56 protein-coding genes (2 of these 56 running past the window's edge) are annotated in these 54,876 nt (G+C 61.9%); 26 read left to right on the top strand and 30 right to left on the bottom strand.

Annotated elements, in window-relative coordinates; genetic code table 11:
• Window positions 1–1,458, bottom strand: partial view of a flavin monoamine oxidase family protein gene (locus AC0IXA_RS15535; RefSeq protein WP_207807506.1) — the 5' portion only. 312 nt of this gene lie to the left of the window's left edge; only the first 1,458 of its 1,770 coding nucleotides appear in the window; the start codon lies at window positions 1,456–1,458; the stop codon falls past the left edge of the window.
• 223 nt (window positions 1,459–1,681) lie between these two features.
• On the opposite strand from AC0IXA_RS15535, the gene AC0IXA_RS15530 reads away from it, so the two are divergent.
• A complete protein-coding gene (locus AC0IXA_RS15530) occupies window positions 1,682–3,088 on the top strand; it encodes an adenosylmethionine--8-amino-7-oxononanoate transaminase (RefSeq protein WP_341638097.1) in 1,407 nt (468 codons plus the stop codon).
• Window positions 3,089–3,240: 152 nt separating this feature from the next.
• On the top strand, window positions 3,241–3,960 hold the full coding sequence (locus AC0IXA_RS15525; protein ID WP_341638098.1) for a 16S rRNA (uracil(1498)-N(3))-methyltransferase: 720 nt from the start codon (window positions 3,241–3,243) through the stop codon (window positions 3,958–3,960).
• Window positions 3,961–4,052: 92 nt separating this feature from the next.
• Here the strand turns inward: AC0IXA_RS15525 and trhA are convergent, their stop codons facing one another.
• Window positions 4,053–4,670 (bottom strand): PAQR family membrane homeostasis protein TrhA, encoded by a 618-nt coding sequence (trhA, locus tag AC0IXA_RS15520; RefSeq protein ID WP_341638099.1) that lies wholly within the window; start codon window positions 4,668–4,670, stop codon window positions 4,053–4,055.
• Between the two features lie 140 nt (window positions 4,671–4,810).
• On the opposite strand from trhA, the gene AC0IXA_RS15515 reads away from it, so the two are divergent.
• Entirely contained in the window at window positions 4,811–5,725 is a 915-nt protein-coding gene (locus AC0IXA_RS15515; protein ID WP_122506124.1) for a LysR family transcriptional regulator, read from the top strand.
• 84 nt (window positions 5,726–5,809) lie between these two features.
• On the opposite strand, the gene madM is transcribed toward AC0IXA_RS15515, so the two are convergent.
• The 16 genes from madM to pilG all read right to left on the bottom strand — a co-directional run bounded on the left by madM (window position 5,810) and on the right by pilG (window position 24,255).
• Window positions 5,810–6,574: a malonate transporter subunit MadM gene (gene madM, locus AC0IXA_RS15510; protein WP_024014642.1), complete on the bottom strand. Its 765-nt coding sequence runs from the start codon at window positions 6,572–6,574 to the stop codon at window positions 5,810–5,812.
• 5 nt (window positions 6,575–6,579) lie between these two features.
• The gene (gene madL / locus AC0IXA_RS15505; RefSeq protein ID WP_016772756.1) at window positions 6,580–6,972 is read right to left on the bottom strand and encodes a malonate transporter subunit MadL; all 393 of its coding nucleotides are present in this window, start codon (window positions 6,970–6,972) and stop codon (window positions 6,580–6,582) included.
• A gap of 67 nt (window positions 6,973–7,039) precedes the next feature.
• Window positions 7,040–7,960 carry a malonate decarboxylase subunit epsilon gene (gene mdcH, locus AC0IXA_RS15500; RefSeq protein WP_471813784.1) on the bottom strand — a complete coding sequence of 307 codons (921 nt, stop codon included), beginning with the start codon at window positions 7,958–7,960 and terminating at the stop codon, window positions 7,040–7,042.
• The gene (locus tag AC0IXA_RS15495) at window positions 7,957–8,577 is read right to left on the bottom strand and encodes a malonate decarboxylase holo-ACP synthase (protein WP_471813782.1); all 621 of its coding nucleotides are present in this window, start codon (window positions 8,575–8,577) and stop codon (window positions 7,957–7,959) included. The genes mdcH and AC0IXA_RS15495 overlap by 4 nt, the downstream gene beginning before the upstream one ends.
• The gene (gene mdcE, locus AC0IXA_RS15490; protein WP_122603370.1) at window positions 8,571–9,356 is read right to left on the bottom strand and encodes a biotin-independent malonate decarboxylase subunit gamma; all 786 of its coding nucleotides are present in this window, start codon (window positions 9,354–9,356) and stop codon (window positions 8,571–8,573) included. The genes AC0IXA_RS15495 and mdcE overlap by 7 nt, the downstream gene beginning before the upstream one ends.
• On the bottom strand, window positions 9,353–10,204 hold the full coding sequence (locus AC0IXA_RS15485) for a biotin-independent malonate decarboxylase subunit beta (protein WP_471813780.1): 852 nt from the start codon (window positions 10,202–10,204) through the stop codon (window positions 9,353–9,355). Before AC0IXA_RS15485 ends, mdcE begins: the two co-directional genes overlap by 4 nt.
• A complete protein-coding gene (locus AC0IXA_RS15480; RefSeq protein ID WP_125925447.1) occupies window positions 10,197–10,496 on the bottom strand; it encodes a malonate decarboxylase subunit delta in 300 nt (99 codons plus the stop codon). The genes AC0IXA_RS15485 and AC0IXA_RS15480 overlap by 8 nt, the downstream gene beginning before the upstream one ends.
• Window positions 10,496–11,353: a triphosphoribosyl-dephospho-CoA synthase gene (locus AC0IXA_RS15475; protein ID WP_125925446.1), complete on the bottom strand. Its 858-nt coding sequence runs from the start codon at window positions 11,351–11,353 to the stop codon at window positions 10,496–10,498. The genes AC0IXA_RS15480 and AC0IXA_RS15475 overlap by 1 nt, the downstream gene beginning before the upstream one ends.
• On the bottom strand, window positions 11,353–13,023 hold the full coding sequence (mdcA, locus tag AC0IXA_RS15470; RefSeq protein ID WP_016772750.1) for a malonate decarboxylase subunit alpha: 1,671 nt from the start codon (window positions 13,021–13,023) through the stop codon (window positions 11,353–11,355). The genes AC0IXA_RS15475 and mdcA overlap by 1 nt, the downstream gene beginning before the upstream one ends.
• 268 nt (window positions 13,024–13,291) lie before the next feature.
• Window positions 13,292–13,657, bottom strand: coding sequence for a DUF6124 family protein (locus AC0IXA_RS15465; RefSeq protein WP_471813777.1), 366 nt, complete (start codon window positions 13,655–13,657; stop codon window positions 13,292–13,294).
• A gap of 512 nt (window positions 13,658–14,169) precedes the next feature.
• Complete coding sequence (locus AC0IXA_RS15460) at window positions 14,170–14,640, bottom strand: chemotaxis protein CheW (RefSeq protein ID WP_076564430.1); 471 nt, start codon at window positions 14,638–14,640, stop codon at window positions 14,170–14,172.
• Window positions 14,633–20,542 carry a hybrid sensor histidine kinase/response regulator gene (locus AC0IXA_RS15455; RefSeq protein WP_471813775.1) on the bottom strand — a complete coding sequence of 1,970 codons (5,910 nt, stop codon included), beginning with the start codon at window positions 20,540–20,542 and terminating at the stop codon, window positions 14,633–14,635. Before AC0IXA_RS15455 ends, AC0IXA_RS15460 begins: the two co-directional genes overlap by 8 nt.
• An 11-nt stretch (window positions 20,543–20,553) precedes the next feature.
• Window positions 20,554–22,602 (bottom strand): methyl-accepting chemotaxis protein, encoded by a 2,049-nt coding sequence (locus AC0IXA_RS15450; RefSeq protein WP_041476807.1) that lies wholly within the window; start codon window positions 22,600–22,602, stop codon window positions 20,554–20,556.
• A 272-nt stretch (window positions 22,603–22,874) separates the two neighbouring features.
• Window positions 22,875–23,414 (bottom strand): chemotaxis protein CheW, encoded by a 540-nt coding sequence (locus tag AC0IXA_RS15445; RefSeq protein WP_341638105.1) that lies wholly within the window; start codon window positions 23,412–23,414, stop codon window positions 22,875–22,877.
• 10 nt (window positions 23,415–23,424) lie between these two features.
• Window positions 23,425–23,790 (bottom strand): twitching motility response regulator PilH, encoded by a 366-nt coding sequence (gene pilH / locus AC0IXA_RS15440; RefSeq protein ID WP_016772744.1) that lies wholly within the window; start codon window positions 23,788–23,790, stop codon window positions 23,425–23,427.
• A 60-nt stretch (window positions 23,791–23,850) separates the two neighbouring features.
• Window positions 23,851–24,255, bottom strand: a complete 405-nt coding sequence (gene pilG / locus AC0IXA_RS15435; RefSeq protein WP_016772743.1) for a twitching motility response regulator PilG — start codon at window positions 24,253–24,255, stop codon at window positions 23,851–23,853.
• Window positions 24,256–24,480: 225 nt separating this feature from the next.
• Here pilG and gshB point away from each other — a divergent pair, with 225 nt between their 5' ends.
• The 7 genes from gshB to AC0IXA_RS15400 all read left to right on the top strand — a co-directional run bounded on the left by gshB (window position 24,481) and on the right by AC0IXA_RS15400 (window position 30,558).
• The gene (gshB, locus tag AC0IXA_RS15430) at window positions 24,481–25,452 is read left to right on the top strand and encodes a glutathione synthase (RefSeq protein WP_042606571.1); all 972 of its coding nucleotides are present in this window, start codon (window positions 24,481–24,483) and stop codon (window positions 25,450–25,452) included.
• A gap of 140 nt (window positions 25,453–25,592) precedes the next feature.
• Window positions 25,593–26,492 carry an energy transducer TonB gene (locus tag AC0IXA_RS15425; protein ID WP_039757551.1) on the top strand — a complete coding sequence of 300 codons (900 nt, stop codon included), beginning with the start codon at window positions 25,593–25,595 and terminating at the stop codon, window positions 26,490–26,492.
• Between the two features lie 168 nt (window positions 26,493–26,660).
• On the top strand, window positions 26,661–27,233 hold the full coding sequence (locus tag AC0IXA_RS15420; RefSeq protein ID WP_016772739.1) for a YqgE/AlgH family protein: 573 nt from the start codon (window positions 26,661–26,663) through the stop codon (window positions 27,231–27,233).
• Entirely contained in the window at window positions 27,233–27,670 is a 438-nt protein-coding gene (gene ruvX / locus AC0IXA_RS15415) for a Holliday junction resolvase RuvX (RefSeq protein ID WP_016772738.1), read from the top strand. Before AC0IXA_RS15420 ends, ruvX begins: the two co-directional genes overlap by 1 nt.
• 81 nt (window positions 27,671–27,751) lie before the next feature.
• A complete protein-coding gene (gene pyrR, locus AC0IXA_RS15410) occupies window positions 27,752–28,258 on the top strand; it encodes a bifunctional pyr operon transcriptional regulator/uracil phosphoribosyltransferase PyrR (protein WP_024014655.1) in 507 nt (168 codons plus the stop codon).
• 27 nt (window positions 28,259–28,285) lie between these two features.
• Window positions 28,286–29,290, top strand: coding sequence for an aspartate carbamoyltransferase catalytic subunit (locus AC0IXA_RS15405; protein ID WP_016772736.1), 1,005 nt, complete (start codon window positions 28,286–28,288; stop codon window positions 29,288–29,290).
• Window positions 29,287–30,558 carry a dihydroorotase gene (locus tag AC0IXA_RS15400; RefSeq protein WP_071172226.1) on the top strand — a complete coding sequence of 424 codons (1,272 nt, stop codon included), beginning with the start codon at window positions 29,287–29,289 and terminating at the stop codon, window positions 30,556–30,558. The genes AC0IXA_RS15405 and AC0IXA_RS15400 overlap by 4 nt, the downstream gene beginning before the upstream one ends.
• A 152-nt stretch (window positions 30,559–30,710) precedes the next feature.
• On the opposite strand, the gene AC0IXA_RS15395 is transcribed toward AC0IXA_RS15400, so the two are convergent.
• Window positions 30,711–31,145 carry an NINE protein gene (locus tag AC0IXA_RS15395; RefSeq protein WP_016772734.1) on the bottom strand — a complete coding sequence of 145 codons (435 nt, stop codon included), beginning with the start codon at window positions 31,143–31,145 and terminating at the stop codon, window positions 30,711–30,713.
• 248 nt (window positions 31,146–31,393) lie between these two features.
• Here AC0IXA_RS15395 and AC0IXA_RS15390 point away from each other — a divergent pair, with 248 nt between their 5' ends.
• On the top strand, window positions 31,394–32,011 hold the full coding sequence (locus AC0IXA_RS15390) for a C40 family peptidase (protein ID WP_341638106.1): 618 nt from the start codon (window positions 31,394–31,396) through the stop codon (window positions 32,009–32,011).
• 95 nt (window positions 32,012–32,106) lie between these two features.
• Here the strand turns inward: AC0IXA_RS15390 and AC0IXA_RS15385 are convergent, their stop codons facing one another.
• Window positions 32,107–33,141, bottom strand: coding sequence for a type IV pilus twitching motility protein PilT (locus AC0IXA_RS15385; protein ID WP_280038732.1), 1,035 nt, complete (start codon window positions 33,139–33,141; stop codon window positions 32,107–32,109).
• A gap of 56 nt (window positions 33,142–33,197) precedes the next feature.
• On the opposite strand from AC0IXA_RS15385, the gene AC0IXA_RS15380 reads away from it, so the two are divergent.
• The 9 genes from AC0IXA_RS15380 (at window position 33,198) to AC0IXA_RS15340 (ending at window position 39,903) form a co-directional block, all read left to right on the top strand.
• Window positions 33,198–33,884, top strand: coding sequence for a YggS family pyridoxal phosphate-dependent enzyme (locus AC0IXA_RS15380; RefSeq protein ID WP_471813771.1), 687 nt, complete (start codon window positions 33,198–33,200; stop codon window positions 33,882–33,884).
• A 23-nt stretch (window positions 33,885–33,907) separates the two neighbouring features.
• Entirely contained in the window at window positions 33,908–34,726 is an 819-nt protein-coding gene (gene proC, locus AC0IXA_RS15375; RefSeq protein ID WP_471813769.1) for a pyrroline-5-carboxylate reductase, read from the top strand.
• A gap of 11 nt (window positions 34,727–34,737) precedes the next feature.
• Entirely contained in the window at window positions 34,738–35,328 is a 591-nt protein-coding gene (locus AC0IXA_RS15370) for a YggT family protein (RefSeq protein WP_471813767.1), read from the top strand.
• A gap of 205 nt (window positions 35,329–35,533) precedes the next feature.
• Window positions 35,534–36,673 carry a homoserine O-succinyltransferase MetX gene (gene metX, locus AC0IXA_RS15365; RefSeq protein ID WP_471813765.1) on the top strand — a complete coding sequence of 380 codons (1,140 nt, stop codon included), beginning with the start codon at window positions 35,534–35,536 and terminating at the stop codon, window positions 36,671–36,673.
• 7 nt (window positions 36,674–36,680) lie between these two features.
• Window positions 36,681–37,301: a methionine biosynthesis protein MetW gene (gene metW, locus AC0IXA_RS15360; protein ID WP_024014659.1), complete on the top strand. Its 621-nt coding sequence runs from the start codon at window positions 36,681–36,683 to the stop codon at window positions 37,299–37,301.
• A 26-nt stretch (window positions 37,302–37,327) separates the two neighbouring features.
• Window positions 37,328–37,762: a DUF4426 domain-containing protein gene (locus AC0IXA_RS15355; RefSeq protein ID WP_016772726.1), complete on the top strand. Its 435-nt coding sequence runs from the start codon at window positions 37,328–37,330 to the stop codon at window positions 37,760–37,762.
• On the top strand, window positions 37,759–38,355 hold the full coding sequence (gene rdgB, locus AC0IXA_RS15350; protein WP_122506139.1) for an RdgB/HAM1 family non-canonical purine NTP pyrophosphatase: 597 nt from the start codon (window positions 37,759–37,761) through the stop codon (window positions 38,353–38,355). Before AC0IXA_RS15355 ends, rdgB begins: the two co-directional genes overlap by 4 nt.
• Window positions 38,352–39,557 (top strand): radical SAM family heme chaperone HemW, encoded by a 1,206-nt coding sequence (gene hemW, locus AC0IXA_RS15345; protein ID WP_016772724.1) that lies wholly within the window; start codon window positions 38,352–38,354, stop codon window positions 39,555–39,557. Before rdgB ends, hemW begins: the two co-directional genes overlap by 4 nt.
• Before the next feature lie 22 nt (window positions 39,558–39,579).
• Entirely contained in the window at window positions 39,580–39,903 is a 324-nt protein-coding gene (locus AC0IXA_RS15340; protein WP_471813763.1) for a DUF3392 domain-containing protein, read from the top strand.
• A 132-nt stretch (window positions 39,904–40,035) separates the two neighbouring features.
• On the opposite strand, the gene trmB is transcribed toward AC0IXA_RS15340, so the two are convergent.
• The 4 genes from trmB to AC0IXA_RS15320 all read right to left on the bottom strand — a co-directional run bounded on the left by trmB (window position 40,036) and on the right by AC0IXA_RS15320 (window position 42,279).
• The gene (gene trmB / locus AC0IXA_RS15335) at window positions 40,036–40,761 is read right to left on the bottom strand and encodes a tRNA (guanosine(46)-N7)-methyltransferase TrmB (RefSeq protein ID WP_093097446.1); all 726 of its coding nucleotides are present in this window, start codon (window positions 40,759–40,761) and stop codon (window positions 40,036–40,038) included.
• Window positions 40,762–40,770: 9 nt separating this feature from the next.
• Window positions 40,771–41,565: a thiazole synthase gene (locus tag AC0IXA_RS15330; protein WP_007964131.1), complete on the bottom strand. Its 795-nt coding sequence runs from the start codon at window positions 41,563–41,565 to the stop codon at window positions 40,771–40,773.
• 61 nt (window positions 41,566–41,626) lie between these two features.
• Window positions 41,627–41,827: a sulfur carrier protein ThiS gene (thiS, locus tag AC0IXA_RS15325; RefSeq protein ID WP_038861193.1), complete on the bottom strand. Its 201-nt coding sequence runs from the start codon at window positions 41,825–41,827 to the stop codon at window positions 41,627–41,629.
• Window positions 41,828–41,898: 71 nt separating this feature from the next.
• On the bottom strand, window positions 41,899–42,279 hold the full coding sequence (locus AC0IXA_RS15320) for a DUF423 domain-containing protein (protein ID WP_471813761.1): 381 nt from the start codon (window positions 42,277–42,279) through the stop codon (window positions 41,899–41,901).
• A 74-nt stretch (window positions 42,280–42,353) separates the two neighbouring features.
• Here AC0IXA_RS15320 and mtgA point away from each other — a divergent pair, with 74 nt between their 5' ends.
• On the top strand, window positions 42,354–43,076 hold the full coding sequence (mtgA, locus tag AC0IXA_RS15315; protein WP_095181330.1) for a monofunctional biosynthetic peptidoglycan transglycosylase: 723 nt from the start codon (window positions 42,354–42,356) through the stop codon (window positions 43,074–43,076).
• 173 nt (window positions 43,077–43,249) lie between these two features.
• On the opposite strand, the gene rpoH is transcribed toward mtgA, so the two are convergent.
• From rpoH to ftsY, 4 genes are all read right to left on the bottom strand, one after another.
• Window positions 43,250–44,104, bottom strand: coding sequence for an RNA polymerase sigma factor RpoH (gene rpoH, locus AC0IXA_RS15310; RefSeq protein ID WP_016772717.1), 855 nt, complete (start codon window positions 44,102–44,104; stop codon window positions 43,250–43,252).
• Between the two features lie 115 nt (window positions 44,105–44,219).
• Window positions 44,220–45,245, bottom strand: a complete 1,026-nt coding sequence (gene ftsX / locus AC0IXA_RS15305) for a permease-like cell division protein FtsX (RefSeq protein ID WP_341638108.1) — start codon at window positions 45,243–45,245, stop codon at window positions 44,220–44,222.
• Window positions 45,242–45,913 (bottom strand): cell division ATP-binding protein FtsE, encoded by a 672-nt coding sequence (gene ftsE, locus AC0IXA_RS15300; protein ID WP_016772715.1) that lies wholly within the window; start codon window positions 45,911–45,913, stop codon window positions 45,242–45,244. The genes ftsX and ftsE overlap by 4 nt, the downstream gene beginning before the upstream one ends.
• Window positions 45,910–47,397: a signal recognition particle-docking protein FtsY gene (ftsY, locus tag AC0IXA_RS15295; protein WP_341638109.1), complete on the bottom strand. Its 1,488-nt coding sequence runs from the start codon at window positions 47,395–47,397 to the stop codon at window positions 45,910–45,912. The genes ftsE and ftsY overlap by 4 nt, the downstream gene beginning before the upstream one ends.
• A 344-nt stretch (window positions 47,398–47,741) precedes the next feature.
• Here ftsY and AC0IXA_RS15290 point away from each other — a divergent pair, with 344 nt between their 5' ends.
• From AC0IXA_RS15290 to AC0IXA_RS15275, 4 genes are all read left to right on the top strand, one after another.
• Window positions 47,742–49,097 (top strand): M16 family metallopeptidase, encoded by a 1,356-nt coding sequence (locus AC0IXA_RS15290; RefSeq protein ID WP_207807521.1) that lies wholly within the window; start codon window positions 47,742–47,744, stop codon window positions 49,095–49,097.
• A complete protein-coding gene (locus AC0IXA_RS15285) occupies window positions 49,090–50,580 on the top strand; it encodes a M16 family metallopeptidase (protein WP_471813758.1) in 1,491 nt (496 codons plus the stop codon). The genes AC0IXA_RS15290 and AC0IXA_RS15285 overlap by 8 nt, the downstream gene beginning before the upstream one ends.
• Window positions 50,580–51,194: a 16S rRNA (guanine(966)-N(2))-methyltransferase RsmD gene (rsmD, locus tag AC0IXA_RS15280; RefSeq protein ID WP_016772711.1), complete on the top strand. Its 615-nt coding sequence runs from the start codon at window positions 50,580–50,582 to the stop codon at window positions 51,192–51,194. Before AC0IXA_RS15285 ends, rsmD begins: the two co-directional genes overlap by 1 nt.
• Before the next feature lie 65 nt (window positions 51,195–51,259).
• A complete protein-coding gene (locus tag AC0IXA_RS15275) occupies window positions 51,260–52,255 on the top strand; it encodes a hydrolase (protein ID WP_471813756.1) in 996 nt (331 codons plus the stop codon).
• Between the two features lie 252 nt (window positions 52,256–52,507).
• On the opposite strand, the gene AC0IXA_RS15270 is transcribed toward AC0IXA_RS15275, so the two are convergent.
• Window positions 52,508–53,362, bottom strand: a complete 855-nt coding sequence (locus tag AC0IXA_RS15270; RefSeq protein ID WP_471813754.1) for a sulfurtransferase — start codon at window positions 53,360–53,362, stop codon at window positions 52,508–52,510.
• A 31-nt stretch (window positions 53,363–53,393) separates the two neighbouring features.
• Window positions 53,394–54,065 carry a TetR/AcrR family transcriptional regulator gene (locus AC0IXA_RS15265; RefSeq protein WP_016772708.1) on the bottom strand — a complete coding sequence of 224 codons (672 nt, stop codon included), beginning with the start codon at window positions 54,063–54,065 and terminating at the stop codon, window positions 53,394–53,396.
• 147 nt (window positions 54,066–54,212) lie between these two features.
• Between AC0IXA_RS15265 and AC0IXA_RS15260 the strand changes: the two genes are divergently transcribed.
• A protein-coding gene (locus AC0IXA_RS15260) for a coniferyl aldehyde dehydrogenase (protein WP_471813752.1) crosses the window boundary here: on the top strand, window positions 54,213–54,876 show its 5' end (the start). It continues 767 nt past the right edge of the window; 664 of the gene's 1,431 nt are visible here — the first part of the coding sequence; it begins with the start codon at window positions 54,213–54,215; its stop codon lies off the right edge, out of view.

The raw sequence follows: 54,876 nt of genomic DNA, 5'->3' as shown, positions 1-54,876 counted from the left end.
GCTGAAGAAGTTGCCCTTCTTCGCCGCTACCGCACCCGCCGCGCCTGCCGCAGCTGCAGCCGGAACCACTTTGGCCGGTTCGAACGACTTGCCTGCCGCCAGATCTTCAACCTGGCTGGCTGCGCGCTGGCCGGTGCGCAATGCGCCTTCCAGGGTGCCCGGGTACAAGGTATCGGTGTGTTCGCCGGCGAACGCTACGCGTTGCAGCGGACGTTCCCACAGGCGCCAGAACTTGCTGATCTGCCCCGGGCCGTAAGCCAGATAGGCGCCGCCCATCGACGGGTCGGTGCTGTAGCGACGGATTTCATAACCGGTGAACGAGCCACGGGCCTGTGGATAAAAGGCGTGCAGGCGGATCAACACCTGATCGACCATCTGTTTGTCGCCGAACGCCTGCATCACGCGGGCATTGTCGCCGGACAGGTTGATCACCACGTTGGCGCCGCCCTTCAGCGCCGGCTCGATCCAGAGCATGCCTAAACCTGCGTTGCTGTAGATCTCGCCGGACATGCGCGATTTGCTTTCCCACACGGGCGTCTTGAACTTCAGCATGATCTGGTCGCGCCAACCGTAGTTGGTGCCCTTGATCGCCGCCAGATGCTGAGCATCCAGCGCCGGGGTCAGGGCGATCTTGTTCAGTGCGCGCAACGGCACCGCCAGCACCACGTAGTCAGCCTGATAGCCGACGCTGCCAACTTTGACGGTCACGCCGTCCTTGTCCTGGTTGATGGCCGATACCGGCGAGTTGGTCTTGATGGTTTTGATCTGTTTGACGAACGCCTGCGCCAGCACTTGGCTGCCGCCGACCAGACGCGAAGCACGCAGGTCTCGGTCGGAAACGCCGCGATACACACGATTCTGCTGAGCGAAATACAGCAGCGACAGACGCGAAGGCTCGTCGTAATGCGTGCGGATGTCCTGGTTGATCAACTGACGCGCAGTGGCCGGCAGGTTCTGCTTGTCGAGCCAGCTCGATACGGTGATCTGGTCCAGTGCGTGCAGGGTGGCGGTCGCCGCCGGATTCTGCGGGTCGTCGATCGAGCGCGCCAGATCGTCGAGGGTTTTCTGGTAGCGCTTGAGCGCATCGGCGGTGGCTGGCTGTTTGGTGGCCAGATCAGCGGCGGAGAAATAATCGCCGTCGATCAGATAACCCGGCGTACGCACGAATTCCGGCGCCGGCGTGGTGCCGAGCTTGAAGGTCGACACGTACTTGTTCAGCACCGGCTGGGTCTTGTCGTTGCCGATCCACTCGCTGGTGGCCATGCCCGAGCGGCCGCCCAGGCTCGGTTTGGCTTCCAGCAGGGTGACCTGCCAGCCTTTGTTCTGCAGTTCGTAAGCGGCGGTCAGACCCGACAGGCCACCGCCAATCACGATTGCGGTTTTATCCTTGGCCAGCGCCGTAACGCTGAACAGCCCCAACATCACCAGCGCACAGGCGCGCAGCCAACCGACAGACATTCAGCGAACTCCGGAAAAACATGTGGGAAAAAGCAGCTTTGCGAGTCAGACGACTCAAAGAACCGCGAAGAATACGTTAGCCATCAAAACGCCGCCAGCGACGTCTATCGGCTCAGACAAAGTAGCTCAATCGACACAATGGGTTGTTCCCGCGCGATGCATTGCATAGGCTTGCGCGATTGTTCGCCCGCGCCAGACGCGAGCCGCCTCGAGGAGACTGTAAATGGGCCTGAATAACCAGTGGATGCAACGCGATCTTGCGGTGCTGTGGCATCCCTGCACCCAGATGAAAGACCACGAACAGCTGCCGCTGATCCCGATCAAGCGCGGCGAAGGCGTCTGGCTCGAAGACTTCGAAGGCAAGCGCTACCTCGACGCAGTCAGTTCCTGGTGGGTCAACGTGTTCGGCCACGCCAACCCGCGCATCAACCAGCGCATCAAGGATCAGGTCGATCAACTCGAACATGTAATCCTTGCCGGTTTCAGCCATCAACCGGTGATCGAGCTGTCCGAGCGTCTGGTGAAGATGACCCCGCAAGGCTTGAACCGGGTGTTCTACGCCGATAACGGTTCGTCCTGCATCGAAGTCGCGCTGAAGATGAGTTTTCACTACTGGCTCAATCGCGGCCAGCCAAACAAAAAGCGCTTCGTCACCCTGACCAACAGCTACCACGGCGAAACCATGGCAGCGATGGCGGTCGGCGATGTGCCGCTGTTCACCGAGACCTACAAAGCCCTGTTGATGGACACCATCAAAGTGCCGAGCCCGGATTGCTATCTGCGCCCGCAAGGCATGAGCTGGGAGGAACACTCGCGCAACATGTTCGCCGCCATGGAACAGACGCTGGCGGAAAATCATGACAGCGTCGCGGCAGTGATCGTCGAGCCGCTGATTCAGGGCGCCGGCGGCATGCGCATGTATCACCCGGTGTACCTCAAACTGTTGCGCGAGGCCTGCGACCGTTACGGCGTGCACCTGATCCACGACGAAATCGCCGTCGGCTTCGGCCGCACCGGGACGATGTTCGCGTGCGAACAGGCCGGCATCCGCCCGGACTTCCTCTGCCTGTCGAAAGCCCTGACCGGCGGCTATCTGCCGCTGGCGGCGTGCCTGACCACCGACGAGGTCTACAGCGCCTTCTACGACGACTACCCGACTCTGCGCGCTTTCCTGCATTCGCACAGCTACACCGGCAACCCGCTCGCTTGTGCGGCGGCACTGGCGACCCTGGACATCTTCGAGCAGGACAACGTCATCGCGAACAACCAGGCGCTGGCTCAGCGTATGGCCTCGGCGACGGCGCATCTGGTCGATCACCCGAACGTCTCCGAAGTGCGCCAGACCGGCATGGTCCTGGCCATCGAGATGGTCAAGGATAAAGTCGCGAAAGAGGCCTACCCTTGGCAGGAGCGTCGTGGCTTGAAGGTGTTCCAGCATGCGCTGGAGCGCGGTGCGTTGTTGCGGCCACTGGGCAGCGTGGTGTATTTCCTGCCGCCGTATGTGATCACCCCGGAGCAGATCGACTTCCTGGCCGAAGTGGCCAGTGAAGGTATTGATATTGCGACGCGTGACAGCGTCAGTGTTGCGGTGCCGAAAGACTTTCACCCGGGATTCCGCGACCCGGGCTGATTCGCCTTGCTTGAGATTTGCGGTGGCTGGACTGCCGCTTTCGCGAGCAGGCTCGCTCCCACAGAAGAATGCATTTCAAGTGTGGGAGCGAGCCTGCTCGCGAATGAAGTCGACACCGATCCAACTGATTCATATCTTTCCAGAGACCCGAAATGAGACTGTCCCGCTTCTTTATCGACGCCCCGCTGAGCACTGGCGAACACGAACTGCCGGAAGCCCAGGCGCATTACATCAGCCGCGTGTTGCGCATGGCCGAAGGCGATGCGGTGCAGTTGTTCGACGGTTCCGGCCATGAATTTCGCGGGTCCTTGGTGGACGTCGGCAAGAAGCGCGTCGTCGTGCAGATCGACGAGCAATTCGCCGGGCAAATCGAGTCGCCGCTGCAGATCCACCTTGGCCAGGGCCTGTCCCGAGGCGAGCGCATGGACTGGGCAATTCAGAAAGCCACTGAACTGGGCGTGACGCAAATCACCCCGATCTTCAGCGAACGCTGCGAAGTGCGGCTCAAGGACGAACGCGCCGACAAGCGCTTGCTGCACTGGCGCCAGGTGGCGATCAGTGCCTGCGAACAGTGCGGGCGTTCACGGGTGCCGGTGATTCATCCACCAGTGTTGCTGGCGGACTGGCTCAAGCAGACTGAAGCCGAATTGAAACTGGTGCTGCATCCGGTGGCAGAGCCGTTGGTGAGTCATGCCAAACCGGCGACTTTGGCATTCCTGATCGGGCCTGAAGGCGGTTTGACGGATGCTGAAGTTGAGCAGGCCAAAGGCAACGGTTTCCACGCCGCCCGCCTCGGCCCGCGCGTGCTGCGCACCGAGACCGCGCCGGTGGTGGCGTTGGCGGTAGCCCAGCAACTGTGGGGTGACTTCTAAGGCCCCAAAAGATCGCAGCCTTCGGCAGCTCCTACAGTTGAAATGCATTCCAATGTAGGAGCTGCCGAAGGCTGCGATCTTTTGATTTTGCTTCAAAGGACATAAAACAGAATCGCCACAAAGTGCAGCAGACTTCCCGCGATCACAAACAGATGCCAGATGCCATGGGCATGCCGCAGGCGGTGATCGAGGGCAAAAAAGATAATCCCCACCGTATACAAAACCCCGCCCGACGCCAGCCAGGCAAACCCGGCCGTGCCCAGTGCGGCAATCAGCGGTTTGACCGCGACCAGCACGATCCAGCCCATCACCGCGTAAATCACGATCGACAGAATCCGTGCCTCGGAGCGCGGTTTGATTTCTTGCAGGATGCCGATCAGCGCCAGCCCCCAGACAATCCCGAACAGCGTCCAGCCCCACGGCCCGCGTAACGTCACCAGACAGAACGGCGTGTAGCTGCCGGCGATCAACAGGTAGATCGAGAAATGATCGACCTTCTTCATGATCGCTTTCTTGCGCCCGCGCACGCTGTGGTACACGGTCGAGGCGCTGTAGAGCACCAGCAAGGTGAAGGCGTAGATCGCCACGCTGACAATCTTCCACGGACTGCCGTCCATGCTGGCAATCACCAGCATCCACACGCCGCCGATAAACGCGGCGATGGCCCCGACCAGATGGGTCCAGGCGTTGAGTTTTTCCCCGTGATACATGTATTGCTCACCTCACATTCGTTACCGCAGCGCGCAAGGCTCGGGCCTTGAGCGTAAAAGCGCAATGTTTCTGTTCAACCTCGCCTGCGCGGCACGCGGGAATTGGGCACAATCGGCCGATACCAAAAAGAGTCCGCGCCATGCTGATCGACGAAGAATTGACCCTGAAAAAACTCGAGGTGTTCCTCGCCTTCATGCGCACCGGCAACCTCGCCCGCGCCGCCGCCGAACTGCAGACCAGCAACGTCAGCGTGCACCGCGCCATTCACTCTTTGGAAAACGCCCTGCGCTGCCCGCTGTTCAAACACGAAGGGCGCAATCTGACGCCACTGGAAAGCGCCTATGTGCTGGAAGAACGTGCGCAGAAGCTGATCAACGACGTCGTCGACAGCGTGCGCCTGACCCGCGAAGCCGCCGGGTTCTCCGCCGAGCGTTTCAAGCTCGGCTCGCTGTATTCGCTGACGGTGAAGACCGTGCCGCAGCTGATCATGGGCCTGAAGATCCGCCGCAGCGAACTCAACATCGACCTGATCCTCGGCTCGAACATCGACCTGCTCTACAAGCTGAAAAACATGGAAGTCGACGCGATTCTGGTGTCGCTGGACGACAGCATCAACGATCCGGACTGCGAGCAGATTGCGCTGTTTTCCGACGACATCTTCCTCGCCACCCCGGCCGATTCAAAATTCGCTCAGCGCAGTGAAGTCGATCTGGCGGAAGTGCGTGATGAAACCTTCATCACCCTGACCCAGGGCTTCGCCACGCATCAGGACGGTGTGCGGGTGTTCAAGCAGGCAGGGTTCGAGCCGAAGGTGGCGATGCAGGTCAATGACATCTTCACTTTGCTGAGCATGGTCAGCTCAGGGGTGGGGTACGCCTTGTTGCCGGGGCGGATTGCGGCGGTGTACGAGAACCGGGTGAAGCTCATCCCGTTGCAGGAGAAGTACCGCTTGCAGCAGCACATTGGCGTGGTGTTTCTGAAGGCCAAGGAGCGTGACCCGAATTTGCTGGCGTTGTTGGCGGAGTGTCGGATGTATGCCAATCGCCAGGCTTGATACCGAGTCGTCCCCTTCGCGAGCAGGCTCCCTCCCACAGGAAAATGCATTCCAACTGTGGGAGCGAGCCTGCTCGCGAAAGCGTCAGCCCATCAACCCGCGCATCGCCAGAAATAGCAGCGAAGGCCCCAGCAGACACCCAAGCGCGGTGTAGAACGCCGCCGTCAGGCAACCGTACGGCACCAGCTTCGGATCGGTGGCCGCCAGGCCTCCGGCAACACCGCTGGAGGTGCCCATCAAACCACCGAAAATCACCGCGCTGCGCGGATTGTTCAGGCCGATCATCGGTGCCACGAACGGTGTCATCACCATCACCAAAATCGCCTTGATCAGCCCCGCCGCAATCGACAGCGCCATCACCTCGGAACTGGCACCAATCGCCGCGCCGGTCACCGGGCCGACAATGTAAGTCACGGCACCCGCGCCAATGGTGGTCAGGCTCACCGCATCGGTGTAGCCGAACGCCATCGCCACGCCGACCCCGGCGACGAACGAGGTGCCAACGCCGACAAACAGCGCCAGCACACCGACGAGTCCGGCGCGTTTGAGCTCATCGACACTCACGCCAAACGCCGTCGCCACAATCGCGAAATCCCGCAGCATCGCACCGCCGAGCAGGCCGATGCCGGACAGCAGGGGAATATCCACCACGCCTTTTTGCCCACCGGTGAGTGCGCCGCCGATATACGACAGCACCAGCCCGAGCAGAATGGCGATCGCCGAACCGTGCAGACGGCCCTTGGTGAAGGTGTTGGACATCCAGTAGGACACCCACATGGTCAGGCCGACAATCAAAAAGCCGCTGATCAGACCGTAGCCGGTGATCACTTTCATCATTGATTCGTACATGGCGATTACCCCGCAGTCTTGGCAGGAGCAATCGGCGTTTCTTGCTTGTTGCCCATGCGCGTCAGCACCGGCACCAAGGCAAAAGCGATCACTACGGCGAGGGTGCCGGCAAGAATCGCCATCGGCCCGCCCTTCAGCGCACCGTAGACATTCTGCTGCGCGGCCATGGCGACCACGATGGGAATGTAGATCGCGCTCCAGAACTCCACGCCCTGCTCGGTCTTGCCCTTGAGCCAGCCGCTCTTGTAGAGATAGCTGCCCAGGCCGATCAACAGCAGCATCGCAATGCCGACACCGCCGACGTTGGCCGGCACGCCGATCAGCTTGCCGAGCAGTTCACCGACCCAGATACCGACCAGCGTGCAAAAGGCGAGAAATGCCACACCGTAAATAATCATTGTTGTAGTCCTCAAAGTGCATCGTCGAATGTTGTTTTTGTTGTTCGAAGCTTGAGTCGCGGCGGTTTTAGAGTTGGCGGCCACCCTCCTCGCGCAACAGCGCTTGCAGGGTATCGAGGCGGGCACTGTCGAAGGCAGTGACGGTGCCCTGCTCGAACACCCGGCGCGCCAGCCCGGTCAGCACCGCACCGGGCGGCAGTTCGATCTGTAGACGCACGCCGCGCTCGTAGGCGCTTTGCACGGTGCCGCGCCAGTCCACCACGCGGCACATGTTGAAAGCGAGGTCGTCACGCAGCGCTTCGACTTTGGCAACAGGCCTTGCGCGACTGCCGCTCAGATAAGTGATTTTCGGGTTCTTCAGTTCAACCTTGGCGAAGGCCTCGGCAAGCGCCTGCGCCGGTTTTTCCAGCAATGGGCAATGCGACGGCACGCTCACCGCCAGCCGCTTCGCCACTCCGGCGCCGCGACTGCGCGCCAGTTCGGCCACCGCGTGCATGGCCTTGTCGCTGCCGGCAATCACCACTTGGTTATCGGCGTTGATGTTGGCCAGATACACCGGCGCATCTTCGCTGTGCACTTGCGCCAGCAGGGTTTCGACGGTGGACAACTGCAAGCCGATGATCGCGGTCATGCCGTAGCCCTGTGGATAAGCCTGCTGCATCAGCTCACCGCGCAGGCTGACCAGATGCAGCGCATCGCTGAAACTCAAGGCTCCCGCCACCACTGCTGCCGGGTAGGCGCCGATGGACAGGCCGGCGACGTAATCCGCAGTCAGTCCATCCTGCAATAACTGCCGCGAAGCAGCGACACCGGCGATCAGCAGGCACAGCTGCACCGCTCTGGTCGTGCGCAATGCCTCGGCTGAATCCAGCAGCGCAACATCTTCGCCCAGCACATCACTGGCCTCGATCAGCGTTTCCCGAGGCAAACGCTGGAGCATGCCCGCTTGCTGCGCGCCCTGGCCGGGGAACACCAGCAGACTGCTCACGCTGCCTGCTCCTGCGGGTGCCACGGATTCGTCACCAATGCAGCCTGATGCGCATTTTTCAGCAGCACTCGGGCCGAACCGCTGGCCCATTCACGCAAGGCCACAGCGCCGAATGGGGTCTGCAATTGCATGTCGACCCGGCACACAGCCTGATCGAAAGGCTCCACGAGTTTGCATGCCTGATTGCGCGTGATCATCTGCGGCGCACGCAGAATCAGATCGAGATCACTGGCCGCGTGCATCGCTGCAAAACCACTGGCCAATTCAAACCCGACACTGCCGCTTACACCCCAGACCCAACCGCAGTCATCGAGCATCGGCCGCAGTTGTTGGAGCCCCTGCATCACTGGCAGATCTCGCTCGCACTCAACATGACAAAGGGCTTCGGGACTGACCCGACAGGCAATCGAATCGAGCGGCATAAACGCCGCCAGCCGCTGCTCGCGCAACACACCACGAACGCCGACCGCGACCAGACCTTCCTCGCTCAAGGCCCGCCGCACCACCACCGGTTGCCCGGCCGCCAGCGCCGCGATCGCCCACGCTGGCGCATCCGCCGGCAACTGCGCCGGGGTCATGCCCCAGAGCAGATCGTGGGCCAGGGGCAGGTTCACCACTGCGCCCTCAGCAATTCGCGGACTTTGCTGGAAGCGGCACGATTACTCGCACCAAGGCGCCCTTTCAAATCAGTGCTGGTCACATCGCTGATCGCTTGCTTGAGGCACTCAGTCACGCGCGTCAGATCTTCCTCTGTCGGCTGTTCAATCTGCTGCACCGAGAGGGTTTCCCAGAGCAGACCGAGGCTGGCGTAGCTGTCGATGTCGTAGGCCATCGGCGGCACGCTCGACGCCAGCGCCTCCAGTTCCTCGACACTGCGCAATGTCACCCGCGCCGCCGAGGCCTTGCCCATCGCGTGCACCATCACACCCGGATCGCGCAAAGCAATCAGGCGATTGGCCTGATAACCGTGGGCGAGAAATGCACCCGACATGGCCTTGCCCACCAGCAGCGCAATCACCGGATGCCCGGCCAGACGCGCACGGGCATAACCGTCCGCCGCGCCGGCCAGGGCCTGATGAATGCCGAGGGCTTCTTCGCGGCGGCCATACGCCTGGCTCGGCACATCGACGATGGCGATGATCGGGCGCTTCTGTGCGCTGTCGCGGTCGGCGCTGATCGCGTCATCCACAGCCTTGGCCAGCCCCCAACCTTCGAGCAGACCGACCTCGCCATTGCGGGCGCGGGGAAAACGATTGTCCGGGTCGGCGACCACGGCGATAAACCTGCCGAGCTCAGCGTCGGCGACTTTCAACGACGGTGGCAAACCTTCGACGACACTGGCGCCAGCGCTGAGCGCATTGAACCAGTGCAAACCGCGCAATGAATAACCGCTCATGAGCGCTCTCCTTGATACAGATCGCGAACCACTGACGGTTCGATTTGCAGGTTAGTGCTCAGCTTGCCGAGGCGTTGCAGGAACCACCCGGCGCGTTGACTGCGCGGCTGTGCCGGCAAGCCTTGCTGGAGCAATTCGCCAACCTGCTGACGAATCTGCGCCACGTCATCGACGACATAACGGTCCACCAGTCCGGTGTTGAAACGCTGTTCGCCGCCGGTCAGGCTCCAGATGAAGGGCCGGTCGCGGGAGTCGTATTCCTCGATCCCGGCTTCCTGCTCGATCACTTGCGGGCCGTTCAGGCCGAGACGTGCTTCCTGGGTCACCAGCAAATAACTGCACAGCGCGGCGGCGATCGACATGCCGCCGAAGCAACCGACACTGCCGGCGACCACGCCGACCACCGGTTGGTATTGCTGCAAATCGACAATCGCCGCGTGAATATCGGCAATCGCCGCCAGCCCTAGATTGGCTTCCTGCAAGCGCACGCCGCCGGTTTCCAGCAGCAACACGGCGCGGGTGGCGATACCGTTGCGGTTGTCTTCGGCGGCCAGTTCCAGCGCACCGGCAATCTTCGCCCCGCCGACTTCGCCAAGGCTGCCGCCCTGAAACGCACCTTCAATCGCTGCGATGACCACCGGCAAACCGTCGAGGCTGCCCTTGGCGATCACCACCCCGTCATCGGCCTGCGGCACCACGCCCTGGCGCTCGAGCCACGGCGACATGACCCGTTGAAACGGATCGAGCAGTTCGCGAAAGGTCCCGGCGTCGAGCAAGGCTTGCGCCCGCTGCCGCGCGCCGAGTTCGACGAAGCTGTGTTTGTTGAGCAACGCTGCGCTGTCAGTCATGGTCGATCTCCTCGAAACCCTGTTCCAGACGCAAGCGCACCACCCCCGGCGTCGCGCCGAAATCATGGATATCGATGGCCATCGCCGGTGGCGTGGTGCCGTCGAACATCCGCGCAAACAGGTGCTGCCAGCGCTGCTGCGCGCCGTTGACCGAGGTCTGCACGTTGATCGTCAGTTTGCCGGCCAGACCCGGTTCGATCAGCACTTCCAGATCCCCCGAGCCGACACAGCCGACCAGCGCACGCCCGCGTGGCGGCTGCCCGGCGGGGAATTCAAACGATAGGTTTTCCATCAAAACGCTCCCTGAGAGATGCCATCGCGCTCGATACGATCGAGCAGCAGCGTGGCGGCGAGCAGGTCGGCGGCCCCACCGGGCGAGGCATTCAATGCGATGAGTTGTTGATCCAGTTCGTGCAGGCGCCGACGACCGCTGAGGCTGGCGCTGCCACCGGCATCGAGCACCGCTTGCGCGCCGGCCTGCATGGCGTGCAGGCCCGTTTCCCCGGCGCGGTAGAGCACGCAGGTGTCGGCCAGCTCGGTCATGATCGCCAGCAATGCATCGAGCCGGGCGTTCTGTTCGCCGTGACCGTTGGCGCGACTTTTGTGCAGTTGCGGCAAGCCGCGTTGCAACACGGACGGGAAGCCCAGTTGCGCTTCCTCGCGAGCACCGCGTGCGCCGTAACGCTGGGCAACTTGTGCGCCGTGGCTGAGTGGTGTCGGTGCGTAGCGGTCGTCGAGCAGTGCCAGGCGGGCGGCGCACAGGGCGATGGATTTCGGTTGCAGCGCGGCGGCCGTCACCAACAGTCCCAACGCCCAGATCGCACCGCGATGGGTGTTGACGCCGTTGGTGGTCACGAGCATGGCTTGTTCGCCCTCGCGACCGATGCGGCCAATCGCTTCGCGCAACGGCACACCGACTTCGCCGATCTCCAGCGCGGCCTCGGCCAATTCCTTGAATGCCGGCCACAAGGCCAACGCCGACGCGTGCATCAGGCCCAGGTGCAGATCGGTGTGCGCGCCGTTGCCACGACGGTCGACCAGCGCCGGTTTCGGCGACAGATCGGCTTCGTCGATCAACGCGTCCACTGCCAGATCGGCCAAGCGGTCAGCCAGAGAAAGCGGTTTCGCTTGCAGGTTGAATGCGTGCATTACCAGCTCCTGAATTTGGCGGGCGGGTTGTACAGGCCGCCGGACCACTCGACCAGATCGGCCACGCTTTTCGCCGCGAGCAATTCGCGCGTGGCGTCAGTGCGGCGGATGCCGAGGTCTTCGGGCAGGGCGATCAGGCCCTCGCGGCGCATGCGTTCGGTGTCTTTCGGGTTGTGGCGCAGGCCGATGGCGGTAACCCCGGCAACCGCTGCGATCATCGCCTGCCGCTCTTCCAGCGAGCGCGCCTTGTACAGGTAGGCGATGCCTTCTTCGGTGAGCAGGTGGGTAACGTCGTCGCCGTAGATCATGATCGGCGCCAGCGGCATGCCGCTTTTCTTCGCCACCTCCACGGCGTCGAGGGTTTCGACGAAGGTCGGTTTGCCGCCCTCCTGGAAGGTCTCGACCATTTGCACCACGAGTTTCTTGCCACGTTCGAGCATCGGTTGCGGCCCATCGGCGTGGCGCATGTCCAGCCACGCCGGAGTGCCGTGACGGCGGCCGCGCGGATCGTGACCCATGTTCGGCGCACCACCGAAACCGGCGAGACGGCCCCGAGTCACCGTTGAGGAATGGCCGTCGCCGTCGACTTGCAACGTCGCGCCGATAAACAGATCCACCGCGTATTGCCCGGCCAGTTGGCAGACCATGCGGTTGGAGCGCAGCGAACCGTCGCGGCCAGTGAAGAACACATCCGGCCGAGCGGCGATGTAGTTTTCCATGCCCAGTTCGGTACCGAAGCAATGCACGCTCTCGACCCAGCCGCTTTCGATCGCAGGGATCAGCGTCGGGTGCGGATTGAGCGTCCAGTTGCGGCAGATCTTGCCCTTCAACCCGAGGGATTCGCCGTAGGTCGGCAGGATCAGTTCGATGGCGGCGGTGTTGAAACCGATGCCATGGTTGAGCGACTGCACGTTGTGTTTTTCGTAGATCCCGCGAATCGCCATCATCGCCATCAGCACGTGCACAGGCTTGATGTGCCGTGGGTCGCGGGTGAACAGCGGTTCGATGTAGAACGGCTTGTCGGCGACCACGACGAAATCGACCCATGAAGCGGGAATGTCCACGCGGGGCAGTTCGCTGACGTCATCGACCAATTGGTTGACCTGGACGATGACGATGCCATCGCTGAACGCCGCCGGCTCGATCAGTGCGGGAGTGTCTTCGGTGCTCGGGCCGGTGTAGATATTACCGGCGCGGTCGGCCATGAAACCGGCCGAGAGCACAACGTTGGGGATCAGGTCCACGACGAGGCGGGCGTAGAGTTCGATGTACGTGTGAATGGCGCCGACTTCGAGCAAGCCATCTTCGAGCAACTGGCTGATGCGCAGGCTTTGCGTGCCGGCGAAGGAGAAATCGAGCTTGCGGGCGATGCCGCGTTCGAACAGATCAAGGTGTTCGGAGCGGCCGACGCTGGGCATGATCATGTGCAGATCGTGGAGCTTGGCCGGGTCGGCCTTGGCCAGCGAACGCGAGAGGAAATCCGCCTGCTTCTGGTTGTTGCCCTCCAGCACCACACGGTCGCCGGGATGGATCAGCGCTTCGAGCGCGGCGACGATCTTGTCGCTGGGCAGCACCGCGCCATCGGCCAGCCCGCGCACCTTGTCGAGCCGGCGCTGCTTCTCGTCACGCCGCCGCGTCCAGCGCGAGTCGGGGGAAATTGTTGTTGTCATGCTCACTCCACGGGTTCGCTGTCGTGGAGCCAAGTTAGGCGTGTGTGATGAGGGCATCAATCAAGCTGGGTGGTGAATCATTACGCTGAGAGTAACGGACAAGCTGAAGCTCCTGTAGGAGCTGTCGAGTGAAACGAGGCTGCGATCTTTTGATTTTCAGAATCAAGATCAAAAGATCGCAGCGTGCCGCAGCTCGTACAAGGGGAACGCATTCCAATTGTGGGAGCGAGCCTGCTCGCGAAGAGGCCAGTCGCCTCAGCGCATTCGCTCAGTCGGTTGGCACCATTTTGTCCAGCACGCGGTTCACCGCCATCTCCGCCACCATGACAATCTGCGCGATGCCCTGCAGGGTCTTGCGCTGTGAGCCGTCCACCGAGGCGGCGTGGTTGTGCAACATGACTGTCGCCGAACCAAGGGTTTCACAGGCGTCGGCCAGCAAGGACTCGGTGTCGGCTTCGGGGTTGGCCATGTACAGCGTGTTGGGGGTGTACGGCGGGGCCATGAAGTCAGCGCTGGGCGGGCCGAGGTAATGGTCGAGGGCACGCTCGGCGGCGTCGTGAAATTTCTTTGAGTCGGGGGATTGGTAGGGCGATGCCGGGTCTTTGGTCGGCGGGTTTGGCGTTACTTTGAACATGAGCTGTGTTCCCGTTGTTGAGCGCCAACCCCTTGGCTACTAAACGAAAGGGAGGCGACTGTACGCAGGTTAGTAGACCGGGGAACTCAGCTTAAGCCGGCGCGCCGAAGCGCCCTACGTACAGCCACCATCAAGCTCAGATGCGGAACACCTGTGATGAATGCACGACCAGCTGAATTACCGCGGGCTACTAAACCCGATCACTGGGAATCAGTGACCCGATCCAAGTTACGCAGCATGCCCTGGGCGCACAAGCCGGCGGATTCTGGTGCATGCGTAGGCAGCGGCGCAAGGATTTGTAGGTTGGTGCGGCGTAACACCGGGTGTCTTTAAACACAGGTACGGATTGGTGTTTATTGAGCTACAGGAATTGAGGATCCACCTGTGGGATTGAGGTGATGCGACTGGCGCTTTCGCGAGCAGGCTCGCTCCCACAGAGGTTGCCCGGTGTACACACCTGTGGGAGCGAGCCTGCTCGCGAAGAGGTCATCCAAAACATCGAAAGCCTTGGATCAGCGGGCCAATCCCGCCTCCACCAACAACTTCTCCAGCCCCAACAAATCCGGCACCTTCGCCACCTGCTCGCCCACCTGCACCGCCGCCTGTTCCAGCGCACACAACGGCACATCGACATAACTCAACTGACTGTCGAGCTTGTACGACCGAGGAATCCCCTGCACCAACAGGGCGATGAATCTCAGCTCGGGCAAGCCGCCCAGCGCATTCAGAATGACGATCCGCGCCCGTTCGCCGATGACGATTTTCTGCCCGCAGGCCGATTCGAAACTGATCAACGGAATCTGCCGCTCGCGCCACGTTACCCGGCCCAGGTACCACGGCGGCGTGTCGAGATCGAAGGCGCTGGCCTGGTAGTCGATCAGCTCGGCGATGGCGACATTGGGCAGGATCAGGTTGCGATCGGCCAGCGGCAGCAACAGCCCGGTGAGCTGACTGGTGCGCGGGTTGTGCCGGTGCTCATGCATGTTTCTTGCTCCACTGGGCGATGCTCTCCAGCAACACCGATTCCTGATACGGCTTGCCGAGGTAGTCGTTGACGCCGATGGCCATGGCGCGGTCGCGGTGTTTCTGCCCGGTGCGCGAGGTGATCATGATGATCGGCAAGTGGCGCAGGCGTTCGTCGGCGCGCACCTGGGTGGCGACTTCGAAGCCGTCCATGCGCGGCATTTCGATGTCGAGCAGCATCAGGTCGGGCATGTGCTCCTCGAGCAGCAGCATCGCATCGACGCCGTCCTTGGCGGTGAGCACGTTCATGCCGTGGCGTTCGAGAAAACGGCTGGTGACCTTGCGCACCGTCACCGAGTCATCGACGACCATGATCAGCAGCGGCTTGTGCGGCTCGCTGTCGATCTCCGTGGCCGTCGGTTCCTGCGCCAGGCGCGCCTGCATCGCCCGGATCGGTGCGAGCAGATCCAGAATCAGCACCACCCGGCCATCGCCGAGAATCGTCGCCCCCGACACGCCCTGCACCGCCGCGAACTGCGCGCCGAGGCTCTTGACCACGATCTCGCGAGTGCCGGCCATGGCGTCGACCAGCACCGCAACATGGCGGTCGTTGCAATGCACCAGCAGCACCGGCAACGGCAGGTTCTGCCCGAGCAGTTTTGGCCGTGGCGCAGTCTTCAACAGCTCACCGATATAACAGAGCTCATAACGCTGGCCGGCGTATTGATAACTCGGCGGATCCTGACGGAAGTGCCCTTCCAGATCATTCGGCAACACGCGCACGATGCCTTCGATGGTGTTCAGCGGAATCGCGTACTGATCCTCAGCGCACTGCACCATCAGCGCGCGGTTGACCGACACGGTGAACGGCAGGCGAATGCGGAAATGCACGCCCTGCCCCGGCACCGAATCGATGCTCATGCTGCCGCCCAGCTGACGCACTTCTTCGTGGACCACGTCCATGCCGACGCCACGCCCGGAAATCTGGGTGATCTTTTCCGCCGTGGAGAAACCCGGCTGGAGAATGAACTGCAACACATCGCGGTCGCTGATCTCGGCGTCGGGCGCCAGCAGACCGCGCTTGATCGCCTTGCGCCGCACGGCTTCCAATGGCACACCGGCGCCGTCATCGCGGATGTCGAAAACCATGTCGCCGCCCTCGCGCGACAGATCGAGGGTGATCTGCCCTTGCGCCGGTTTACCCGCCGCCAGCCGCACCTCGGTGGATTCCAGGCCATGGTCGACGGCATTGCGCAGCATGTGTTCCAGCGGCGCGGCCATGCGCTCCAGCACGTTGCGATCCATCTCGCCATCAGCGTTGCCGACGACGAATGCGACATCCTTGCCCAGCTCTTCGGCGACCTGCCGCACGATGCGTTTCAGACGCGGCACCATGCGTTCGAACGGCACCATGCGCGTACGCATCAGGCCTTCCTGCAGCTCGGTGTTGATCCGCCCCTGTTGCTGCAACAGGTTCTCCGCGTCGTGGTTGCGGCGGTCGAGGGTTTCCTTCAGGTCGAGCAGGTCCGAGGCGGATTCGAACAGCGCCCGCGACAGTTGCTGAAGCTGCGAATGGCGGTCCATTTCCAGCGGATCGAAGTCTTCATAACCGAGGCGTTCGCCATCGACTTGCTGGCGGCTGAGGATGCGCCCTTGGGTTTCGGTGTCGAGGCGGCGCAACTGATCGCGCATGCGCTCGATGGTGGTTTCCATCTCGTTGAGGGCAATCTGCGCATCGTTGACTTGCTGCTCGATCCGCCCACGAAAGATCGAGGTTTCTCCGGCCAGGTTGACCAATTCATCGAGCAGCTCGGACGAGACCTTGACCATGTCTGCGCCAGCATCGGCGGCGGGTGGCGCTGCCTCAGGTTTGACCACGGGAGCTGGCGCCTGCGGCGTTTCAACCTGCGCCGGATGGCTGAAATTCTGGATCGCGCTGATCAGCCGATCGGCCGGCGGGCAAGGTTGCCCGGCGCGCACGCCATCGAGCATTTGCGCCAGTCGGTCATGGCCGCGCTGCACCAGCGCGAACAGTTCGGCGGACGGTTGCAGCGCACCGGTGGAAAGGCTTTCGTAGAGAAATTCCAGCTCATGGGCGAGGTCGCCGATCGGGCCGATTTCGACCATCCGCGCGCCGCCCTTGAGGGTGTGCAGATCGCGCAGCAGGGTTTCGATTTCCTGACGGTTGCCCGGCTCGGCCTGCCAGCGCAACAGCGCGGCGCCGGAGCTTTCGATGATGTCGAAGCCTTCTTCGAGGAAGATCTCCAGCAACTCCGGATCATGCCCGGCGTTGTCGTGTTCGACCGCTGCGGGGGCAGATTCGCTGGCGGCCTGGCCCTGACGCAACTGACGGATCGCGTCGATCAGATCTTGCGCCGGGGTCAGCGCTTGATGCGCTTGCAGTTGCTCCAGCATCAGCGCCAACCGCTCATGACTGCGCTGCAACAAACCTTCGAGCGCAGCGCTGTGGTTGTAGCGTCGATCGACCAGCCCTTCGTAGAGATTTTCCAGTTCCTGGGCGAGGTCGCCGACGGCCTCGACCTCGGCCATGCGCGCGCCGCCCTTCAGCGTGTGCAAGTCGCGCTGCAATGACGACAGCGGCGCGGCGTTGTCCGGGTCCTTGCGCCAGCGCTGCAAGGCTTGCCCGGCGCTGTCGAGAATGTCCACCGCCTCTTCGAGGAAGATTTCGACGATTTCGTCGTCCGGCTCGAGGGCGGCAACCGATTGCTGCAATTGCGCGGTGGCGCTGCCCAGCTCGCGAATGTCCAGGGTGCGGCTGCCATCGCTGCGGATCAGGCCCATCGACGCCGGGTCGAGGCCTTCGTCGAGCAGTTCCTGCAAGGCCCGAATCCGCTCCGGTTGCGCGGTGATTTCCTGGCCGGCAGCGAGTTCGTCGAGCATGTTGATCAGCGCTTCGTGGGCCAGTTGCGCTTCGTGGAAAAACCGCTCACTGACCGCCAGGCTGCTTTCTTCCACCGCGCCATACAGGTCGAGCAAGGCTTCGCAGAGGCCATCGACCGCCTGCAGATCGGCCAGATGCGCGCCTTCGCCCAGAGTGGTCAGCTCATCGAGCAAGGCGCTGAGTTCCTGGCGTTCGCCGGGGTGCTGCTGCCAGCGCTGCAAAAGGTTTTCGGCGTCGAGGAGGATGTCCATGCCTTGGGCGAGGAAGTTGTTGATCAGTTGCGGATCGCGCTTGAGGCGCAGGCCGCTGTCAGCGCCATCGGTGCTGGCTTGCAGGCGCTCGGCGAGCAGCGCCTCGGTGCGCTTGATCAGCGACTGCGCACCGACAATCGGCGCCAGCGGATCGTGTTTGAGCTGGCGCAGGCCGACGCGGAACAAGCCCTCGGCTTCGAGCAGCAATTCGACCTCGTCCAGATCCAGCGGCAACTGATGCGCCTTGAACTCGCGAGCCAGTTGATCCAGTGAAGCCGCCAGTTCGGCCATCGGCAATACGCCGGCCATCGAGGCACTGCCCTTGAGCGTGTGCAGCGCCCGTTGCAGTTCGTCGCTGGCCGGCAACGGCACCTGTTCGGCGGCCTGATCGAGGAAACGGTTGAGGCTGGCGAGGTGGGTCTCGGCTTCTTTGCGGAAGATTTCCAGCAGCAGCGGATCAAGCGCGGCGACGTCGTCGGTGTCTTCGGCAGCCAGCGGTTCATCGCCTTTGGCCAACGCGTGGGCGCGGGCGGCGAGTTGGTCGACATCGTTGCGCTGGCGCTGACGCTGGGTGGCAAATTCGTTGATCAGCTCGGGCAGCAGCAACACGGTGTCGCCGAGCAATTGGCGCAGCACCGCGCCGGGCTCGACGCTTTGTTCGAGCACGCGGTTGAGCAGGTTTTCCACGGCCCAGGCCAGTTCGCCGAGGACCAACGCGCGGACCATGCGCCCGCTGCCCTTCAAGGTATGGAAAGCCCGGCGCAGTTCGGTCAGCGCGGCGCGGTCCTGGGGATTGGCGGTCCAGCGCGGCAGGTATTCGTGGAGGACCGCGAGGACTTCGTCGGTCTCTTCGAGGAACACTTCGCGCAGTTCATCGTCGACCGGTTCTTCATCCGCTGGCGGCGGCATCAGGCTGTCGGGGCTGTTGCGCGCCGGCGGGTTGAGCGCCGACAGCGGGCTGGCCAGCACTTCGGCCAGCGACTGCACGACGTCAGGGTCGTCGAGCGCTTGCAGATCCTGCATGAGCTGCGCTTCGCTGGGGCTGAGCACCTCATCGAGCACCGGCACCTGCGCTTCGCCGGGCTGCTCGTTGGCGAAGAAGCCGAGGTTGGCGAGGCTGTTCTGCGCGACATCGAGCAGATGCTCGGCGGGCGCCTGCGGGTCGTCGCTCAGGCGTTCGAGGTAATACTCGAGGCTGCTGATCACATCAGCCAGATGATCGAGTTGTTCCCAGCCCGGCTCATGATCATCGAGCATCAAATGCTCGCGAATGAAACCGTTGCAGGCCTCGACCAGACTCGCTGCGCGGGCCAGCGGAATCATCGCCAGCGCGCCGCGCACCTGCGTCAGCAGTTCGGGCAGCGATTGCAGATGCTGGCGGTCCCAATCGGCGTCGATGTAGTCGACGATCATGTCCTTTGCCTGTTGTAGGCAGATGCGCGCTTCCTTGATCACGATCTGATGGATCTGCGTCAGGTCGGTGGTCGGCAGGCGCGCGTCTTCGGCGCTTTGCGTCTCCACCGTGCCGACCATGCCGGCCAGCGTCGCTTCGACGTAGAGCAAGGCCCCGGCGACGTCCATGAGAATCGCGTCGTTCGGTTCGCGCTGGCCTTGGGCGAGGCTGAGCACCACTGCCAGTTGGTCGATGATGACTTTGCGCGGCTGGCCGAAACCCAGTACCGCGAGGGTGTCGGCGATCTGTCGCAGCGGCGCGAGCAGGCTGTCCAGATCCGAAGCGTGCTGGCGGTCACTGCGCACGAACAGATCGAGGCGCTCCTTGACCCGCACCAGCTCTTCGCACAGCGCCGCCAGCACCGAGCGCATGGCATCGCGGTCGGGGCCGGCGAGGCGCGCGCGTTCTTCATCGACCATCGCGCTGTCGGGCAACGCGTCGTCCAGGGAGTAGTGATCTTTCATGGTCAGCATCTGCCCGGTGGGATGTTCGGCTTTGGCAATATAGAACAACAGGCTTTTCAGCAGCTCGGCCGGCGCCGGTTGATTGAGCCCGACGATGCCCTGCTCGAGCAGGCGCTTGAGCTCTTGGTCGGCGTCCTTGAACAGGCTGCGCAGCGCCGGACTGTTGGCGATGACGCCCTCGCGCATGCCCTCGACCAACGCCGAGGCGACCTGCCACAACGGGCTCAACGGCGCGTCGCCGCTCAGCGCTTCGAGACGGCTGAAGACTTTGGCCAGATAGCCAAGGTGCGTCTGGTCGTCCTGTTCCCGCAGCAGACCGACCAGAGCCATTTGCAGCATCTGCCGCAATTTGCGCAGTACGTTCGGCAGATCGGGCGGTTCCAGCGCGGCGAGTGCCTCGTCGCCGAGCGGCGCCAGCTCGGGCAGTGGCGGGCTGAACAGGCTGGTTTCCGCCAGCAGGCTTTCACCGCGAGCGCTGCGCAGATCGTTGATCAGCGGCAGCACCACCAGCGGCAGGTCGCGGCGGGCGCTCTGCACGCGGTCGAGGTAAAGCGGCAATTGCCCCAAGGCTTGCAGCATCAGGTGCAAGGCTTCGTCGCGGTGCGGTACACGATCATGTTGCAGGGCTTCGACCAAGTGCTCCATTTCTTCGGCCAGTAACGCTGCGCCGTAGAACTCGACCATTTGCAGACTGCCGTGGACCTGATGAATGTACGCCAGGCACTCGTCCAGACCGGGGAAGGCCTGCGGATCGTCGAGCACGGCTTCGATCGCCTGATGCGCCAGCTTCAGCGTTTCGGCAATTTCGCCCTTGACCCATTCCAGGGCCACGTAGTCGTGCCGATCACCCATAACCACTCCACTCACGCTTTATCTGTCGCCGCCGGCAAGGTGAAACCGGACACCGAACGGCGCAACTGACTGGCCATTTTCGCCAGGTTGCCGATGCTCTCGGCGGTGGCCGTGGACCCCGACGAAGTCTGCGACGTGATCTGCTGGATCACGTTCATCGTCAGCGAGATCTGCCCGGCCGAAGACGTCTGCTGTTGCGCCGCGTTGGAAATGCTCTGGATCAAAGCCGCGAGGGTCTTGGACACGCCTTCGATTTCTTCCAGGGCCACACCGGCATCCTGCGCCAGTCGCGCGCCGCGCACCACTTCGGTGGTGGTCTGCTCCATGGAAATCACCGCTTCGTTGGTGTCGGCCTGAATCGCCCGCACCAGGGTTTCGATCTGCCGGGTCGCGGCGGACGAACGCTCGGCCAGCCGCTGCACTTCGTCGGCAACCACGGCAAAACCGCGCCCGGCATCACCGGCCATCGATGCCTGGATCGCTGCGTTGAGGGCGAGGATGTTGGTCTGGTCGGCGATGTCATCGATCAGGCTGACGATGTCGCCGATTTCCTGGGACGACTCGCCGAGGCGCTTGATGCGCTTGGCTGTGTCCTGAATCTGTTCGCGGATGTTGTCCATGCCGTGGATGGTGTTGTGCACCACCTCGTTGCCTTTGTTGGCGATTTCCACGGAACGCTCGGCCACCGCCGACGATTCGGCAGCGTTGGCCGAGACTTGATCGATGGACTCGGCCATGTCGCTGATGGCTGTCGAGGCTTCGGAAATCTGCTGCGCCTGTTGCTCCGAGGCCTGGGCCAGGTGCATGGCGGTGGCTTGGGTTTCCTGCACCGCAGCGGCAACCTGGCCGGCGGTGAGGTTGATGGTCGCCACAAGATCGCGCAACTGGTCGACGGAATAGTTGATCGAGTCGGCGATGGTGCCGGTGAAGTCTTCGGTCACCGAAGCGGTCACGGTGAGGTCGCCATCGGCGAGGTCTTCGATTTCGTCGAGCAGGCGCATGATCGCGTTCTGGTTGCGCTCGTTCTTCTCGGCGGTTTCACGCAATTGGCGATTGGTTTCACGGACCATGACCAGACCGATGAGGATGATCGAGGCCAGCGCCAGCAAGCCCAGCACATAGCCGCCAATGGTGTCGGTGTTGCGCCCGCCGGCCAGGTGCTCGAACCCGGTGGCCAGATGCGAGGCTTCGTCGAGCAGGGTTTGCGAGAGGGTGAAGATGTTGCTCGCCGATTCGCGCACCTTGAACAGCTCTGGCGAAGTTTCGAGGATTTCATCCACGGAGCCGGAAACGAACTGGAACAGCTCGGAGATTTCGCTCAAACGCGCACGGGCGTCGCGGTCTTCGACCTGGCTGATTTTCAGCGCCGGGTTGCCCTGCAACATGCCGTTGAGCACCAGACCGAAACGCGCGGCATCACGACCAAAGGCATCGGCGGCCTGCTGCGAGTTTTCGTCACCGGCGAGCACGGTGTTGACCGCGCCAAGAATGCGTTCAGCCAGTAGCGACTGCCGTTGCGCCATCGCCACCTGCGCCGCCGGGGCGCCGCGCTGGAGCAGGATTTCCACGACTTTTTCGTATTCGATCTGCAACTGCGGCACGGTTTCGGCCAGCGTTGCGGCGACCTGATGCAGCGACAGCACGGTCTGTTCGCTGCTGAGGATCGCATCGGTGTTTTTCAGCAGGCGTTCCCAATCCATTTGCACCGCGCGCATTTCCGGGCGCACGGCGACGGGTGCCGGTGGCAGGCCGGTGTTCGGGTCACCCTTTTTCAGGTAACCCCAGCGCTGGGCAAAATCGTTGCGCGCATCACTGAGCAGTTTGAAGGCGGCCGCCTTGCCCGCCGCCGCTTCGGTGGCGTTCTTGGCGATGCGTTGCGAGAGCACCCGCAGTTCGCCGGCATGGCCGATGTACTGCTTGTCGTAGTTCGCCTGGGTGTTGAGGTACGCGAAGTTGGCGAACAGCAGCATGATGAACACGATCAGTGCGATAAACAGCACGATGATCTGCGCGCGACTGCGCGATGCTTCTGCCGACTTGCCTGTTTTTGCTTTTGTCATCGGTCCTCGCCTTAACCCACACCTTTGAGGCCTGCTGCAATCCCTGTGGGAAGCAACCTCATGATGAAGAAATTTTGTGGCGAGGGGATTTATCCCCGATGGGTCGCGCAGCGGCCCCAAAAACCTGAGTCGTATCGGCTACATCTCAAATACAGGTCTTGGGTCGGCTTAGCCAACCATCGGGGATAAATCCCCTCGCCACAGGTCTGTCTGACCCACAATTTTCCTGATCACATGGCCCATTCCACCCAATGGGTTCTGTGTTGTTCCTGCTATAGAGCCACACCCATGAACACCGGAGACCTGGCCAGTGCAAACAGGCTGAACACCCGCCAGTTCTGTTCACGGCGGAAATAACCTTTGACGAATTCGGCCTTGGAGCCCTGACGCTTGCTGATCGACAGCGGCTCGAAACTGCCCTGGTCGAAATGCTGCAAGCCGATGACTTCGTCGACCATTACCCCGGCGAACACGTCTTCATGCTCCACCACCAATACCCGCCGCTGTTTGCGCAGCGGCGACAGTTCATGGCCGAAGAAGCCGCACAGGTCCATGATCGGCAGCAGCCGCCCGCGCAGATTGGCCACACCCTTGACCCACGGCTTGACCCCGGGCAACTGGGTGAAGCGCGGTTCATGCAGGACTTCGCTGACTTCGCCCATCGGCGCCACATACCAATGCTCGCCGAGGCGAAAGCCGATGCCGCTCCAGCGATCCGGGCGCGCCGCTTGCGACGGCAGGTCGGCTGCCAGCAGGCGGCAGCGCTGGTCGATCTGCCAGAGCAGTTCGAACGCGGTCAGCGATTCGTTCATGATCGCGCGATCAGCCGTTGAGTACGTTGTTCAGGGTCTTGATCAGGGTGTCTTCGTCGACCGGTTTGGTCAGGTAATCCTTGGCGCCCTGGCGGGTGCCCCAGACCTTGTCGGTTTCCTGATCCTTGGTGGTGATGATGATCACTGGGATGTGCGCCGTGTCGGCATCCTTGGTCAGCTGACGGGTCGCCTGAAAACCGTTGAGGCCGGGCATGACGATGTCCATCAGCACCGCGTCGGGTTTTTCCTGACGGGCCAGGGCCACGCCGTCGGCGCCGTTCTCGGCCTTGAGCACTTCATGGCCGTGCTTTTCGAGCATGCCGGTGAGTTTGTACATTTCAGTCGGCGAATCATCGACGATCAGGATACGTGCCATGGTCTTCCCCATTTTTCTGGTCGACTGCCGGCCCGCTGGCCGAGCGTCACTGTGCGTGTCTTACTGCGGCAAAACGGCGGCGAAGCCCGGAACATGGGCCTGGATCGCGTTGAGCAGTTCTTCTTTGCTGAACGGCTTGGTCAGAAACTGATCAGAGCCGACAATCCGCCCCTTGGCCTTGTCGAACAGACCGTCCCTGGACGACAGCATGATCACCGGCGTCGCCTTGAAGGCGCTGTTGTTCTTGATCAGGGCGCAGGTCTGATAACCGTCCAGACGCGGCATCATGATGTCGACGAAGATGATTCCGGGATGGTGGTCGGCGATCTTCGCCAGCGCATCGAAACCGTCGATGGCGGTGATCACTTCGCAACCGACATTCTTCAACAATGTTTCGGCGGTGCGGCGAATCGTTTTCGAGTCGTCGATCACCATGACCTTCAAGGCGCTGGACTGCTGTTCCATAAGAGGGTTCTACCGTCGCCTTTGCGAATCAAATTGTCCGTTTTGCTGTGAATAATGGCCTGAAACCCTTGAAACCCATGGGGCGGCGCGATCTGCCAGCCTTTTTAGCACAGTCTCCAGATGCAATCTATCGACGGGTTTTTCCTTGACCCGAAACCCGCCCGGCGCCACTCTGGCGGCACTTTTTCAATACCGATCCGGTAGCCAAATTTCGAGGAAAACCCAATGAGCGTTCGCGTCGGGATTGTCATGGACCCTATCGCCAGCATCTCCTATAAAAAGGATAGCTCGCTGGCCATGCTGCTGGCCGCGCAGAAGCGTGGCTGGGAACTGTTCTACATGGAACAGAAAGACCTGTATCAGGCCGAAGGCCAGGCGCGGGCGCGGATGAGCCCGCTGAAAGTCTTCGCCAACCCGGACAAATGGTTCGAACTGGACGCCGAACAGGACAAGCTGCTGAGCGACCTGGACGTGATCCTGATGCGCAAGGATCCGCCGTTCGACATGGAATTCGTCTATTCCACTTATCTGCTGGAACAGGCCGAAGCCGCTGGCGTGCTGGTGGTGAACAAGCCGCAGAGCCTGCGCGACTGCAATGAAAAATTGTTCGCTACGCTGTTTCCGCAGTGCACGCCGCCGACCATCGTCAGCCGCCGCCCGGACGTATTGCGTCAGTTCGCCGACCATCATGGTGACGTGATCCTCAAACCGCTGGACGGCATGGGCGGTTCGTCGATCTTCCGCCACACCGCCGGCCACCCGAACCTCTCGGTGATCCTCGAAACCCTGACTCTGCACGGCAAGCAGCAAATCATGATTCAGGGCTACCTGCCGGCGATCGTCGATGGCGACAAGCGCATCCTGATGATCGATGGCGAGCCGGTGGATTACTGCCTGGCGCGGATCCCGGCCATGGGCGAAACCCGTGGCAACCTCGCCGCCGGTGGCCGTGGCGAAGCACGTCCGCTGACCGAAAAGGATCGCTGGATCGCCGCCCAGGTCGGCCCGACCCTGCGCGAGAAAGGCCTGCTGTTCGTCGGCCTCGACGTGATCGGCGAGCACCTGACCGAAATCAACGTCACCAGCCCGACCTGCATCCGCGAAATCGACAATGCGTTCGGCACTGATATCGGCGGGATGCTGATGGATGCTATCGAAAAGCAGCTGCAAGCTTCGAGCCGCAAGCCACAAGCTTGAAGCCGGCCCGCGTCAGCTTGAAGCTTGAAGCTTGAAGCTGCCCCTATGCAGCTTGTCGCTTGAAGCTCGTAGCTTGCAGCTAAAAACCAACATTGCGTTATCATGCCGAGCCCAAAAAACGCGATGTTGGTTTTTCTACGATGACTCTGCCGTCCGATCTGCCCGCTGAACTCGCCCATCGTGGCGTGCGCCCGGCCGATCGCCTCGGTTTTACCCTGTTTCTCGCGGCGCTGATTCACCTGGCGCTCCTGCTCGGCGTCGGCTTCACCATGGTCGAGCCGCAGCAGATCAGCAAAACCCTGGAAATCACCCTGGCCACCTTCAAGGCCGAGAAGAAGCCGGAAAAGGCAGATTTTCTCGCTCAGGAAAACCAGGAAGGCAGCGGCACGCTGGACAAGAAAGCCCTGCCCAAGACCACCGAAGTCGCGCCGTTCCAGGACAATCAGGTCAAAAAGGTCACCCCGCCGCCCGCCGCCAAGCCAGTCGTGCAGGAAGCCGCCCCGAAGGCAGCGGTGACCACCGTCGCGCCGAAACCGAAAAAGGCGCCGACCAAGAAAGAAGAAAGCAAAACCGAAGTCAAACCGACCGTCGACGCGCCGGTGTTCGACAGCTCGCAGTTGTCCAGCGACATCGCCAGTCTCGAGGCGGAGCTGGCCAAGGAACAACAGCTGTACGCCAAGCGCCCGCGCATCCACCGCTTGAGCGCGGCCTCGACCATGCGCGACAAGGGCGCTTGGTACAAGGACGACTGGCGCAAGAAGGTTGAGCGCATCGGCAACCTCAACTACCCCGAAGAAGCCCGACGCAAGCAGATCTACGGCAATTTGCGCCTGATGGTCTCGATCAACCGCGACGGTTCGCTGTATGAAGTGCTGGTGCTGGAATCCTCCGGCCAGCCGCTGCTCGATCAGGCGGCGCAGCGCATCGTCCGCCTGGCCGCGCCGTTTGCACCGTTTACCGGCGATCTGTCGGACATCGACCGCCTGGAAATCATCCGCACCTGGAAATTTGCCCGGGGTGACAAGCTCTCAAGCAATTAAAGACCCTTCAAACCCTGTGGGAGCGAGCCTGCTCGCGAATGCGGTGTGTCATTCAATATTAATGTGACTGATCCACCGCATTCGCGAGCAGGCTCGCTCCCACATTGGAATTGTGTTGTCAGCATCTCCAGCTTGTCAGTTCGCCCCTCGAACGCCACACTAGCGCTCATGAAAAACGTCAGCCCCAGCTACCTCAAGCATCACTTCCTGATCGCCATGCCACACATGGCCGACCCGAACTTTGCCCACACCTTGACCTACATCGTCGAGCACACGGCCAATGGCGCGATGGGGCTGGTGGTCAATAGGCCGCAAGACTTGAACCTGGCCGACATCCTCGAACAGCTGCGCCCGGACATCGAGCCGCCGGCGCGTTGCCAGGATGTGCCGATCTTCATCGGCGGGCCGGTGCAGACCGATCGCGGTTTTGTCCTGCACCCGGCGGGCCAGACCTTCCAGGCCACCGCGCAACTGGACGGCGACCTGGCCCTGTCGACTTCGCAGGACGTGCTGTTCGCCATCGCTGACGGCGTCGGCCCCGCGCAGAGCCTGATCACCCTCGGTTACGCCGGTTGGGAAGCCGGGCAACTGGAAGCCGAACTGGCCGACAACGCCTGGCTGACCTGCCCGTTCAACGCCGACATACTCTTCAACACCCGCAGCGAATTGCGCCTGGAAGCGGCGGCGCGGCACTTGGGCATCGATCTCAATCTGCTCACCAGCCAGGCGGGTCACGCCTGATGGCCCTGCGCCTGATTCTCGGCTTCGACTACGGCACCAAACAGATCGGCGTCGCGGTCGGCCAGGTCATCACCGGCCAGGCCCGCGAGCTGTGCACCCTCAAAGCACAGAATGGCGTGCCGAACTGGGATCAGGTCGAAGCGCTGATAAAAGAATGGAAACCCGACGCCGTAGTGGTCGGCCTGCCGTTGAACATGGACGGCACACCCAGTGAGATGTGCGTACGCGCGGAGAAATTCGCCCGCCGCCTCAACGGCCGCTACAACCTGCCCTTCTATACCCACGACGAACGCCTGACCACTTTCGAAGCCAAGGGCGAGCGACTGGTGCGTGGCGGGCAGAAAGGCAGTTACCGCGACAACCCGGTGGACGCCATCGCCGCTGCCCTGCTGCTGCAGGGCTGGCTCGATGAAAACACTGCATTGTTTGAATCCTGACAAGCGCTTCGGCGCTTTTCTTTTGGTTATAAACCGAGCTTCGTCCGGGAGGACGCAGCGCGGAATCACGAAGGAGCAACCATGAGCCTGCCCAATCCCGCCGATCTGATCAGCCAGATGGCGACCCGCCTCAAGGCGCACCTTGCCCAGCGTGACATCAGCGAACCGCGTTACATCGGCATCCGCACCGGCGGCATCTGGGTCGCGCAGGCGCTGCTCAAGGAACTGGCCAGCGATGCGCCACTGGGCACGCTGGATGTGTCCTTCTACCGCGACGACTTCAGCCAGAACGGCCTGCACCCGCAAGTGCGCCCGTCCGCCCTGCCCTTCGAGATCGAAGGCCAGCATCTGGTGCTGATCGACGACGTGCTGATGAGCGGTCGGACCATTCGCGCCGCCATGAATGAACTGTTCGATTACGGCCGCCCGGCCAGCGTCACCCTGGTCTGCCTGCTGGACCTGGACGCCGGCGAGTTGCCGATCCGCCCGAACGTGGTCGGCGCCACCCTGACCCTGGCCGGCAACCAGCGGGTCAAGTTGTCCGGCCCCGAGCCGCTGACGCTCGAACTGCAAGACGTCACCCTTTAATCCGCCCTATTGAGAGTCCCCCTCGCGATGACGCCTCTAGATACCAAGCGCCCGCTGCAGCTCAATGATCAGGGCCAGCTGCGCCACTTCCTCTCGCTCGACGGCCTGCGCCGCGAGTTGCTGACGGAAATCCTCGACACTGCCGACTCGTTCCTTGAAGTCGGTGCCCGGGCGGTGAAGAAAGTTCCGTTGCTGCGCGGCAAGACCGTGTGCAACGTGTTCTTCGAAAACTCCACGCGCACCCGCACCACGTTTGAACTGGCGGCCCAACGGTTGTCGGCAGACGTGATCACCCTCAACGTGTCGACATCGTCGGCGAGCAAGGGCGAAACGCTGCTCGATACCCTGCGCAACCTTGAAGCGATGGCCGCAGACATGTTCGTCGTCCGCCACGGCGACTCGGGCGCGGCGCACTTCATCGCCGAGCATGTCTGCCCGCAAGTGGCGATCATCAACGGCGGCGACGGCCGGCATGCGCACCCGACCCAGGGCATGCTCGACATGCTCACCATCCGTCGGCACAAGGGCGGTTTCGAAAACCTTTCGGTAGCGATCGTCGGCGACATCCTGCATTCGCGGGTGGCGCGCTCGAACATGCTCGCGCTGAAGACCCTCGGCTGCCCGGACATCCGCGTGATCGCGCCGAAAACCCTGCTGCCGATCGGCATCGAGCAATACGGCGTCAAGGTCTACACCGACATGGCTGAAGGCCTGAAAGACGTCGACGTGGTGATCATGCTGCGCCTGCAGCGCGAGCGCATGACCGGCGGCCTGCTGCCCAGCGAAGGCGAATTCTACCGCCTGTTCGGCCTGACCACCGCACGTCTGGCCGGGGCCAAACCCGATTGCATCGTCATGCACCCGGGGCCGATCAACCGTGGCGTGGAGATCGAGTCGGCGGTGGCCGACGGCCCGCACTCGGTGATCCTCAATCAAGTGACCTACGGCATCGCGATTCGTATGGCAGTGCTGTCCATGGCCATGAGCGGGCAGACTGCGCAACGTCAATTCGAGCAGGAGAACGCCCAGTGAAGCTCAGCATTCTCGGCGCACGCGTCATTGATCCCAGCAGCGGCCTGGATCAAATCACCGACATCCACGTTGAAGCCTGCAAGATCGTCGCCCTCGGCGCCGCACCGGCCGGTTTCAGCGCAGTAGAAACCATCGATGCCCAAGGTCTGGTCGCCGCACCGGGGCTGGTTGACCTCAATGTTGCCCTGCGCGAGCCGGGCTACAGCCGCAAAGGCTCGATCGTCAGCGAAACCCGCGCCGCCGCTGCCGGTGGCGTGACCAGCCTGTGCTGCCCGCCGAAGACCAAACCGGTGCTCGACACCTCCGCTGTGGCCGAACTGATCCTCGACCGCGCCCGCGAAGCCGGCAACACCAAGGTGTTCCCGATCGGCGCGCTGAGCAAAGGTCTCGATGGCGAGCAACTGGCCGAACTGGTGGCCCTGCGCGACGCCGGTTGCGTGGCGTTCGGCAACGGTCTGGAGAGCTTCCGCAACAGCCGCACCCTGTGCCGGGCGCTGGAATACGCGGCGACTTTCGACCTGACGGTGATCTTCAACTCGCAGGATCACGATCTGGCTGAGGGCGGTCTCGCCCACGAAGGCGCGGTCGCCAGTTTCCTGGGTCTGCCGGGTATTCCGGAAACCGCCGAAACCGTGGCGCTTGCTCGCGATCTGCTGCTGGTCGAGCAGACCGGCGTGCGTGCGCATTTCAGCCAGCTGACCAGTGCACGGGGTGTGGCGCTGATTGCTCAGGCGCAGGCCCGTGGCTTGAAGGTAACGGCGGATGTTGCGTTGTATCAGCTGATCCTGACTGACGAAGCGCTGATCGACTTCAACAGCCTTTATCACGTGCAACCACCGCTGCGCACCCGTGCCGACCGCGATGGTCTGCGTGAAGCGGTGAAATCCGGGGTGGTCTCGGCCATCTCCAGCCATCACCAGCCCCACGAGCGTGACGCCAAACTGGCCCCGTTCGGCGCCACCGAGCCGGGCATCAGCAGTGTTGAGTTGCTGCTGCCCTTGGCAATGACCCTGGTCGAGGATGGTTTGCTCGACTTGCCGACGCTGTTGGCGCGTCTGAGCGCAGGCCCGGCCGAAGCACTGCGTCTGCCGGCGGGAAAACTGGCGGTAGGCGGTGCGGCGGATATCGTGCTGTTCGATCCGAAGTCTTCGACGGTGGCCGGTGAACACTGGCTGTCGAAGGGCGAGAACTGCCCGTTCATCGGGCACAGTCTGCCGGGCGTGGTGCGCTATACGCTGGTGGATGGGCGGATCACCCACCAGGCATGACCTGCTGCTGAGGGAGATTGTGGCGAGGGGATTTATCCCCGTTCGGCTGCGTAGCAGTCGCGAAGCCATTGCACGCGGTGGAACAAATCCACCGCGTTCTCGGATTCAGGACCGCTTCGCGGCCCAACGGGGATAAATCCCCTCGCCACTATTTACTGGAAGGCGCCGCGATTCTGCGCGTTGCGCACCGACACCTGATCGTTCAGCGTCCAGAAGTCATACAGCACGCCAATAAAGAACAACCCGCCGGTCAGCAGATACAGCAGGCCGCTGATCCATTTGCCCTGATACATCCGGTGCACGCCGAACACACCGAGGAAAGTCAGCAGAATCCACGCGACGTTGTACTCGATCGGCCCGGCGGCAAAGCGCAGGTCGGCCTCGCGATCCATCGCTGGGATCAGGAACAGGTCGATCAGCCAGCCAATCCCCAGCAAACCGAAGGTGAAGAACCAGATCGTTCCGGTCACCGGCTTGCCGTAATAAAAGCGGTGCGCGCCGGTGAATCCGAAAATCCACAGCAGGTAGCCGATGACTTTGCTGTGAGTGTCTTTTTCTTTCACGCGGGGGAGCTGATAGCTGTTCATTAAGACCTCATTGCACTCGATAGATAAATATTCTTCATTTCTTTGTGACTTTTTTACAGGTGGCCGACGTATGGCAAATGTTACCGTTGCTAGCGCGAAACCCTTGTAGAACCTGACTTCTGTCGGACAATTGCGTACTTTTTTAGCGTTTTTGGTTCCGTAGCCGGCGGAATGAATCGATGAACGGCCTCGGAACGGCAAAAAAAGCTGTTATAAAGTTGCGCGCTATCACTTATGAGCCACGCCTAATGCGACCATTTTTCAAGACATGGCTGACTATTTGCCTATTAATGCCACTGGCCGCCCACGCCACCAATCGTGAGCAACGTCTTCCCAACGTCAACGGCTTCACCCCGAAATCCCATGCTTCGGCTCCCTCGAGCAAAAGCAGCAAGAGCAAGACCACCACGCTGAGCAGCAAGAGCCGCAGCAAGCTGGTGCCACCGATGGCGAGCAAGGAAAGCAGCAATGTGCTGAGCCGTGCGGTAAACGTCCTCGGTACACCTTATCGTTGGGGCGGCAGCAGCCCAAGTAAAGGCTTCGATTGCAGCGGTCTGGTGAAATACGCGTTCAACGACGCTACTTTCGACCTGCCACGCACCTCCAATGCCATGGCCAGCGGTCACGGCGAGAAAGTCGAGCGCAAGGATCTGAAGCCGGGCGATCTGATTTTCTTCAACATCAAGAGCCGTCGGGTCAACCATGTTGCCATCTACCTGGGCAACGACCGCTTCATCCACGCCCCGCGCCGGGGCAAAGCGGTGAGCATCGACACGCTGAACAAGCCGTACTGGGAAAAGCATTACGTCGTCGCCAAGCGCGTGTTGCCGAAAGAACAGAGCCAGATGCGCGTGGTTCAACGCTAAAAGATCAAAAGATCGCAGCCTTCGGCAGCTCCTACACTGGGATCAGCGTTTCTCTGTAGGAGCTGCCGAAGGCTGCGATCTTTTGCTTTTGGCGGTTAAAAATTATCCGGCGTACGCGCTTTTTCCCGCGCATGCTCGCGGCTGATCAAGCCCTTGGTCACCAGATCCTTCAGGCACATGTCCAGTGTCTGCATCCCCAGCGACCCGCCCGTCTGAATCGCCGAATACATCTGCGCCACCTTGTCCTCGCGGATCAGATTCCGGATCGCCGACGTCCCCAACATGATTTCATGCGCCGCCACCCGCCCGCCGCCGATCTTCTTGATCAATGTCTGCGACACCACCGCCAGCAACGACTCCGAGAGCATCGAACGAACCATGGACTTCTCGTCGCCGGGAAACACGTCGACCACGCGGTCGATGGTCTTCGCCGCCGAGGTCGTGTGCAGCGTGCCGAACACCAGATGCCCGGTCTCAGCGGCGGTCAGCGCCAGGCGAATGGTTTCCAGATCACGCATCTCGCCGACCAGAATCACGTCCGGGTCTTCACGCAGGGCCGAGCGCAGTGCGGTGGCGAAGCTGCGGGTATCGCGGTGGACTTCGCGCTGATTGATCAGGCATTTGCGCGATTCGTGGACGAACTCGATGGGGTCTTCGATGGTGAGAATGTGGTGATGGCGATGGGTGTTGAGGTAATCGATCATCGCCGCCAGCGTGGTCGACTTGCCGGAGCCGGTCGGCCCGGTGACCAGGACCAGCCCGCGCGGCGCATCGGTGATCTTGCGGAAAACATCGCCCATGGCGAGGTCTTCCATGCTCAGCACTTTCGACGGAATGGTTCGGAACACCGCTCCGCCGCCACGGTTCTGGTTGAAGGCGTTGACCCGAAAGCGCGCCACGCCGGGTACATCGAAGGAAAAATCCGTTTCCAGATTTTTCTCGAATTCGATGCGCTGGGTGTCGTTCATGATGTCGTAGATCAGATCGTGCACTTGCTTGTGATCCAGCGCCGGCAGATTGATCCGTCGCACGTCGCCATCGACGCGAATCATCGGCGGCAGGCCGGCCGACAGGTGCAGGTCGGAAGCGCCCTGTTTGGCGCTGAAGGCCAGCAGTTCAGTGATATCCATAGCGTCCCTCAATTCCAGTAGAATGCCGCGAACCTACAGACCGCCGGCGCCTCTTGATGTCCACGATAGCAGACAACATCCTTCAGGTTAGTTCGCGCATCCAGGCAGCGGCCAAAGCTGCGCACCGCGACGAAAACAGCATCCATTTGCTCGCCGTGAGCAAGACCAAACCCGCCCAGGCCCTGCGGGAAGCCTATGCGGCGGGCCTGCGCGACTTCGGCGAAAACTACTTGCAGGAAGCCTTGGGCAAACAGCTGGAGCTGGCCGACCTGCCCTTGATCTGGCACTTCATCGGCCCCATTCAATCGAACAAGACTCGCGCGATTGCCGAGCATTTCGACTGGGTGCACTCCGTGGATCGTCTGAAAATTGCCCAACGCCTGTCCGAACAACGCCCGGCCGAACTGCCGCCACTGAACATCTGCATTCAGGTCAATGTCAGCGGCGAGGCGAGCAAATCCGGTTGCACCCCGGTCGATCTGCCAGCGCTGGCCGAGGCCATCAGCGCGTTGCCACGCTTGAAACTGCGCGGACTGATGGCGATTCCCGAGCCGACCGAGGAGCGCGCCGAACAGGACGCTGCCTTCGCCGCCGTGCAGGTACTGCAGGCGAGCCTCGCTCTGCCGCTCGACACACTGTCCATGGGCATGAGCCACGACCTCGAGTCAGCCATCGCCCAAGGCGCCACCTGGGTGCGGATCGGAACCGCGCTGTTTGGCGCCAGAGATTATTCCCAGTCTTGAACGTTTCCAGATAAGGACCACACATGAGCAACACACGTATTGCGTTTATCGGTGCGGGCAACATGGCGGCCAGTCTGATTGGCGGCTTGCGCGCCAAAGGTCTGGAAGCGGCGCAGATCCGCGCCAGCGATCCGGGCGAAGACACCCGCGCCAAAGTCAGCGCCGAACACGGCATCGAAACCTTCGCTGACAACGCCCAGGCCATCGACGGCGTCGGTGTCATCGTCCTGGCGGTCAAGCCACAGGCGATGAAAGCCGTGTGCGAGGCGATTCGCCCGAGCCTCAAACCGAACCAACTGGTGGTGTCGATCGCCGCCGGCATCACCTGCGCGAGCATGACTGCATGGCTCGGCGAGCAGCCGATCGTGCGCTGCATGCCGAACACTCCGGCGCTGCTGCGTCAGGGTGTCAGCGGTTTGTACGCGACCAGCGAAGTAACCGCCGAGCAGCGTCAGCAAGCCGAAGAGCTGCTGTCCGCCGTCGGCATCGCCCTGTGGCTGGACGAGGAGCAGCAACTGGACGCAGTCACCGCAGTGTCCGGCTCCGGCCCGGCGTACTTCTTCCTGCTGATCGAAGCCATGACCGCCGCCGGCGTCAAGCTTGGCCTGCCAAAAGAGATCGCTGAGCAACTGACCGTGCAGACTGCTCTGGGCGCCGCGCACATGGCGGTGTCCAGCGATGTCGATGCAGCCGAATTGCGTCGCCGCGTGACCTCGCCGAATGGCACCACGGAAGCTGCGATCAAATCATTCCAGGCTGGCGGCTTCGAAGCGCTGGTTGAAACCGCACTCGGCGCCGCCGCGCACCGCTCGGCCGAAATGGCCGAACAACTGGGCAAATAAAGGAGCCTTACATGATCGGATTGAACACCGCAGCGGTTTACGTGCTGCAAACCCTCGGCAGCCTGTACCTGCTGATCGTGCTGCTGCGCTTCGTCCTGCAACTGGTGCGGGCGAACTTCTACAACCCGCTGTGCCAGTTTGTGGTCAAGGCCACTCAGCCGCTGCTCAAGGCTTTGCGCCGGATCATCCCGAGCCTGTTCGGCCTCGACATGTCGTCGCTGGTGCTGGCGATTCTGGTGCAACTGCTGCTGATGGCGCTGACCCTGCTGCTGACCTACGGCACCACTGGCAACCCGCTGCAACTGGTGATCTGGTCGCTGATCGGCGTCACTGCACTGTTCCTGAAGATCTTCTTCTTCGCCCTGATCATCAGCGTGATTCTGTCGTGGGTTGCACCGGGCAGCCACAACCCGGGCGCTGAGCTGGTCAACCAGATCTGCGAACCGGCGCTGGCACCGTTCCGCCGCTTCCTGCCGAACCTCGGCGGCCTGGACCTGTCGCCGATCTTCGCCTTCCTTGCGCTGAAATTGATCGACATGCTGGTGATCAACAATCTGGCGGCGATGACGATGATGCCGGAGATTCTGCGTTTGCTGATGTAAGCCAGTGCGTTCGGTCTGACTGACCGAGTCGCCTTTTTCGCGAGCAGGCTCGCTCCCACATTGGAATGCATTTCAACTGTGGGAGCGAGCCTGCTCGCGAATGGCTGCACCTCGGTCCGAAGCGAAAACGCCGGACCTGATCGTTGCTTGCCGCTAACCCCCCCGGTCTTTAGACTTACGCCTCATTTCAACGAGAGCAGGGTCGATGCCAACTGCCTTTCCCGCCGATTCTGTTGGTCTGGTAACGCCGCAAACCGCGCATTTCAGCGAACCGCTGACGCTGGCCTGTGGCCGTTCGCTGGCCGCTTATGACCTGATTTATGAAACCTACGGCACGCTGAACGCCCAGGCGAGCAACGCCGTGCTGATCTGCCACGCGCTGTCCGGTCATCATCACGCCGCTGGTTATCACAGCGTCGACGACCGCAAGCCCGGTTGGTGGGACAGCTGCATCGGCCCCGGCAAGCCGATCGACACCAACAAGTTCTACGTGGTCAGCCTGAACAACCTCGGCGGCTGCAACGGCTCCACCGGGCCGAGCAGTATCAACCCGGAGACCGGCAAGCCGTTCGGCGCCGATTTCCCGGTGCTCACCGTCGAAGACTGGGTGCACAGCCAAGCGCGTCTGGCTGACCTGCTCGGCATCCGCCAGTGGGCGGCAGTGATCGGCGGCAGCCTCGGCGGCATGCAGGCCCTGCAATGGACCATCACCTACCCGGATCGCGTGCGGCACTGCCTTGCGATCGCCTCGGCGCCGAAATTGTCGGCGCAGAACATCGCCTTCAACGAAGTCGCGCGTCAGGCGATCCTCACCGATCCGGAATTCCACGGCGGCTCGTTCCAGGAAGCCGGCGTAATCCCCAAGCGCGGGCTGATGCTGGCGCGCATGGTCGGGCACATCACCTATCTGTCCGATGATTCCATGGGCGAGAAATTCGGCCGTGGCCTGAAGAGCGAAAAGCTCAACTACGACTTCCACAGTGTCGAGTTCCAGGTCGAAAGCTACCTGCGTTATCAGGGCGAAGAGTTCTCCGGGCGCTTCGATGCCAACACTTATCTGTTGATGACCAAAGCGCTGGATTACTTCGATCCGGCGGCTAACTTCGACGATGACCTGGCGAAAACATTCGAAAACGCCACAGCCAAATTCTGCGTGATGTCGTTCACCACCGACTGGCGCTTCTCCCCGGCGCGCTCGCGGGAGCTGGTGGATGCGCTGATTGCCGCGCGCAAGGACGTCAGTTATCTGGAAATTGACGCGCCCCAGGGCCACGACGCCTTCCTGATTCCGATCCCGCGTTACTTGCAGGCGTTCGGCAATTACATGAACCGCATTTCGTTGTGAGAAAGCCATGAGAGCTGATCTGGAAATCATCCAGGAATGGATCCCCGCCGGCAGCCGCGTCCTTGACCTGGGTTGCGGTGACGGCGAGCTGCTGACCTGGCTGCGCGACAACAAGAACGTCACCGGTTATGGCCTAGAAAACGACGCTGACAACATCGCCGAGTGCGTGGCCAAGGGCATTAACGTCATCGAGCAGGATCTGGACAAAGGCCTGGGCAATTTTGCCAGCAACAGTTTCGACATCGTCGTCATGACCCAGGCCCTGCAAGCGGTGCATTACCCGGACAAGATCCTCGACGAAATGCTCCGGGTCGGCCGTCAGTGCATCATCACCTTCCCCAACTTCGGCCACTGGCGCTGCCGCTGGTATCTGGCGAGCAAGGGCCGCATGCCGGTCTCGGAATTCCTGCCCTACACCTGGTACAACACGCCGAACATCCACTTCTGCACCTTCGAGGATTTCGAAGAACTGTGCCGCGAACGTGATGCGAAGGTCATTGATCGGCTTGCCGTGGATCAACAGCACCGCCACGGGTGGGCCAGTAAGCTATGGCCTAATCTGTTAGGTGAAATCGGTATCTACCGCGTCAGCAGTCCGCAGCTGGCGGACCACCGAGTCGCGGTCTGAGCCTGGGCATTTGAAGGAGCACGAACATGAGTCGTCTAGCGTTGCTGTTACTCACCGCCTGCCTGAGCGCCAGCGCCATGGCGGCGGACGTCATCAAAGGTGAACGCAAGGAAACCTTCGGCGACATCACGGTGCACTACAACACTTTCAACTCGACGTTCCTGCAACCGGACATCGCCAAGGCTGCCGAGCTGATCCGCAGCAAGAACCAGGGCGTGATCAACGTCTCGGTGGTCAAGGACGGCAAACCGGTGATCGCCAGCGTCACCGGCACGATCAAGGACCTGACCAGCAACAGCGTGGCGCTGAAATTCCGCCAGGTCACCGAGCAGGGCGCGATCTACTACATCGCCCAGTACCCGGTGCCGCAGCAGGAAACCCGCACCTTTGAAATCAAGGTGCAGAACGGCGACAAGATCAACACCATCAATTTCAACCAAGAACTCTTTCCCGGCGAATGATGAACATCAAGCAGCTCGTACTGGCCAGCCATAACGCCGGCAAACTCAAAGAACTCCAGGCCATGCTCGGCGACTCGGTGCAACTGCGCTCGATTGGCGAGTGGAGCAAGGTCGAGCCGGAAGAAACCGGCCTGTCGTTTGTCGAGAACGCGATCCTCAAGGCCCGCAATGCCGCGCGCATTTCCGGGCTGCCGGCACTGGCCGACGACTCCGGGCTGGCAGTGGATTTCCTTGGCGGTGCGCCGGGCATCTATTCTGCGCGTTATGCCGACGGCCAGGGCGATGCGGCGAACAACGCCAAACTGCTCGATGCGCTGAAGGACGTGCCACAAGCCGAGCGCGGCGCGCAGTTCGTCTGCGTATTGGCACTGGTGCGCCACGCCGATGATCCGCTGCCGATCCTCTGCGAAGGCCTGTGGCACGGGCGCATCCTCAACGCAGCCAGCGGCGCACACGGTTTCGGTTACGACCCGCTGTTCTGGGTGCCGGAGCGCGACTGCTCCAGCGCCGAGCTGAGCCCGGCCGACAAGAACCAGATCAGCCACCGCGCCCGTGCAATGGATCTGCTGCGCCAGCGTCTGGGCTTGAAATGACCACTGATTCTTGCGCGTCGTCGCTGATCATCGGCGGCGCCGCGTCCTCGCCTCGGGCACCGCTGCCCACCCTGCCGCCCCTGGCGCTGTACATCCACATCCCATGGTGTGTGCGCAAATGCCCGTATTGCGATTTCAACTCGCACACCGCCAGCCCGGTGCTGCCGGAGCAGGAATACGTGGACGCGCTGCTGGCCGATCTCGATCAGGATCTGCATGCGGTGTATGGCCGTGAGCTGACTTCGATTTTCTTCGGTGGCGGGACGCCGAGCCTGTTCAGCGCCGAAGCCCTCGGGCGTTTGCTGAAGGGCGTCGAACAGCGCATCCCGTTCGCCGCCGACATCGAAATCACCCTTGAGGCCAATCCGGGCACCTTCGAGCAAGAGAAGTTTGTCGCCTATCGCAAGCTGGGGATCAATCGGCTGTCGATCGGTATCCAGAGCTTTCAGCAAGAAAAGCTGGAGGCCCTCGGCCGCATCCACAACGGTGACGAAGCCGTGCGTGCGGCGGGCATGGCGCGGCAGGCCGGGTTCGATAACTTCAATTTGGACTTGATGCACGGTTTGCCCGATCAGTCGCTGGACGATGCCCTGAGCGATCTGCGCCAGGCCATTGCGCTGAAGCCGACGCACATTTCCTGGTATCAACTGACGCTGGAGCCGAACACGGTGTTCTGGAACCAGCCGCCAGTGCTGCCCGAAGACGACACCCTGTGGGACATTCAGGAAGCTGGGCAGGCGCTGCTGGCCGAGCACGGTTACGCGCAGTACGAAGTTTCGGCGTATGCCCAGGCCGGTCGCCCGGCGCGGCATAACCTCAATTACTGGAGTTTTGGCGATTTCATCGGCATCGGCGCCGGTGCCCATGGCAAGCTGAGTCACCCGGACGGGCGTATCGTGCGCACATGGAAAACCCGCCTGCCGAAGGATTATCTGAACCCGGCGAAAAGCTTTCAGGCCGGCGAGAAATCGCTGAGCAATGACGAGATGCCCTTCGAGTTCCTGATGAACGCCCTGCGCCTGACCGCCGGGGTCGAATCGCGCCTGTATCCGGAGCGCACCGGCCTGTCGCTGGAAACCCTCGCCGAAGGCCGGCGCGAAGCCGAACAAAGCGGCCTGTTGCAGGTCGAACCGTCACGCCTGGCGGCGACCGAACGCGGCCAGCTGTTCCTCAACGACTTGCTGCAACAATTTCTGAACTGACTTCAGCTCAAAGGGAAAACGCATGGATTTGATACTCGACCTGCTGGCCACCGTCTCCCGCTGGAGCCGCAGCAATCTCTCGCAAATCGCTCTGGCGCTGGTCGGTTGCCTGCTGGTGCTGTTCGGCGCTGACTTCAAAGGCTGGGTCGAGCAACGCCTGGGCAGCATCGCCGGCGCCCTGCGCGTGCCCCTGATGGCCCTGCTCTGCCTGATCGGCAGCGGCGCCGCGCTGATCTACGCCACGCCGTGGGTGATCAAAGGCCTGAGCCAGTTCAACAACTACAGCCTGGCGCCGGTGCTGCTGGTGGTACTGGTACTGATCGGCGTGGTTGCTGACCGCCGCTGACCCCGCAAACACCCCAAAACGAAATGTGGGAGCGAGCCTGCTCGCGAAGGCGTCTTGACATCCAACATCATCGTTGATTGTCAGACCGCTTTCGCGAGCAGGCTCGCTCCCACAGTTTTTATTGCGTGATGCTTAAGCGATCTTTTCGAACTTCAGATCCCACACGCCATGGCCAAGGCGTTCGCCACGGCGTTCGAACTTGGTGATCGGGCGTTCGGCCGGGCGCGGGACGCATTTGCCGTCTTCGGCGAGGTTGCGGTAGCCCGGGGCGACGCTCATCACTTCCAGCATGTACTCGGCGTACGGTTCCCAGTCGGTGGCCATGTGCAGAATGCCGCCGACCTTGAGCTTGCTGCGCACCAGTTCGGCGAACGAGGCCTGGACGATGCGGCGCTTGTGGTGGCGGCTCTTGTGCCACGGATCCGGGAAAAACAGCATCAGACGATCGAGGCTGTTGTCGGCGATGCAGCGGTTGAGCACTTCGATCGCGTCGCAATCGTAGACCCGCAGGTTGGTCAGCCCTTGGGTCAGCACGCCATTGAGCAGCGCGCCGACACCCGGGCGGTGCACTTCCACACCGATGAAATCCTGCTCTGGGGCAGCTGCGGCCATTTCCAGCAGCGAGTGGCCCATGCCGAAACCGATTTCCAGCGAGCGCGGTGCCGAGCGGCCGAACACCTGGTCGTAATCGACCGGCGCATCGGCCAGCGGCAGCACGTACAGCGGCGCGCCCTGGTCCAGGCCGCGTTGCTGGCCTTCGGTCATGCGCCCGGCGCGCATCACGAAACTCTTGATGCGGCGGTGTTGGCGCTCGTCGCCTTCGTCCGGCTGGACAGGCGTGTCGTTCGATTCAGTCATCAATGGCTCTTACTTGATCAGACCATCCAGCGGCGAAGAGGCGCTGGCATAAAGTTTTTTCGGCATGCGGCCGGCGAGGTACGCCAGGCGACCAGCGACGATGGCGTGCTGCATGGCTTGCGCCATCATGACCGGTTGCTGGGCGTGGGCGATGGCCGAGTTCATCAGTACGGCGTCGCAACCCAGCTCCATGGCGATGGTCGCGTCGGAAGCGGTACCGACACCGGCATCCACCAGCACCGGGATCTTGGCTTCTTCGAGGATGATCTGCAGGTTGTACGGATTGCAGATACCCAGACCGGAGCCGATCAGACCGGCCAGCGGCATCACGGCGATGCAACCGATTTCCGCCAGTTGCCGGGCGATGATCGGGTCATCGCTGGTGTAGACCATCACGTCGAAGCCTTCCTTGACCAGGGTTTCGGCGGCCTTGAGGGTTTCGATCACGTTGGGGAACAGGGTCTTCTGATCGGCCAGCACTTCCAGCTTCACCAGATTGTGGCCGTCGAGCAGCTCACGCGCCAGGCGGCAGGTGCGCACGGCTTCGATGGCGTCGTAGCAACCGGCAGTGTTCGGCAGGAAGGTGTAGCGATCCGGCGACAGCACTTCGAGCAGGTTCGGCTCGCCTTCGATCTGGCCCAGGTTGGTGCGGCGCACGGCGAAGGTGACGATCTCGGCACCCGAGGCTTCGATGGCCTGGCGGGTTTCTTCCATGTCACGGTACTTGCCGGTACCGACCAGCAAACGCGACTGGTAAGTACGACCGGCCAGCACAAAAGGCTTGTCGCTACGAACGATGCTCATGGGGAATCCTCTTTAAGGGTGAGGGTCTTGCAGAATTCTGTGCCCTTGCGGGCCGCGACAATCAGCCGCCGCCGATGGCGTGGACCACTTCGACGTTGTCGCCGTCGTTCAACGTGGTGTCGGCATGCTGGCTGCGCGGGACGATGTCCAGATTGAGCTCGACCGCCACGCGACGTCCGGCCAGATCCAGACGGGTGATCAGGCCCGCAACGGTTTCACCGTCGGGCAATTCAAAGGACTCGCCGTTCAACTGAATGCGCATGCACAACGCCGCCATCATTTTTAGGGGCTGGCATTCTAGCCCGATCATGACCTAAAGGTCAGTACCAAGCGTCAAGCGGTTGGCTGCAAGCGCCAAGCAGCGAGGCCGAGGCAAACCCAACCGACGAGAAACGCGAGGCCACCAAACGGCGTGATGATGCCGAGTTTGCTGATGCCGGTCATGGTCAGCAGATACAGGCTGCCGGAGAACAACACAATGCCGACGGTGAAGGACAGGCCGGCCCAAGTAATCAGGCGCCCTTGAATCTGCGTGGCCAGCAGCGCAACGCCGAACAGCGCGAGTGTGTGCACCAGTTGGTAGGTGACGCCGGTGTGGAAAATCGTCAGGTATTCCGGCGTCAGACGGTTTTTCAGGCCGTGGGCGGCAAACGCACCGAGCGCAACACCGGTGAATCCGAAAAAAGCGGCCAGCATCAAAAAGCCACGCAGCATGGGGAACTCCAGTCAGACGCCATCGGCAGGGTCTGTATAATGGCCCGCTCCACGGGTTCGGCCAAGCCATCTCTATGCTGCGTTCAATTTTCCGTCGTCTCACGAAGGCTCTGCTCTGGTTCGCCGGCGGCAGCGTCTTGCTGGTGCTGGTGTTCCGCTTCGTGCCACCGCCAGGCACGGCGTTGATGGTCGAGCGCAAGGTGGAATCCTGGGTCGACGGCGAGCCGATTGACCTGCAGCGCACCTGGAAACCGTGGAACGAGATCTCCGATGACCTGAAAGTGGCGGTAATTGCTGGCGAAGACCAGAAATTCCCCGAGCACTGGGGCTTTGATCTGCGCGCGATTCAGGCCGCTCTGGCCCACAACGAGCTGGGCGGCTCGATTCGCGGCGCCAGCACCTTGAGCCAACAGGTGTCGAAAAACCTCTTTCTGTGGTCGGGTCGCAGTTATCTGCGCAAAGGCCTGGAAGCGTGGTTTACCGCGCTGATCGAGGTGTTCTGGCCCAAGCAGCGGATTCTTGAGGTGTACCTGAACAGTGTCGAGTGGGATGACGGCGTGTTTGGCGCTGAAGCGGCGGCGCGGCATCACTTTGGCGTGAGCGCGAAGTCATTGTCGCGCCAGCAGGCGAGTTATCTGGCGGCGGTACTGCCCAATCCACGGGTGTGGAGCGCGAGTCATCCGACCGGTTATGTATCGCGCCGTGCCGGGTGGATTCGGCAGCAGATGAGTCAGTTGGGCGGGGACAGTTATTTGCTCGGGCTAAATGATTCGCGACGGGCGCCTTGGGCTGAATAACACCGGAATACCAATGCGGGAGCGAGCCTGCTCGCGAAAGCGGTGTGTCAGTCTGTGTCACTGATAAACCGCATTCGCGAGCAGGCTCGCTCCCACAGGGATTTGTGTTGAAACAGAAATAAAAACGCCCCGATCATCGCTGATCGGGGCGTTTTTTATTGCTGATGCGCCGGTTAGGCGGCGATCGACAACTTGAGCTTGTTCATCGCGCTCTTTTCGAGCTGACGGATTCGCTCGGCCGACACGTTGTACTTCTGCGCCAGGTCGTGCAGCGTGGCTTTTTCTTCTGCCAGCCAGCGCTGGTAGAGGATGTCACGGCTGCGCTCGTCCAGCACTTCCAGTGCTTCGTGCAGGTTGGTGTTGGAGTTGTCGCTCCAGTCGGCATCTTCCAGTTGACGGGCCGGGTCGTACCGGTGGTCTTCCAGGTAGTTGGCCGGCGACTGGAAAGCACTGTCGTCGTCAGCTTCGGCAGCCGGGTCGAAGGCCATGTCATGACCGGTCAGACGACTTTCCATCTCGCGCACTTCACGTGGTTCGACGCCGAGGCTTTCCGCCACACGGTGGACTTCCTCGTTGTTCAGCCACGCCAGACGCTTCTTCTGGCTGCGCAGGTTGAAGAACAGCTTGCGCTGGGCCTTGGTGGTCGCGACTTTCACAATGCGCCAGTTGCGCAGGATGAACTCGTGAATTTCCGCCTTGATCCAGTGCACGGCGAACGACACCAGACGCACACCCATTTCCGGGTTGAAGCGCTTGACGGCCTTCATCAGGCCGACGTTACCTTCCTGGATCAGGTCAGCCTGAGCCAGACCGTAGCCGGAATAGCTACGGGCAATGTGTACGACAAAACGCAGGTGGGCGAGCACCATCTGCCGAGCCGCCCCCAAATCCTGCTCATAGTAGAGACTCTCGGCCAGTTCACGCTCCTGCTCCGGCGTCAGCAATGGAATGCTGTTGACGGTGTGCACGTAGGCTTCCAGGTTCGCACCCGGAACCAGCGCATACGCAGGTTGCAAAGAATTGGTCATACGAAAAAACCTCCCACTCACATACTCGTGCCTCTCGGCACTGCGAAAAATTGACCGGGAACTCAGGTACAAGTTCCCATAAAAACCGCAAGGTCAATCACGCGCAAAAAAGATTCTACTTCGGCGCCAGCTCCCTGAGATGACGTGCGACTGCAATCCATGCACCGATATAACCCAACAGCACCGCGCCAAGCAAGAGCGACAGACCGTCGGCCACTGGCACGCCGGCCAGGGCGAAATCACTGCCGTACAAACCGGCGAGCCCGACCACCGCATCGTTCAGCCAGTTGAGGCCGAACGCCAATACGCCCCAGGACAACAGCCCTGCACCAAAGCCATACAACGCGCCCATATAAAGAAAAGGGCGGCGCACATAACTGTCAGTGCCGCCGACGAGTTTAATCACTTCTATCTCGGTGCGGCGGTTTTCAATATGAAGACGAATGGTATTGCCTATCACCAAAAGTAATGCAGACACCAACAACACCGTCAGACCGAAGACAAAGCGGTCGCCAAGCTTGAGGATGGCGGCCAGACGCTCGACCCAGACTAGATCAAGTTGCGCCTGTTGTACCTTCGGCAGCTCGGAAAGTTTTTGTCTTAATGCTTCGAGTGTCGGCTTGTCGACTTCGTTCGGTGTCACCAGCACCACACCCGGCAAAGGGTTTTCGGGCAGCTCACGCAGGGCTTCGCCCAGGCCGGACTGCTGCTGGAACTCTTCCAGCGCCTGATCACGGCCGACATATTCGGCATCAGCGACGCCGGGCATGCCTTTGATCTGCTCACGCAGCGCGTCACCCTGCTCCGGGCTGGCGTCGAGTTGCAGGTACAGGGAAATCTGCGCCGCGCGCTGCCAGGAACCGCCAAGACGCTCGACGTTGTTGAGCAACAGCGACAGCCCCATCGGCAGACTCAACGCCACGGCCATCACCATGCAGGTGAAGAAGCTGCCGATCGGCTGCTTGCCGAGGCGGCGCAGGCTGTCGAGAAGGCTGGCGCGATGGCTTTCGATCCAGGCGCGAAACAGCGTGGCGAAGTCCGGGCCGTCGTCATCGTCGTGCATTTTCTTTTTCTGCGGTTGCGGATCGGCGGCCTTCGGGGCCACGCGCTCGGAAACCTTCGGACTGCGTGTCGCACTCATACCCCGGCCTCCCCGTCGCCGATCAGGCGGCCGCGTTGCAGGGTCAGCATGCGATGACGCATGCGCGCGATCAGTGCCAGGTCGTGACTGGCGATCAGCACGCTGGTGCCCAAACGGTTGATGTCTTCGAACACGCCCATGATCTCCGCCGCCAAGCGCGGGTCGAGGTTACCGGTCGGTTCGTCCGCCAGCAGCAAGGCCGGGCGATGGACGATGGCGCGGGCAATGCCGACGCGCTGTTGTTGACCGGTGGACAGATCGCCCGGGTACAGATCGGATTTGTCCGACAGCGCCACGCGCTCCAGCGCCGAATCGACGCGCTTGGCGATCTCGACCTTGGACAGGCCGAGGATTTGCAGCGGCAAGGCGACGTTGTTGAACACCGTGCGATCAAACAGCAACTGGTGATTCTGGAACACCACGCCGATCTGTCGGCGCAGGAACGGAATTTGCGCGTTGCTGATGGTGCTCAGGTCTTGCCCGGCGAGCAGCAATTTGCCGCTGGTCGGCCGTTCCATTGCCAGCAACAGGCGCAACAGCGTGGATTTACCGGCACCGGAGTGACCGGTGACAAACAAGAACTCGCCACGACGGACTCGAAAGCTCAGCTCATGCAAGCCGACGTGACCGTTCGGGTAGCGTTTACCGACCTGTTCGAAACGAATCATGAACGCTCCCGCTCGGCAAACAGTGCCTGGACAAAGGGTTCGGCTTCAAAGGTGCGCAAATCGTCGATGCCTTCACCGACGCCGATGTAGCGGATCGGCAGGCCGAACTGCTTGGCCAGGGCGAAAATCACCCCGCCCTTGGCGGTGCCGTCGAGTTTGGTCAGGGCCAGGCCGGTCAGTTCGACGGTCTGGTTGAACTGCTTGGCCTGGTTGATGGCGTTCTGGCCAGTGCCGGCGTCGAGCACCAGCAGCACTTCGTGCGGCGCGTCGGCATCGAGCTTGCCGATCACCCGGCGAACCTTTTTCAGTTCTTCCATCAGGTTGTCTTTGGTGTGCAGACGACCGGCGGTATCAGCGATCAGCACGTCGATGCCACGGGCCTTGGCCGCTTGCACCGCGTCGAAGATCACCGAAGCGGAATCGGCGCCGGTGTGCTGGGCAATCACCGGAATCTTGTTGCGCTCGCCCCAGACCTGCAATTGCTCCACGGCCGCGGCGCGGAAGGTGTCGCCGGCCGCCAGCATGACCTTCTTACCCTCCAATTGCAGCTTCTTCGCCAGCTTGCCGATGGTGGTGGTCTTGCCAGCGCCGTTGACGCCGACCACCAGGATCACGAAAGGCTTGTTCTGCGAGGCGATTTTCAGTGGCTGTTCAACCGGTTTGAGCATCGCTGCCAATTCGGCCTGCAGAGATTTGTACAGGGCGTCGGCGTCGGCCAGCTCCTTACGTGCGACCTTCTGGGTCAGGCGCTGGATGATCAGCGTAGTGGCTTCAACGCCGACGTCGGCGGTGAGCAGACGGGTTTCGAGGTCGTCGAGCAGGTCATCATCAATGGTCTTGCGCCCGAGGAACAGACTGGCCATGCCCTCGCCGATGCTGGCGCTGGTCTTCGACAGGCCTTGCTTGAGACGGGCGAAGAAGCCGGCTTTGGTTTCTTCGGTGCGCGGGGTTTCGACTGGCGCTTCTACAGGGACTTCGACCGGCACGACCGGAGCGACCGGAGCGACAACCGGCGCAGCGGCAATCGGTGCAGGCTCCGACGGCGGGACAACCGGGGCGGCGGGTTCAGAAATGACCGGCGCTGGCTCGACAACCGCTTCAAGCACAGGCTGCGCCGCAACCTCGGCAACCGGCGCAGGAATCACTGGCGTCACATGCGGCGCTGCTTCTTCAACCAGCGCGACCGGTTCTTCTGCCACTGGCAAGGTCAGCCACGGCTCGGCGGCGGGCGTCAGCGGCAACTCGGCAGCGGCCGGCGTTTCGGGCTCGGCCTCAGCTTCCGGTTGCAGCACCGGCTCGGCGATCGGCAGCACAATCGGCGCCGGTTCTTCTTCTATAACAGGTGCTGGCGCGGGGGCCGGCTCAGGAATCGCGGGCGGCTGTTCGACGACGGGTTCCTGCGGTTTCTTCCGCAGCCATCCGAACAGGCTTTTCTTCTCGCCAGCCGCAGCTGGGCTCTTCTTGTCGTCGTTGGAACCAAACATGGAGGACGGCTATCTCACGGTAGCGACGCGCCAACAGGGCGCCCCGGCAAATAAATATTCGATGCAGAACAGACTGTGTTTCATCCAGCTTGTTCACGCGCAACATTTGGTCGAGGCGCCGAAGGCACCTCAAGGATCGCTTTTACGATGGTCTAAACCGGCAAAGATCGGCGAAAACGCGGAGTTTAGTGGGAAAAACACAGCTTTGCGCCGCAAACCTAATCAGCCTTATCACACCCTCAGGCCTGATAGGCGTGGCCGCCAGTAAAACGGATCAGTATCCTAGCACCCTCTCGCCCGCCGACGCTAAGACCAAGCGGGCAGCCCAACAGGTTGAAAAACGAATGAATGCTCTTGCCCGCCGCGCTGCTGGCCTGCTGCTCAGCGCAGTCTGCCTGCCCCTTTCGGCCCTGGCGGCCGACCCGCAACCGACCCATGAATTCACCCTCGACAACGGCCTCAAGGTCGTCGTGCGCGAAGACCATCGTGCGCCGGTGGTCGTTTCGCAGATCTGGTACAAGGTCGGCTCCAGCTACGAGACTCCGGGGCAGACCGGTCTGTCCCACGCGCTTGAGCACATGATGTTCAAGGGCAGCGAAAAAGTCGGCCCCGGCGAAGCCTCGCTGATCCTGCGCGACCTCGGCGCCGAAGAGAACGCGTTCACCAGCGACGACTTCACCGCTTACTATCAGGTGCTGGCCCGTGATCGTCTCGGCGTGGCCTTCGAGCTGGAAGCCGACCGCATGGCCAACCTGCGCCTGCCGGCCGACGAGTTCGCCAAGGAAATCGAAGTCATCAAGGAAGAGCGCCGCCTGCGCACCGATGACAAGCCGATGTCCAAGGCTTACGAGCGCTACAAGGCCATGGCCTACCCGGCCAGCGGTTATCACACGCCGACCATCGGCTGGATGGCTGACCTCGACCGTATGAAAGTCGAGGAACTGCGCCACTGGTATCAATCCTGGTACGCGCCGAACAACGCCACGCTAGTGGTGGTCGGTGACGTCACTCCGGACGAAGTGAAAACCCTCGCCCAGCGTTATTTCGGCCCGATCGCCAAACGCGACGTGCCACCGGCGAAAAAACCGCTGGAATTGGCCGAGCCCGGCGAACGCCAGATCACCCTGCGCGTGCAGACCCAACTGCCGAGCCTGATGCTTGGCTTCAACGTGCCGAGCATTGCAACCGCTGAAGACAAACGCTCGGTCAACGCCTTGCGCCTGATCTCGGCGCTGCTCGACGGCGGCTACAGCGGACGCATCCCGGCGCAACTGGAACGCGGCGAAGAGCTGGTCTCCGGCGGCTCGTCGGACTATGACGCCTATACCCGTGGCGACAGCCTGTTCACCCTGTCGGCCACGCCAAATACGCAGAAGAAAAAGACCATCGCCCAGGCCGAAGCCGGCTTGTGGAAACTGCTTGAGCAACTGAAAACCACCGCGCCGTCTGCCGAAGAGCTGGAACGCGTCCGCGCTCAAGTCATCGCCGGCCTGGTCTACGAGCGTGACTCGATCACAAGCCAGGCCACCGCGATCGGTCAACTGGAAACGGTCGGTCTGTCGTGGAAACTGATGGACACCGAACTGGCCGATCTGGAGAGCGTGACCCCGCAAGACATCCAGAACGCCGCGAAAAAGTATTTCACCCGCGAACGTCTCAGCGTCGCCCACGTCCTGCCAATGGAGACGACTCATGAGTGAGCGCAAAACCCCACGCTTGATGCTGCTTGGCCTGATTGCTGTCGCAGTGATCGGCTCGGCAGCGGTTTATTTGTCGCCAAGCGCTGACAGCAAGGCCAGCGAAGCACTGGATAACGCCAAGTCCAGCCAGAAACTGCAATCGCTGGCCGAACTCGACGGCAAGGCCCCGGCCAGCCGCAAGCTCGACGTACAGACCTGGAACACCGCTGAAGGCGCGAAAGTGCTGTTCGTCGAAGCGCATGAGCTGCCGATGTTCGACATGCGCCTGATCTTCGCCGCTGGCAGCAGCCAGGATGGCAACGTCCCCGGCCTCGCGGTGCTGACCAACGCCATGCTCAACGAAGGCATTGCCGGCAAAGACGTCGGCGCCATCGCTCAAGGGTTTGAAGGCCTCGGCGCCGACTTCGGCAACGGTGCGTTCAAGGACATGGCGCTGGCTTCGCTGCGCAGCCTCAGCGCACCCGAGCAGCGTGAACCGGCGTTGAAGCTGTTCGCCGATGTGGTCGGCAAACCGACCTTCCCCGCCGACTCCTTCGCGCGCATCAAGAACCAGTTGCTCGCCGGTTTCGAATACCAGAAACAGAACCCCGGCAAACTCGCAAGCCTCGAGCTGATGAAGCGTCTGTACGGCGATCACCCATACGCGCATTCCAGCGATGGCAATGCCCAAAGCGTGCCGAAGATCACCGTCGCGCAATTGCGCGAGTTCCATGCCAAGGCCTACGCCGCCGGCAATGCGGTGATTGCGCTGGTTGGTGATTTGTCGCGAGCCGAAGCCGAGGCGATCGCCAATCAGGTCTCTTCTGCCCTGCCGAAAGGTCCGGCACTGTCGAAAATCGCCGCGCCGCAGGAACCGCAAGCCAGCGTCAACCACATCGAGTTTCCGTCGAAACAGACCAACCTGATGCTCGCGCAACTGGGCATCGATCGCGACGATCCGGATTACGCCGCGCTGTCGCTGGGCAACCAGATCCTCGGCGGCGGTGGTTTCGGTACGCGCCTGATGAGCGAAGTGCGAGAGAAGCGCGGCCTGACCTACGGCGTGTATTCGGCGTTCAGCCCGATGCAGGCCCGTGGTCCGTTCATGATCAACCTGCAGACCCGTGCGGAGATGAGCGAAGGCACCCTGAAACTGGTGCAGGACGTACTCGCCGACTACCTGAAAACCGGGCCGACACAGAAAGAACTCGACGATGCCAAGCGCGAACTGGCCGGCAGCTTCCCGCTGTCCACCGCGAGCAACGCCGACATCGTTGGCCAGCTCGGCGCGATGGGCTTCTATAATCTGCCGCTGAGCTATCTGGACGATTTCATGCGGCAGTCGCAAAGCCTGACCGTAGAGCAAGTCCGCGCTGCGCTGAACAAACACCTGAGCACGGAGAAAATGGTCATCGTCACCGCTGGCCCGACCGTGCCGCAAAAGCCGTTACCGGCCCCATCTGATAAACCCGCCGAGCAACCGCTCGGGGTTCCGGAGCATTAATGGCCACTCGAGCACCGAAAAAACCTGTGCAAAACGTGCACAACGGCGTGAACCAGCTGCGCATCATTGGCGGCCAGTGGCGCAGCCGCAAGCTGAGCTTCCCCGACGCACCGGGCCTGCGCCCGACCCCGGATCGCGTGCGTGAAACCCTGTTCAACTGGCTCGCGCCGTATGTCGAAGGGGCGAAAGTGCTCGACCCGTTCGCCGGCAGCGGCGCGCTGTTTCTCGAAGCGCTGTCCCGTGGCGCGGCCACGGCCCAGGCGCTGGACGCCAGCAACGTTGCGGTTTCCAGCCTGAAAGAACACCTCGGCACCCTGCGTTGCAGCAACGGCCAGGTGCAAACCGCCGATGCGCTGCGCTACCTGGAAACCCAGACCGCGACGCCGTTCGATCTGGTGTTCCTCGACCCGCCGTTCAACCAGAACCTGTTGCCAGCGGTGTGTACTTTGCTGGAAGAGCGCCAATGGCTGGCCGCCGATTCGTGGATCTACACGGAAAGCGAAACAGCGCCATCGACGCTGGGCCTGCCGGGCAACTGGCGTCTGCATCGTGAACAGAAATCCGGTCGGGTTTTTTACGCGCTGTGGCAGCGCACGGCGGACATCGCCGGCTGACAAGGTCGCAAGCAACCTGCGGCGAGGGGGCGAGCTTCCTCGCCACAAGCCCATCGAGAATCATCGTGCCCCCTTCGCCAGAACGCTTCATCCCCGCCTTCGGCCTCGGCAATCCACATCTGCAAACCCTGTGGGGGCCGCTGTGGCGCAAGACCGTGCACATCGAGCGCGAACGCGAACGCCTGTGGCTCGAGGACGGCGACTTCCTCGACCTCGACTGGCACGGCCCGCACAGCGCCGAGGCGCCGTTGGTACTGGTGCTGCACGGTTTGACCGGCTCTTCCAATTCGCCCTATGTGGCGGGCATTCAAAAGGCCTTGGCCGAGCAGGGCTGGGCCAGCGTCGCGCTGAACTGGCGCGGTTGTTCCGGCGAGCCGAATCTGTTGCCGCGCAGCTACCACTCCGGCGCCAGCGAAGACCTTGCCGAAGCCATCCAGCACCTGCGCGCCAAACGACCGTTGGCGCCGTTGTACGCGGTCGGCTATTCACTGGGCGGCAACGTGCTGCTCAAACATCTTGGCGAAACCGGCAGCGACAGCGGCGTGCTCGGCGCGGTGGCGGTGTCGGTGCCGTTCCGTCTCGATCAATGTGCCGATCGTATCGGCCAAGGGTTTTCGCGGGTGTATCAGGCGCACTTCATGCGCGAGATGGTCGCCTACATCAGAAACAAGCAGCGTCAGTTCCAGCATGACGGGCGCGAAGACGGCCTGGCGAAACTGGCCGCGCTCGGCTCGCTGGAGAACATGCGTACGTTTTGGGATTTCGACGGCCGGGTTACCGCGCCGCTGCATGGCTTCAATGATGCCGAGGATTATTACCGCCGCGCCTCGAGCCGCTATTACCTCGGCGAGATCCGCACGCCGACGCTGATCATTCAGGCGGCGGACGATCCGTTTGTATTTCCCCACAGCCTGCCGCAAGCCGACGAGTTGTCAGCCTGCACCCGGTTCGAATTGCAGGCGCGTGGCGGTCATGTCGGCTTCGTCGATGGCTCGGTGCGCCGCCCGAGGTATTACCTGGAGCGGCGTATCCCGCAATGGCTGGCCGAGACCAGTGTGTGAACACCGCATATCCCCTGTAGGAGTGAGCCTGCTCGCGATCGCGGTGTGTCAGTCTGGAAATTCAATGCCTGACAGGACGCCTTCGCGAGCAAGCTCGCTCCCACAGGGATTTGTGTCGGCATCAAAATGTATGGCACAACCTGGCTCAATGTGGGAGCGAGCCTGCTCGCGAAAGCGGTGAGTCAGTTGGCATTTAACTCACAGACATACCGCCATCGCGAGCAGGCTCACTCCTACAGGAGATCGCTGAGTTTATTCGCCCGTGGCAATGCCGCGCGATGGCTCGTTGATCCATTCGCTCCACGATCCGGCATACAGCGCCGCCAGCGGATACCCAGCCAGGCACAGTGCAAACAGGTTGTGACACGCCGTCACCCCGGACCCGCAGTAGGCGACCAGTTCCGACGGTGAGCGATCGCCCAGTTTCGCCGCAAAGCGCTGCTTGAGCTGCTCGGCCGGCAAAAACCGTCCATCACTGCCGAGGTTGTCGGTGAACGCCGCGCACTGCGCGCCGGGAATGTGCCCGGCGACCGGATCGATGGGTTCCATTTCGCCCTTGAAGCGCGGCAAGGCGCGGGCGTCGAGCAGGGTCAGGGTTGGCTGGCCGAGGCGCTGCTGCAATTGTTCGGCGCTGAGCAACAGGCTCATGTCCGGCTGACCACTGAAGCTGCCCGGCGTCACGCTCGGCGGATCCAGGCTCAGCGGCAGGCCGGCGGCGTGCCAGGCTTTGAGCCCGCCATCGAGAATGAATACGCCGTCGCGCTTGCCCAGCCATGCCAGCAACCACCACGCCCGCGCCGCGTATGCACCCGGGCCGTCGTCATACAGAACCACATCGCTGTCGTTGCTGATGCCCCAGGCTTGCAGGCGTTCGATCAGCGCCGCCGGCTCGGGCAACGGATGACGCCCGGTCACGCCCTTCTCGACTTTGCCGCTTAGATCCCGTTCCAGATCGGCGAAACTCGCCCCGGCAATGTGCCCTTCGGCGTAGCTGCGCTGGCCGTAATCCGGATCTTCGAGGGCAAAACGACAATCGAGAATCACCAGCCCCGGCTGCTCTTTGCGAGCGTCCAGTGCTTGTGGGCTGATCAACTGCGCAATCGACATAACGGGCTCCTGTGGAATTCGGCTGAACGGTTTATTTCACGTCTTCGAGAGCCTGCGCCAGCGGCACGTAGAACTCGTCGAACAATGCGTTGACTTCATCCCGCGCCTGATCGGTAACAAACCCTGCTTCCAGCACCAGCACCTGGTACACGCCACGCTTCACGGCCTGTTCGCTGAGGTGGTTGGAGTTTTCCCGCGTGGTGCATAGAAAACGCACCCACGAGGTCAGAATGATCCACGCATTGAGGGTCAGCGATTCGATCTGCACGCGATCCATTTTCAGAATGCCGGCGGCGACAAAACCTTCGTAGATTGCGGCCCCCTGGATCACGCAGCGCTGGGAGAAACGCCGATAACGCGCGGCCAGTTCCGCATCGCTGTCGAGCAGATGCTCAAGGTCACGATGCAGGAAACGGTAGCGCCACATGGCCGAAAGCAGTTCCTTGAGATAGAAACGCTTGTCCTCGACGGTCGCCGGGCGGCCCTGAGGCGGACGCAGAAAGCTGTCCACCAGGGCTTCGTACTCACTGAACAACACGGCGATGATCGCCTGCTTGTTGGGGAAGTGGTAGTACAGGTTGCCCGGAGAAATCTCCATGTGCGCGGCGATATGGTTGGTGCTGACGCTGCGCTCGCCCTGCTGATTGAACAGCTCCAGGCTGTTCTGAACGATGCGCTCGCTGGTTTTTATTCGTGGGGCCATGGCTTGAGCTTTAATTCAGAGTGCGTTGACGGCGCATCTTACGACCTAACCGGAAATGGATAAAACCTTGCCGTGCACGGAAGTCGTTTGACTTTCTAGAGCTTAGACTCTAAAAAGTGCCCATTACAATAAAATCCGGAGCCCGCGATGACTGCCGACATTGCCTACCTGCAAACGCTGCAACAGCCTCTTGAAACCCTCGATCGGCAGTTCCAGGCACAACGGGCCGCGTACGCCGCCAACCCGATGCCACCGGCCGCACAACGTCAGCAATGGCTTAAGGCTTTGCGCGATCTGCTCAGCGCTGAGCGGCAGGCATTGATCGACGCGATCAGCGCCGATTTCAGTCACCGCAGCGCCGACGAAACCCTGCTCGCCGAGCTGATGCCGAGCCTGCACGGCATTCACTATGCCAGTCGTCACCTGAAAAACTGGATGAAGCCCTCGCGGCGCAAGGTAGGCATGGCGTTCCAGCCTGCTTCGGCGAAGGTGGTTTACCAGCCGCTGGGCGTGGTCGGTGTGATCGTGCCGTGGAACTACCCGCTGTATCTGGCCGTAGGGCCGATGGTCGGCGCCCTGGCAGCGGGCAATCGGGTGATGCTCAAGCTCAGCGAATCGACCCCGGCCACCGGGCTGCTGCTCAAAGAGCTGCTGGCGCGGATCTTTCCCGAAGACCTGGTTTGCGTGGTGCTGGGCGAAGCGGATGTCGGCGTGGCGCTCTCGCGTCTACCGTTCGATCATTTGCTGTTCACCGGTTCCACCAGCGTCGGCAAACACGTTATGCGCGCTGCGGCGGAAAACCTCACGCCAG

It is taken from the genome of Pseudomonas sp. AC083 (genome assembly GCF_979253165.1).
The sequence above is the reverse complement of the archived record's forward strand: the minus strand, read 5'-3'. Positions and strand labels throughout refer to the sequence as shown.

What these genes read in the sequence shown, in the direction of transcription:
- AC0IXA_RS15385 (WP_280038732.1), bottom strand. Translation starts at nt 33,141, where the DNA reads ATGGATATCACTGAACTGCTGGCCTTCAGCGCCAAACAGGGCGCTTCC.
- AC0IXA_RS15290 (WP_207807521.1), top strand. Translation starts at nt 47,742, where the DNA reads ATGAATGCTCTTGCCCGCCGCGCTGCTGGCCTGCTGCTCAGCGCAGTC.
- AC0IXA_RS15445 (WP_341638105.1), bottom strand. Translation starts at nt 23,414, where the DNA reads ATGAACGAATCGCTGACCGCGTTCGAACTGCTCTGGCAGATCGACCAG.
- thiS (WP_038861193.1), bottom strand. Translation starts at nt 41,827, where the DNA reads ATGCGCATTCAGTTGAACGGCGAGTCCTTTGAATTGCCCGACGGTGAA.
- AC0IXA_RS15265 (WP_016772708.1), bottom strand. Translation starts at nt 54,065, where the DNA reads ATGGCCCCACGAATAAAAACCAGCGAGCGCATCGTTCAGAACAGCCTG.
- AC0IXA_RS15460 (WP_076564430.1), bottom strand. Translation starts at nt 14,640, where the DNA reads ATGCATGAGCACCGGCACAACCCGCGCACCAGTCAGCTCACCGGGCTG.
- rsmD (WP_016772711.1), top strand. Translation starts at nt 50,580, where the DNA reads ATGGCCACTCGAGCACCGAAAAAACCTGTGCAAAACGTGCACAACGGC.
- AC0IXA_RS15405 (WP_016772736.1), top strand. Translation starts at nt 28,286, where the DNA reads ATGACGCCTCTAGATACCAAGCGCCCGCTGCAGCTCAATGATCAGGGC.
- AC0IXA_RS15395 (WP_016772734.1), bottom strand. Translation starts at nt 31,145, where the DNA reads ATGAACAGCTATCAGCTCCCCCGCGTGAAAGAAAAAGACACTCACAGC.
- hemW (WP_016772724.1), top strand. Translation starts at nt 38,352, where the DNA reads ATGACCACTGATTCTTGCGCGTCGTCGCTGATCATCGGCGGCGCCGCG.
- AC0IXA_RS15425 (WP_039757551.1), top strand. Translation starts at nt 25,593, where the DNA reads ATGACTCTGCCGTCCGATCTGCCCGCTGAACTCGCCCATCGTGGCGTG.
- rpoH (WP_016772717.1), bottom strand. Translation starts at nt 44,104, where the DNA reads ATGACCAATTCTTTGCAACCTGCGTATGCGCTGGTTCCGGGTGCGAAC.
- gshB (WP_042606571.1), top strand. Translation starts at nt 24,481, where the DNA reads ATGAGCGTTCGCGTCGGGATTGTCATGGACCCTATCGCCAGCATCTCC.
- AC0IXA_RS15455 (WP_471813775.1), bottom strand. Translation starts at nt 20,542, where the DNA reads ATGGGTGATCGGCACGACTACGTGGCCCTGGAATGGGTCAAGGGCGAA.
- AC0IXA_RS15330 (WP_007964131.1), bottom strand. Translation starts at nt 41,565, where the DNA reads ATGAGCATCGTTCGTAGCGACAAGCCTTTTGTGCTGGCCGGTCGTACT.
- AC0IXA_RS15420 (WP_016772739.1), top strand. Translation starts at nt 26,661, where the DNA reads ATGAAAAACGTCAGCCCCAGCTACCTCAAGCATCACTTCCTGATCGCC.
- ftsX (WP_341638108.1), bottom strand. Translation starts at nt 45,245, where the DNA reads ATGAGTGCGACACGCAGTCCGAAGGTTTCCGAGCGCGTGGCCCCGAAG.
- AC0IXA_RS15380 (WP_471813771.1), top strand. Translation starts at nt 33,198, where the DNA reads ATGTCCACGATAGCAGACAACATCCTTCAGGTTAGTTCGCGCATCCAG.
- ftsE (WP_016772715.1), bottom strand. Translation starts at nt 45,913, where the DNA reads ATGATTCGTTTCGAACAGGTCGGTAAACGCTACCCGAACGGTCACGTC.
- pilH (WP_016772744.1), bottom strand. Translation starts at nt 23,790, where the DNA reads ATGGCACGTATCCTGATCGTCGATGATTCGCCGACTGAAATGTACAAA.
- trhA (WP_341638099.1), bottom strand. Translation starts at nt 4,670, where the DNA reads ATGTATCACGGGGAAAAACTCAACGCCTGGACCCATCTGGTCGGGGCC.
- mdcE (WP_122603370.1), bottom strand. Translation starts at nt 9,356, where the DNA reads ATGAGCGGTTATTCATTGCGCGGTTTGCACTGGTTCAATGCGCTCAGC.
- AC0IXA_RS15515 (WP_122506124.1), top strand. Translation starts at nt 4,811, where the DNA reads ATGCTGATCGACGAAGAATTGACCCTGAAAAAACTCGAGGTGTTCCTC.
- AC0IXA_RS15340 (WP_471813763.1), top strand. Translation starts at nt 39,580, where the DNA reads ATGGATTTGATACTCGACCTGCTGGCCACCGTCTCCCGCTGGAGCCGC.
- AC0IXA_RS15450 (WP_041476807.1), bottom strand. Translation starts at nt 22,602, where the DNA reads ATGACAAAAGCAAAAACAGGCAAGTCGGCAGAAGCATCGCGCAGTCGC.
- madL (WP_016772756.1), bottom strand. Translation starts at nt 6,972, where the DNA reads ATGATTATTTACGGTGTGGCATTTCTCGCCTTTTGCACGCTGGTCGGT.
- AC0IXA_RS15525 (WP_341638098.1), top strand. Translation starts at nt 3,241, where the DNA reads ATGAGACTGTCCCGCTTCTTTATCGACGCCCCGCTGAGCACTGGCGAA.
- proC (WP_471813769.1), top strand. Translation starts at nt 33,908, where the DNA reads ATGAGCAACACACGTATTGCGTTTATCGGTGCGGGCAACATGGCGGCC.
- AC0IXA_RS15270 (WP_471813754.1), bottom strand. Translation starts at nt 53,362, where the DNA reads ATGTCGATTGCGCAGTTGATCAGCCCACAAGCACTGGACGCTCGCAAA.
- AC0IXA_RS15475 (WP_125925446.1), bottom strand. Translation starts at nt 11,353, where the DNA reads ATGCACGCATTCAACCTGCAAGCGAAACCGCTTTCTCTGGCTGACCGC.
- mdcA (WP_016772750.1), bottom strand. Translation starts at nt 13,023, where the DNA reads ATGACAACAACAATTTCCCCCGACTCGCGCTGGACGCGGCGGCGTGAC.
- AC0IXA_RS15390 (WP_341638106.1), top strand. Translation starts at nt 31,394, where the DNA reads ATGCGACCATTTTTCAAGACATGGCTGACTATTTGCCTATTAATGCCA.
- AC0IXA_RS15530 (WP_341638097.1), top strand. Translation starts at nt 1,682, where the DNA reads ATGGGCCTGAATAACCAGTGGATGCAACGCGATCTTGCGGTGCTGTGG.
- pyrR (WP_024014655.1), top strand. Translation starts at nt 27,752, where the DNA reads ATGAGCCTGCCCAATCCCGCCGATCTGATCAGCCAGATGGCGACCCGC.
- madM (WP_024014642.1), bottom strand. Translation starts at nt 6,574, where the DNA reads ATGTACGAATCAATGATGAAAGTGATCACCGGCTACGGTCTGATCAGC.
- metX (WP_471813765.1), top strand. Translation starts at nt 35,534, where the DNA reads ATGCCAACTGCCTTTCCCGCCGATTCTGTTGGTCTGGTAACGCCGCAA.
- metW (WP_024014659.1), top strand. Translation starts at nt 36,681, where the DNA reads ATGAGAGCTGATCTGGAAATCATCCAGGAATGGATCCCCGCCGGCAGC.
- mtgA (WP_095181330.1), top strand. Translation starts at nt 42,354, where the DNA reads ATGCTGCGTTCAATTTTCCGTCGTCTCACGAAGGCTCTGCTCTGGTTC.
- trmB (WP_093097446.1), bottom strand. Translation starts at nt 40,761, where the DNA reads ATGACTGAATCGAACGACACGCCTGTCCAGCCGGACGAAGGCGACGAG.
- AC0IXA_RS15320 (WP_471813761.1), bottom strand. Translation starts at nt 42,279, where the DNA reads ATGCTGCGTGGCTTTTTGATGCTGGCCGCTTTTTTCGGATTCACCGGT.
- AC0IXA_RS15285 (WP_471813758.1), top strand. Translation starts at nt 49,090, where the DNA reads ATGAGTGAGCGCAAAACCCCACGCTTGATGCTGCTTGGCCTGATTGCT.
- AC0IXA_RS15370 (WP_471813767.1), top strand. Translation starts at nt 34,738, where the DNA reads ATGATCGGATTGAACACCGCAGCGGTTTACGTGCTGCAAACCCTCGGC.
- rdgB (WP_122506139.1), top strand. Translation starts at nt 37,759, where the DNA reads ATGATGAACATCAAGCAGCTCGTACTGGCCAGCCATAACGCCGGCAAA.
- AC0IXA_RS15485 (WP_471813780.1), bottom strand. Translation starts at nt 10,204, where the DNA reads ATGACTGACAGCGCAGCGTTGCTCAACAAACACAGCTTCGTCGAACTC.
- AC0IXA_RS15355 (WP_016772726.1), top strand. Translation starts at nt 37,328, where the DNA reads ATGAGTCGTCTAGCGTTGCTGTTACTCACCGCCTGCCTGAGCGCCAGC.
- pilG (WP_016772743.1), bottom strand. Translation starts at nt 24,255, where the DNA reads ATGGAACAGCAGTCCAGCGCCTTGAAGGTCATGGTGATCGACGACTCG.
- ftsY (WP_341638109.1), bottom strand. Translation starts at nt 47,397, where the DNA reads ATGTTTGGTTCCAACGACGACAAGAAGAGCCCAGCTGCGGCTGGCGAG.
- AC0IXA_RS15465 (WP_471813777.1), bottom strand. Translation starts at nt 13,657, where the DNA reads ATGTTCAAAGTAACGCCAAACCCGCCGACCAAAGACCCGGCATCGCCC.
- ruvX (WP_016772738.1), top strand. Translation starts at nt 27,233, where the DNA reads ATGGCCCTGCGCCTGATTCTCGGCTTCGACTACGGCACCAAACAGATC.
- AC0IXA_RS15480 (WP_125925447.1), bottom strand. Translation starts at nt 10,496, where the DNA reads ATGGAAAACCTATCGTTTGAATTCCCCGCCGGGCAGCCGCCACGCGGG.